A 57,671-nucleotide genomic window follows, 5' to 3' on the forward strand; every position below is an offset into this window, starting at 1 on the left:
GTTCGCGGGCCCCTCGGTGCGGTCACCGACTGCTATGGTTTCGATGATTTTCGGTACGCGCGTGCGCTGGTGGGTCCCGGCGCACGGCGGGAAGTGGAGCAGACATGCTGGCCAACGGAGATGTCTTCGCCGGTTATGTCATCGAACGGCAGCTCGGCCGCGGTGGCATGGGTTCGGTCTATCTCGCCAAGCACCCGCGCCTACCGAGGCTCACCGCGCTGAAGCTGCTCAACCGCGAGATGTTCTTCGACCAGGAAGTGCGTGCGCGTTTCGAACGTGAGGCCGACCTGGTCGCGCGCCTGGATCACCCGAACATCGTCACCGTGTACGACCGGGGCCTCGACGACGAGCAGCTCTGGATCTCCATGCAGTACATCGACGGTATCGATGCCGCCTCGGTGGAACCGCAGTCGCTGCCCCCGGCGCGCGCGCTGCAGATCGTGAAGGAGACCGCCGACGCGCTGGACTACGCGCACGGCATGGGTGTGCTGCACCGCGACGTGAAACCCGCGAACATCCTGCTCGCCCGCTCGGGCGCGGGCCGTGGCGAACGCGTGTATCTCACCGACTTCGGCATCGCCCGCCTCCGTGACGACACCGGTCATCTCACCCAGACCGGCACCTTCACCGCCACCCTCGCCTACGCCTCCCCCGAGCAGCTCACCGGCGCCGCCCTCGATCACCGATCCGACCAGTATTCGCTGGCCTGCACCCTGTTCTGGCTGTTCACCGGGTCCGGCCCGTTCGCGGCGACCAACCCGGCCGCGGTGATCCAGGGTCATCTGCAGCAACCGCCGCCGCCGCTGAGCAGTGTGCGTCCTGGTCTGCCGCCCGCGCTCGACGGCGTGCTGGCCAAGGCGATGTCCAAGCGCCCCGACGACCGGTTCGCTTCGTGTTCGGATTTCGCCGCCGCCGCGATCGCCGCGCTGAACAATCCGAGCTCACCGGCGCTACCGCTCGCCCGGCCGAGCACAGGACCCGGGATGCCGATCACCGGCGGCCCCCGACCCACCACGGGTGGCGCGATCCCGCAGACCGGATCGCCGTATCCCCTTGCGGCACAGGGCCCGATGACGGGCGCCGGAATGACCGGCAACGCGATGACGGCCGGTCCGATGGGTACCGCGCACACCCAGGGCCCGATGACCGCGCCGCCGATGCGCAACCAGACACCCGCGCCACACACCGGCGGCGCCTACAGCCAGCAGTCGCACCCGCAGTTCGCGGCGCCGCGTCAGCCCACGGGCGGCAACTACACCCAGTACCCGCAGCGGCCGCCGTCGAAGTCCAACACCGGGCTGATCGTCGGCATCGTGATCGCCGTCGTGCTGGTGCTGGCCCTGCTGATCGGCATCGGTGTCGCGGCGAGCGGCGGCGATTCGAGCACCACGGCGACCACGTCGACGACCTCGACCACCGCGGCCAAGCACGTCACCCCCGACGCCGCCGCGATCAGCGCCGAGTTCAGCCGGATGGTTCCGCCCGATGCCGACAGCGAGACCGGCTACAACGGCGCCACCTGCTGGGAGACCGATCCCAGCTACACCCCGACGGACAACGACGGCGATCCCCAGTTCGGTTCGTGGGCGTGGCAGTGGCGCTGCTACGGCGGCGGTGACGAGCAGGACAACGACCCGTTCTACCGCTTCTACGTGTACAACTCGGCCGCCGACGTGCAGGCGGTGATCGACGGCCTGCCCGCCAACACCAAGTCGACCGACACCAACGGCGGCAAGCAGTACACCAACTACAAGTACTCCGACAACGGGAACAAGATCATCACCGTGTTCACCGGCGACCCGGATCGTGCCCAGTTCCTGATGTTCACCGACAGTTACGGCGAACCCGAGGACGTACTGCGCTGGTGGCGCTCGGCCCCGCTGAACTGATGCAGGAGACGACGGGCGTCTTCGCCGGGTACACCATCGAGCGGCTGCTCGGCCGTGGTGGCATGGGTTCGGTGTATCTGGCCAGGCATCCGCGCCTGCCCCGGCGCACCGCGATGAAGCTGCTGAACCGGGAACTGTTCTTCGACAACGAGATCCGGGCCAGGTTCGAACGTGAGGCCGACCTGGTCAGCTCGAGCACCCGAATATCGTCACCGTGTACGACCGGGGTGTCGAGGACGACCAGCTGTGGATCTCGATGCGCTACATCGACGGTGCCGACGCCGCGTCGCTGCCCGATCCGGTCGACCCGGCGCGGGCGGTGCACATCGTCACCGAAACCGCTGCGGCGCTGGACTTCGCGCACAGCCGTGGCGTGCTGCACCGCGACGTGAAACCGGCCAACATCCTGATCGAATCGGTGCACGGCGCCGAGCGGGTGTATCTCACCGATTTCGGCATCGCCCGCCTGCACGACGACAACGCCGCGAAGCTCACCCAGACCGGAAGCTTCACCGCCACCCTGGCTTTCGCCTCGCCCGAGCAGCTCACCGGTGTCGCGCTCGACGGTCGCGCCGACCAGTATTCGCTGGCCTGCACCCTGTTCCGGCTGCTCACCGGGGCCACCCCCTTCGACGCGCCGAATCCGGTGTCGGTGATCCAGGGTCATCTGCAACAGCCGCCCCCGTGTGCGAGCGCCTTGCGTCCCGATCTGTCACCGACGATGGACGCGGTGCTCGCGCGCGCGATGGCCAAGCGCCGCGAACACCGGTACGCCACCTGCGCGGAGTTCGCCGCTGCCGCCGCCCAAGCGCTCACCGCTCCCGTCGCCGTCGGCCGAGTGCCCACCGCTCCCGTTGCCGCACCGCGTTTTCCGGTGCACCAGGCGCCCGCGCCGGCCGCGTATCGGCCCAGCTATCCCCCACCACAGCAGTGGCAAGCCGCGCCTCAGCAGGTGCCGAGGCAGAAGCCGGAGAAGTCCGTCGCGGAGGCCTATCTCGGCCCGAAGCGGACCTCACGCTGGCAGGGCTCGGTGATGGGTTGGCTGTCGCTGATCGCGCTCTTCGTCGCCGTCGGCTGGGTGATCGTCGCCGCGCTCAGCGGCTGAGTTCGTAGTTCAGGAAGTCACGCACGGGCCGGAATCCGATTCCCTCGTAGATCTTGTTCGAGGTGGGGTTGTCCAGATCGGTGAACAGGCACACGTCGGCGCCTTCGGCCCGGATCGCCGCCGACACCGCCGCGGTGAGCGCACTGGCGTACCCGTTGCCGCGCCATGCGGCCGGGGTGTAGACCGGCCCGATCCGCGCCCAGCCGAACACCTCGGTCTGCCGGGCGACGAAGCCGCGCGGGGCGCCGTCGACCTCCCACAGCCACCACCACCCGCGCCCGATCAGCCGCAGCGCCCGTTCTTCGTCGAGCGCACGCACGGCACCGATCTCGCGGTCGAAGTCGGCGAACCATGCCAGACACAGCTCCACGTCGTCCGCGGTGGCCTGCCGGGCGACGCCGGGAACCTCGGGCGCGTGCAGGGTTTCGAGCCGGTAGAGCCGCGCGGTGTAGTCCAGGCGGTGCGTGCCGCGGTGTGCCGCCGACCAGTGGGCGAGGAATGCGTCGACTTCGGCACTGGAACCCTCGACGCTGCGCAGGTTCTCGATGTGCTCGACGAGGGTGTCGACCACGGACGGGATGCTCGCGGCGGGCAGGTCGCCCAGGTAGGCGCGGCCGTCGTCGGTGCACTGGGCGAGCCCGACGACGTCCTCGTCGCGCACCGCAAGGAATCGGGTGCCCGAGAAGTTCCCGTTGATCTGGTTGACGACGCTGCTCGCGATCACCGTGTTGCGCAGGGCATCACGGCGCAGGAAGGTTTCGGCCTCGGGCAGGAACCGGGCGGCGTCACCGGTGATATCGATTCGCACCACATCGACGGTAGCGCCTACCCGTCGGTGGTGGAATCGGATCATGCAGTGGCTCAGGCGGTTTCGCGCGGCTCCTGATCGGCGCGCAGCTTGAGCAGGATCAGGCCCGCGGTGCAGGCCAGGATCAGGCCCGCCACCGTGATCTCCACGTGCAGCCCGGCGATGCCGAGGCCGGCGCCGACGAGTCCGCCGACGAAGAACAACCAGCCGAGTACCCGGGCCACGACAGCGAACGCGCCGTTGCCCGGCGGGGTTGCGGTGTCGGGGGTCTCGGGGGCCTCGGTGGCCGGATCGGGGTTCGCCTCGGCCGTTTCCAGCCGGGGTGTCGAATAAGCTCCCATCAGACTCTCCTCGATGACGCCGATCTGATTCTTGCGTCGCGCAAACCTCGCGCGTCAGGGGTTTCGGTCCGGGCGTCTCATGCGTAACTTTGCTCACACACGCTACGACCCTCTCGCTACGAAAGCCCGCGACACGTCACCACGACACGCTTACGAGACCAATCCGATATCTGAATCATTCATGTTTACAATGAGCCGATTTTCCCGGGCTGCACTACTGTGAGGCGACCCGAAGCCGACGAGGAGTACAAGGCGATGGAAGACAGCAGGGCCAAGCTCGTAGGTCCGGCAATCGCTGTTGGCGCGGTGTCGCTCGGACTGATCGTGATCGGTGCGTGCGGCGTCGGACAGCAGGACGTCTACGTGACGCCGCCACCGCTGCAGGCCGGACTGGCCGCGGCACCGAGCCAGGTCGCCGACGACCCGACCTCCACCACGGTCCGCGTCTCGATCCCGCCGTCACCGACCTGGCGCATCGCCCCGTACATGTCGCCGCGCAAGCCTTTCAGCCTCAGCTCCACCGAGACGTCCCCTTCGGAAACCCCCGCACCGGACGAACCGACGAGCGAGGGCCATCCCACCGAGGCGACAACCGAATCCCGTCCGCCGGAAACGACTACCGAGTCCCCCGAGACCACCACCGAGGATTCGACGCCGACCACCACCCGCCCGCCGCGCACGACAGCCCCCACCCGCACGGTGAGCCCGCCACGCACCCGCCCGACCTACGAGGGCGAGTTCGAAGACTCCGACCTCCCCACCACCAACGCCCACGACAACACCACCCGCGCCCCCGAACCCACCACGGCCGCACCGACGACCACCCAGGCCGACGGCTGATCGGAAACGGGGCACTCACAGGGTTCCCGGACAAGAAAATGGTGCGCACCCACGGGGCACGCACCATCAGTGGACTTCTACAACTCCGGCAAGTCGTAACTGCCGACACGATCGGCGAGCACCCGCCGGTGTTCCAGTTCTCCACCGAGGGTCTGGCCGATCGCGGTGAGGCGGGCGACGTAGTGGCTCACCGGGTATTCGGCGGTGACGCCGATTCCGCCGTGCATCTGGATGGCCTCCCGGCCGATGTGGGCGGCGGATTTGCCGATCTGCAGGCGGGCGCGTGAGGCGACGATCGGGTCGTTGGAACCGTCGGCGAGGGCGGCGGTGATGTAGAGGTTCATGCTGCGGGCCAGTTCCAGGGAGACGTAGCAGTCGGCGGCGCGCTGGGTGAGGGTCTGGAACTTCGACAGGGTTACGCCGAACTGCTTGCGCGACTTCAGGTAGTCGGTGGTCGAGGTGAGTGCTACCTGCATGGCGCCGACCGATTCCGCGCACAGTGCCGCTTGGGCGTACCCCTGGGCGAGCGCGATCTGTTCGGCCGCGTCGACCGTGTCGCCGAGCAATTCGCCCGGCGCCGAGGCGAAATCGAATTGGGCGCCGCGGCGGCCGTCGAAGGTGCGGTAGGTGCGCCGTTGCACGCCGGAGCCGGTGGGGTCGACCAGGAACAGGCCGACACCGCCGCCGGGAAGTACCGCGCTGACGATCAGCTGATCGGCGCAATCGCCGCGCGGGACCGGGTTCTTCACACCGGTCAGGGTGTAGGAATCACCCTGCTGCTCGGCGGTTGTGGTGACCTCGGTGGACGGCCAGCGCTGTCCCGGTTCGGCATGGGCGAAGGCGAGCAGGAGGGTGCCCTCGGCGAGCGCGGGCAGCAGCCGGTGGCGCTGATCGGCGCTGCCGGTGAGCCGGATCAGCTCGGCCGGAACGACCACGGCGTCGAGCACCGGTTCGGGGGCAAGCGCACGGCCCAGTTCCTCCTGCACGAGCATCGCCTCGACGGGGCCCGCGCCGACGCCGCCGTCCTCCTCGGGGATGGTGAGGCCGAGGACGCCGAGGTCGGCGAGTTGCTTCCAGACCGTGCGGCTCCAGCCGGGATCGGTGTCACCCGCCTTGGTGAGGGCCTCGCTGTCGTAGAACCGGTGCAGCAGTTCGCGCACGGTGTCACGCAGCATCGTCTGTTCTTCGGTCAGTGCCAGATCCATGTCAGCGCCTCACAATCCGAGGATCGTGGAGGAAATGATCGAGCGCTGGACCTCGCTCGAGCCTCCGTAGATGGTCACCTTGCGGTAGTTCAGGTAGCCGGGGCCGGTGTGCTGGGCCCAGGCGGGTGAGGCGATGTCGTCGGCGTCGACGGGAAGGGCGTCGGCGCCCGCAATGTCGAGCAGCAGTTCGGTGGCCGCCTGCTGCAGTTCGGTGCCACGCAGTTTCAGCACCGAGGAGGCCGGGTTCGGTTTGCCGTCGGCCGAATTCGACACCACCCGCAGCTGGGTGAGTTCCAGGGCGAGCAGTTCGTTCTCGAGTTCGGCGATGCGCGCGGCGAACACCGGGTCCTCGAGCAGGGTGCCGTGGCCGGTGCGGATCGAGCGCGCGTGGTCCTTGGCCAGCCCGATCTTGACCTTGGTCTTGCCGACGCCGGTGATGGAGGTGCGCTCGTTGCCGAGCAGGAACTTGGCGTAGGTCCAGCCCTGGTTCTCCTCGCCGACCAGCTGATCGGCGGGCACCCGGACGTCCTCGAAGAACACCTCGTTCACCTCGTAGCTGCCGTCGATCAGTTTGATCGGGCGCATGGTGACACCGGGCGACTTCACGTCGAAGAGCAGGAAGGAGATGCCCGCCTGCTTCTTGGGCGCCGACGGATCGGTGCGCACGAGGCAGAAGATCCAGTCGGCGTACTGGCCGAGCGTGGTCCAGATCTTCTGCCCGTTGACGATGTAGGAGTCACCGTCGCGCACGGCGGTGGTGCGCAACGAGGCCAGGTCGGAACCGGCGTCGGGCTCGGAGAAGCCCTGGCACCACCAGATGTCGAGGGCAGCGGTGGGCGGCAGGAAACGCTGCTTGAGCTCCTGGGAACCGAACTGGGCGATCACCGGGCCGACCATGGAGGCGTTGAAGGTGAGCGGCTCGGGCACCGAGGCCAGCTGCATCTCGTCGAGCCACAGGTGACGCTGCATCGGCGTCCAGTCCTTGCCGCCCCACTCGACCGGCCAGTTCGGCACGGCGAGCCCGTGGTCGTTGAGGATCTTGTTGGCGGTGACGATGTCTTCGCGGGAAAGCTCGTGTCCGTATTTCACACGGTCACGGATCTCGACGGGGATCTCGGTGCGATAGAAGTGCCGGAGCTCATCGCGGAAGGCGACCTCTTCCGGGGACAGGGCTAGCTTCATACGGGTCTCCCAGCGTCTCTAGTAGCCGTCCTGGAGAAACCTACCCCGCACGGCGACGCCACGACACCACCACGCTGCCACCGGCCCGTCGAACTGGTACGTTGCCACACGGACCGGGGAACCGGTGGGCGAGCAGCAGGGAGTTACGGTGAACGGCAGATCCATCGCAGGTAGGGCGGCGGCGGTGACCGCGGCGAGCATCGGGGCGGTGGTCGTGCTCGCGTCGACCGCGAGTGCGTCTCCTCTCGACGACGCCATCACCCACCTGCACGATCTCGCGGGCGAGGACGTGAGCACCAAGGCCGGTGTCGACGCGATCGCCAACTTCACCGGCATGGTCGGCGCCGACCGCCTGCGTGACATCTCGGCCCAGTTCATCCCGCTGGGCTACGCCGCCCCCACCTTCGGCTGCGGCAGCAACGGACCCATCACCACCATCATCGCCGCCGCGACCGTCGAGGGCCCCGGCCCGCGCACCGGAACCAGCCTGACCCCGGGCGATGTCCGGTTCAGTGCCAGTCCGGCCCACACCGGTGTGCCGCTGGCCTCCGGCCTGAGTGTGGCCTGGGTGAATGTGAACAACGGGCAGAGCGGTATCGCCGCCCTCGACGACCTCACCGAATACCAGTTGCCGTCGCTGTCGAAGACGATCACCAGCGGCGCGGGCACCGTGGTCGCCTCCATGTGGGGCACCATCGACTACCCCGGCGCGCGCTGCGTGATGACGCCGACCGTCGGCACGTTCGTCGTCCCCGATCTGCCGGTGGCGGCTCCCGAAGCACCGGCCGCCCCGCCCGCGCCGGAACCGCCCGCCCCCGCCCCCGGTTCGGGTGCGCCCGGCGCCGGTGCGGCACAGTCGCAGGCGCCCGCCCCCGAAACGCCCGCCCCGGCCCCGGCCCCGGCGGAGGCGCCGCAGCCGGCTCCCGCGCCCGCTCCCCCGGCTCCGCCGTCGGCGCTGAGCGTCGGCGGCTGATCATTCGGCGCCCGAAGCGCCAGGATTCGAAAACGGCCGTCGACTGATGTCGGCGGCCGTTTGTCGTGCGAAGGGTTCGGGTCAGCCGCGCGGGCGGATGCGCAGGACGGTTCCCTCTTCGGTGCCCGCGAGCAGCGCCGACGGGTCGGCCGGGTCGGCGACGACGGCGGTGAGCGGCTGGGTGGCGGCGATCGTGCAGGCACCGCCCGTGGCCAGGTCGACGCGCACCAGCTGTCCGGTCAGGGTCGTCACGTACAGGGCGCCGTCACGCAGGACCAGGTCGTCGACGAAATCGGGCAGCGAACCGAACGAGGTCAGGTCCGCGATGGTTGTGCTCACCGCCGGATTCGTGCGCGACAAGCGAAGCACTCGGCCGACCGGACCGGCCGTGCTATCGACGTAGTTCGCCGTGACGTAGACCGAATCGCCGGAGACGACAACACCATTGGGCCCCTCGACGGTGGCGTTCGACCACCAGGTCATGTCCTCGGTGCCGTCGGGAAAGAGGCGGTGCACGCCGTCGCGGGCGGTGACGTACAGGTTGCCCTGGGCGTCGAAGGCGGCGCCGTTGGGGTGGATGAAACCGGTGGCGAAGGGTTCGGGAACCGGGTCGGCGGCGGTGGGGTCGAATCGGACGACACCGCCGGAATCCGACAGCGGCGAATTGCCGGTGACCACGTAGAGCAGGCCGTCGGGCCCGAGTCGGACGGCGCCGGGTGCGGCGATATCCACCGTGGCGGTGAGCTTTCCGGCGCTGTCGTAGCGCTGTACTTCACCGCGCAGCACGCGCGACACCCACACGTGGCCGCGCTCGTCGATGCCGAAGTTCTCCGACCAGTCGAGTAGCGGGACCGTCGAGTGGATCGCGATCTCCTGACCGGCCCGCCCGCAGGCGGCGACCGGGTCGGCACCGGCGACGCCGGTGACCGCGGTGCTCACGCCTGCCGCACCGACGACAATGCTTGCCACACAACGACGCAACGACAACATGGACGACCTCGACTCTGAACCGGGTGGACTGGCGAAGTGTAACGGCTGGCGCGATGCTTTGGCAGGTGCGGATAATCGGCCGGTGCCCTACTTCGACAGCGCGCGTGGCCGTCTGCACTACCGGCGCAGGTCAACCGGCCTGGTCGCCGCGACCGTCGTGCTGCTGCCCGGCACCGGTCAGCACAGCGGGCACTACCACCGATTCGGTGCCGCGCTGGCCGCCACCGACATCGAGTTGTGGACCCTCGACACCGCGGGACAGGGCCTGAGCGAGGGCGATCCACACGCGCCGGGCACCCTCGACGAGCTGGTCGCCGATGCCAGGGGCCTGCTCGAGGTGGTGCGCGCCGAAACCACCTCCGCGCCGGTACTCATGGGCCACTCCCTCGGCGCCGTCACCGCACTCGCCGTCACCGCCGATCAGGCCGCCGACCTGCGCGGACTCGTCCTGTGCGGCACACCGCGCCGGGCCACCGAGACCGCGCCCGACCCGCGCCTGCCGACGCTCGCGGTGCACGGAATCGACGACCGCCGGGCACCGATCGATGCGATGCGGCTATGGACACAGCGGTATCGATCGGTAGATTTGCGCGAGTACGCCGACGCCGGTCACGACCTGTTGCACGAGCCGGTGCGGGACCGCGTGGCCGACGATATCGCGCGGTGGGTACTCGCCACGGCGGACTGAACGACGAAGGGGGAAGCGGTGCAATCGAATCGCACGGGGCTGCCGAATACGGCGGCGCTCGGTCAGGCCGTCGAGGAGGGCGGACTGTGGGTCGACGGGGTGCTCGTCGCCGACGGCGCGACCGAACGGTGCGCGCTGCGCTACGAACGTCTCGCCGCCGCCGTCGACGCGCAGGTACAGGCCTTGACCCAGGCCGCGACGCTGCCCGGCTTCGGCGGGCTGCCCTCCGGTGCCGCGCTGCGCACCGGCTTCGAGACCAAGACCGGTAATGCGCTCGACCAGTTGCGTGCCTACGCCGCGACGGCTCGTCAGCTGGCCGCCGTGCTGCGGGCCGCCGGGGCCGCCTACCAGGAAAGCGATCAGGTGATGGCGAGCGCGGTCCGGGCGATCGAGACGGGAGACGGGCATGCGTAGCATTTCCGGTGCACCGGGGACCGACCCGGACTACGTGGCCGTCGTCGAGGTGTTCGACAGCCTGTCGCATTCCGAAATCCACACGGCGGTACAGCAACTCGACCCAGCCGCCCTGAGCAGTGGCGGGCAGTTGTATCTCACCGCGGCCACCGCGGTCGGTGACGAGGTCGACAACGCGCATGCCGAGATCCGGGCCGCGATCGCCGACGGGTGGCGCGGGTCGGCGGCGCAGTCCGCCGTCGATGCCCTTCGCACGTTCGAGCAGGTGGGTCGGCAGATCGCGGATGTGCTGACGGCTGTCGGTGTCCGGCTGTGCCAGGCGGGCGATGCGGCGGAGTCGATTCGGGCCGCTGTCGCCGAACCCGCTGCGGCGCAACCCGACCCGGACGGCGCGCTGCTCGATCCGCAGCAGGCCACGGACAACGCCACGATTTCGCGGGAAGCCGAGAACGCCCGGCTGGACGCGGTGCAGGCGATGGAGACGATCTACGCGGGGGCTTTCGTGCCCACCGGGTCGGGGGTTCCCGCGTTCGGCGAGACGAGTTCGGGCACAACGGATGTAGCGGTCGGCAGTGCGCTCGGTGCGGCGCCTTCGTCGGTGGCCACGGTGGTTTCCGGCGAGGGATCCGATGTCGCGGTCACCGGTGCGGCGGCAGGGAGCGCCGTTGGCGATGCGGTGGCAGGGTCGACGGCCGACGGCTCCGGTGCCGTGGTTTCACCGGCGAGTGTGAGCAGCTCGACGGCGAGTACTTCCCTGTTCACAGGCGGTTCCGCAGCGGTCGCTCCGGCGGCGGTCGCGTCCGGAGCCGGTGCGTCGAGTGCCGTGCCCGGGGCAGGCGGGTCCGTCGCCGCGAGTGGGGTGCCCGTCGTGGGTCCTGTTCCCGCCGGCACGCTCGGGCGGACCGGGAAACGCGCGAACGCCTCGCGGAAGGAATCCGGGTCCCCGGCGACCCAGGTGGTTTCGCTCGGCGAATCCGGTTCTCCCGCCACGCGAGCGGCGTCGTCGGAGGATGTCCGCCAGGACCCCACGGTGGCCGGTGGCGAAGCGGCTGCCGGAATGAGTGCGGGCGCGATCGGTGGGCTCATGGGTGGGGCGATGGTCGCGGCGGATCACACCCGCGCACCCGGCGGCCCGCGCCCGCCCGCCCAGCCCGACATCGAGGACGACGACGACGAATTCCTGCGCTTCCTCGAGGAGGAACCCACCTTCCTCGAACCCGCCGACGAGGTGAACCCGCTGATCGGGAAGCTGGAACCGACCAGTCCCGCCGTGCTCGGAGAGTGGACCGAGCAGGAGTGAACTGGCACCTCACGCCCGACCAGTTCGCGCTGGCCTGGGCGCGTACCGACGGCGACCGGATCCCGTATCCGCTCGCCGTTCGCGCGTCCGCCCGCGACACCGCCGAGCGGGCGGCCGCGCAACCGGCACTCGACGCGTGGTGCGCCCGCACTCTCGACCCCGACCTCTCGGCGGCGCTGCGCGTGCTGGCCAAACCGGAGATCCGGGTGGAGGTGTGCGGACACGCGCCCGCGCCGGTGCGCATGCTCGGTGCCGTCGCGGGGGACGTGGCGGTGCTCGCCGTGCAGTCGCCCGGCACCTCGGCCGACCGAGGTGGCGACCTGCACGTTCAGGTCGGTGCGACGAAACGCTTCGCACCCCAGGTCTTTTCCCGGATGCCGCGTCAACCCGTCGGTACCGGTCCGCGCATCGCCGCACCGGCGGCGCGCGTGCGCGAGGACAGCCGCGACCTGGTCACCGTCCCCGTCGCAGGCCCCTCCGACGCTGCCCGTATCCGCAAACTCCTCCAACGCCCGCGCACCGGCATCGGCCAGATCCTCGTCGCCCCGGGGGCTGACGAACCGGCCACGGGTGTCCTGTCCTGGATCGACGTCACCGGCGACGGCCGGTACCTGATCCACTCCGGCCACCAGGTGTCGGTCGCCCCGGCGACACCGGACACCGCCGCCGACTGGCTGCGGCGGCTGTTGCGCGCCGCTTGAGCCGCAGCGCTCGGTCCGGGGCCCTCGCTGGCCACGTGTGACGACGAGGTCGCCGGTGCGGTCCATGCGGCTGCCGGGTGCAGTTCCGGATCGTCGCGGGGTTCCGTTCGGCGTAGGGGCAGGCGGTAGGTCGGAGTTGGTGGGCGGCATCGGATCAAGGCGTAGCACCATCACAGGCTCGTGGGGCGAGTTGTCGATCGAGTGCGGGCGGCTGCGCCGTGCGACGGTGGTGGGCCGCCGAGTGTTTCAACCGAGCTGGAGGAAGCCGCGCAGGGCGGCGAGTTCTTCCGGGGTGTCCGGGAGGTACTCGGTGAGCAGCGGCGAGCGGATGATGATCGCTTTCCACATGGCACGGCACAGGGTGGCGTGAATTACGGTGCGCGAGAGTAGTGCTCGCATACCGAAAGGAGCGTCGTCAGGGGTGGAGGTGGTCATCGACAGCACGACCACGGCGGCTTCACGACCCCGGAAACGGTCGGGGGTGCCGACGAGGACGTCCTCGATCTTGGCGCGCGCCAGCAGGGTTCGGATGCGCGCCACTTGCGCGGCGTAAGGGGCGACCACGAAGACGTCGTGCGGGTGCAGTTTGCGGGTGCGCGCCCCGGAGGTCCAGGTTTCGCCGAGCAGGGCGCGCACGCGGCGCACCACCTCGCGGGCCTCGGCATCGGATTCGGTCGCGCTGCCACGATGTTCGACGAAAACCGTGCTCACCCCGGGCGCGATCCCGGCAAGATCGCGGCCGAGGGTGACGGCCTCGACCTCCGTGAGCTTGCCGTCGTAGCAGCTCACCGACACCGGCGCGCACACCGCCGGGTGCATCCGCCAGGTGCGGTCGAGGAAGTAGCCGTACTCCGGCGGCAAGGTGGCCGCGCCGTCGCACAGCCACTCGAGGGCCGAAACATGAATCGGCTCAGGGTGTTCGGCCTGGGCGAGCGCGGGCTCGGGATCACCGACGAGCAGCAGGTTGCGCGCGCTCACCGCGACGGCGACGGTGTCGGCCAGCGAGCATTCGCCCGCGTCGGCGATCACCAGCAGATCGAGCGAGCCGGGGGCGATGAGGGTTTCGTCGACGAAATCGGCGGTGGTGCCGCCGATCACGCACCCGTTCACCGCGTTGTCGAGGAATCGGGGATACCGGCTGCCCTCGATCGCCGACCATTCGCGGCCCACCGACGCCACGTCCTTCTTCGCGACGAGTTCGGGCAGCAACCCGGCCTCCACGACCGCGTCGAAGATCCGCTCGATCACCTCGTGCGAGCGTGCGACCACACCGATCCGCCACCGCTTGCGGGTGACGAGGCGCTCGATGGCGCGGGCCGTCGTCCCGGTCTTGCCGGTGCCGGGCGGTCCGTGCACAGCCAGGTAGGAGGCGTCGAGTGCGGCCGTCGCCTGGGCCAAGGCGTGTGCGATATCGCCGTCGACCTGCGGTAACGGTGCGCCCTCGTGCAGGCGGGGCGGGCGGCGCAGCAGCAGGTCGTAGACCGCGTTGGCCGGCACGGACGGCAACGTCACCAGTAGCTCCTGGGCGGTAGCTTCCAGGGCGGCCTCGAGGTCGGCCTCGCCGTCGGGCGGGCCGGGGGCGATGGCGGCGGGTAGGTCGTCGTAGGGCGGGCAGCCCGCCGGGAGCAGTTCTTCCAGGCGCACGGTGTCGTCGAAATCGGCGTCCACCGCGCAGCCGAGGACGGTGGCCGTGGCGGTGGCGCGTCTGCCGAGCGTCTGCGTCATGCCCGCTGCCGCCGCGCCGTCGTAGATGGTGATCATCTGGGTGCCGGGGGTCAGGGTGGCACCGGTGCCGAGGCGGCCGGTGAGGGTGAGGTAGCGGCGCATCGTCGGAAGCTGGGGTGTCCGATGCCATTTGGTGTCGACGGTGCCCCACTCGGCGACCAGTACGCCCGGTGCGTCGGCCCACTCGCCCACCGGGTGCCCGAGCCGGTCGATGTGCGCCCACCATCTGGGCTGCCGTTCACGCCGGTGATACCCGAGCACCGCGGCCGTGAGCGCGGCCGCCCGTGCCGCGTCGCCGTGTGCGTCGGCGGCGAATTCGGCCAGTGCGGCCTCCAGTGAACCCGTGCGCAACGACGGCGGAATGTCGGTCTCGGCCACCGCGAACCGTGGTCCCGGCACCTCGATCCCTGCCTCGGCCGCCCGCTCGAGCAACCAGTCCCTGATCCCCAGCACGGTGGCCGCGCGACCGTGTGCGCCCGGCACCAGGGCGGCCAATCCGGCCACGTCGTAGGACTGCTCACCGATCAGCAATGCGGTCCGCACCACGGGTGCCAGGTCGACCAGTGCCCCGTCGGCGAGCAGTTCGTCGAGCTGATCGGCTCCCACTCCGAACCGCCCCGACCAGTCGAGCAGCGCCGTCCGGACCGCCGACCCGTAGTGGTAGACCCGCACATCCGGATCCAGGGCCCGATACTCACCGATGATGTCGAGCAGTTCCTCGAGCACGTCCGGGCCGTACCCGTCCTGTGTGGACGGCCCGAACTCGCCCCCACCCGTCGCTGTAGTTCCGAGCCCTCCGGCGCCCCTCGCGAAAGCTCCGAGAGCGCCACCGTTCCCCTCGTCGGACCCGAGCCCGCCGTTCCTGGCGAATGATCCGTAGTCGCTCGCCTGCGCGTAGCGCGGATCGGTCGACGCGGTCGGCGAGGGGTCCGGGCGGAAGACAGTGGTTGTCGCGTCGGCGAGTTCTACCGAGGTGATGGTTCCCCGGCGGTCCAGGTCGATGAGCAGTGCCAGGTCGCCGGGGCGCGGGGTGGGGAGTGCGCCGAGGGCGGTGGCGTCGCGCAGGGCGTAGGTGGGGGTTGCAGTGCGTTCGCGGGTGAGCTGGATGTCGGCTTGGCGGCGCAGTTCGGTGACCGTGCGCGGGGCGAGGCCGGGGACGGGAACGGTGGTGCCGGCGAGGCGGTCGATGGTGAGCACGCCTGCTTCGCGCAACCGGGCGCGCTGGGTGGGCCGAATCCCCGCTACCAGCAGCAAGTCCCGTGCGGTCGCGGCCGCCGCACGGCACGTCGGGCAGTGTCCACACGCCAGGTAGCGCGGGTCGCCCCACTGCACGGGCAGCAATTCGGTGAGCTTCTCCTCGACGACGTGTTCCACCCGCGCCCGTCGCGCCCGGTAGATCGGCTCGAGTTCCGCTGCGACCACGCCACGTTCACCGGTCGGCGTCGAAATTCGCGCCACCGGGTCGACATCCACCCCGGCCGCCGCCAATGCCTCGACGCACGCGGCCACTTCGACCCGAGCACACAGCTCCAGCCGAACCGGATCGACCCCCACCGACCGCACCGACGCCGAAACCCGCTCGAACGGCGTCCGCCCCGCCGCGAGTTCACGCCGCAACACCCTGTGGTCGTCGGCATCGAAACCCGCGACACCAGAACCGGACTCGACAAGCGGACCCGGTTCATCACGACCGGTTTCCGCCTCGAGGCCCCGGTCCCGGGGCGACTCGGCATGCGCGCCACCGAACCCGCCTGCACGGCCGACGCGCGATTCGTTGTCTCCCCCACCGCTACCGACGCGGGCGACCTCACCACCTGAGCCCCAGCGCGCCTCGCCGTCCACGCCGCTGTCCAGCGTGTCATCTCGGCGAGATCGACTGTGCAGGCCGACTCCCGACGGCCCGGCATCATGCTGAGGCACCTCGCGCGGAAAACCCACTCGCGCAGGTGCGACGGCACTGTGCACTACGTACCGCGCACCGTCGCGCACGAGAAGGTCTGCCTGGCAGACGAATCGACCATCGAAGAAGACCGCACCGGCGATCGCCTCGGCACCGGCACGCAGGGCGTCGGTGGTGCGTGCGGCGGCTTCGGTGAGGGTGGTGGCGTCGACGGGATCGGGGGTGGGGATGTGGATCGACCCGTCCCCGAAGTGCCGCAGCAACTCCGGGGAAACGTCGACGGCGCGCACGAGATTCGCGGCGGCGTCGCGGGTGCCGGGGAGGTTGCCGAGGGCGGCGTCGACCGCGCGCAGCAGCGCGAACTCGCAGTCCGCCGCGCGCACGAGATCGCCGACAGCACCGATCACCCGATCACCGGAGACGAACAAACGCGGCCCTCCTGTGTTCACGCACACCCGACGGCAACACCTTAGCCAGCGCCGAGACAGCCCATGGAGCGACCCATGGACTTGTCTACGTGCGGTGGTGCGCTACGTGCGCGGCTTACGCCGTTCGGTACGCGGACGAGCCTCACGGTCACGCCGGGGACCACGGGCGTTGAGCCGCTGCGACGGCGGGCCCTGATCCGGTTGCAGCTGGATGAGCACACCGCTGATCCTGGTGCGCCGCAACGCTTCCAGCGTTTCGTTCGGCAGGTTCGCGGGCAGCTCGACGAGGCTGTAGTCGGGCCGGATGCTGATGTGCCCGAAGTCGCTGCGCCGCAGCCCACCCTCGTTGGCGATGGCGCCGACGATCGCGCCGGGCACCACGCGGTGCCGCTTGCCGACGCTGATCCGGTAGGTCGCCAGCTCCGCACCGCTCTCACGGGAGAACGACGGCGGACGCGGTCCACGGTCCTCGTCGTCGAACTGGCGCGGGGCACGCTCGCGATCACGGTCCCGGTCGCGTTCGCGACGCGGCGCGGGCTCCGGCTCGGGCGCCATGAAGAAGTTGTCCCCGTCGTACCCGCCGACCGCCAGCGCGGCGGCGATATCGACCAGCGGGGTGTTGTGCTCGGCCTCGTAGTCCTCGATCAGCTTGCGGAACAGCTCGATCTTGTCCGAGGCCAGGTTCTCGGTGATGGAGTCACCGAACTTCGCGGCGCGGGTCGCGTTCACGTCGTCGACGCTCGGCAGCTGCATCTCGGTGAGCGGATGCCGGGTGGCGCGCTCGATCGCCTTGAGCAGATGACGTTCACGCGGCGCGACGAACAGCAGCGCCTGACCCGAGCGGCCCGCGCGACCGGTGCGGCCGATGCGGTGCACATACGACTCGGTGTCGTGCGGGATGTCGTAGTTCACGACATGCGAAATGCGGTCCACGTCGAGACCACGCGCGGCCACATCGGTGGCGACGAGGATGTCGAGCGCACCCGACTTCAGCTGACCGATGGTGCGTTCACGCTGGTTCTGCGCGATGTCACCGTTGATCGCGGCGGCGGAGAAACCGCGCGAGCGCAGCTTCTCGGCCAGCTCCTCGGTGGCCTGCTTGGTGCGCACGAAGATGATCATCGCCTCGAAGTCCTCGACCTCGAGGACGCGGGTGAGCGCGTCGAGCTTGCGCTGGTGCGACACCTGCACATAGCGCTGGGTGATGTTGGTGTTGGTCGTGGTCTTGGACTTGACCGTGATCTCGACCGGGTCGTTGAGGTACTGCTTGGAGATCTTGCGGATCGCGCCCGGCATGGTGGCCGAGAACAGGGCGACCTGCTTGTCGCGCGGAGTGTCGCGCAGGATGCGCTCGACGTCCTCCTGGAAGCCCATCTTGAGCATCTCGTCGGCCTCGTCGAGCACCAGGTAGCGCAGCTCGGTGAGATCGAGCGTGCCCTTCTCCAGGTGGTCGATGACGCGGCCGGGCGTACCGACGACCACATGCGCGCCGCGGCGCAGACCCGACAGCTGCACGCCGTAGCTCTGGCCGCCGTAGATCGGCAGCACGTGGAGACCGGGGATGTGCGAGGAGTACTTGCCGAACGCCTCGGCGACCTGGATCGCGAGTTCGCGGGTCGGCGCGAGCACCAGGGCGCTCGGCTTCTTCTGCGCGGTGTCCAGATTCATCAGGATCGGGATCGCGAATGCGGCGGTTTTGCCGGTGCCCGTCTGGGCCAGGCCGACGACGTCAGCGCCGGAGAGCAGTGGGGGAATCGTGGCCGCCTGGATCGGCGACGGCGACTCGTAGCCCACGTCGGCGATGGCCGCGAGGACACGGTCATCGATCCCGAGATCGGCGAAGGTCGGGCCGTTGTCGTGCCTGTCGTCGTCGGCAGGAACGCTGTCGACCTCATTTGTGTTCATTGACCACGAGTTTACTGCCTGGCGGTAGCTGATCGGGCCACCGGGTGAATACGGTGTGACCTATGCAGCTGCACAACGGGTCATCGCATCAGGAACACACCGCGACGACGGTGCCGATCGCGGTCGTCCAATTCGCCCCGCAGACCGATACGTCGGCCAACCTGGCCGCCTTGCGCGAACACGTGCGGACCGCTGCCGAATCGGGTGCGCGCGTCGTGGTCGCACCCGAATACTCGATGTTTGCGGTGACCCGTCTCGACGAGCGGGTGGTGGCCGCCGCCGAGCCGCTCGACGGGCCGTTCACCACCGGACTCGCCGCGCTCGCCGCTGAATTCGGGGTGCATCTGGTGGCCGGTGTCGCCGAATTGCCGACACCGGACGCGGACCGGATCAGCAATACCCTCGTGGCGCACGGACCCGACGGATCACGGCTCGCGCTCTACCGCAAAGTGCATCTCTACGACGCTTTCGGGCACCTGGAATCCGATGTCGTCGCGGCCGGCCCGCTGGTGGCGCCCGCCACATTCACCGTCGACGGTGTGATGTTCGGCATGCAGACTTGCTTCGATCTGCGTTTTCCGGAGGGATGTCGGCGTGTCGCGGCGGCGGGGGCGCACGTGCTGCTGCTGCCCGCGCAGTGGATTCCCGGCCCGGCGAAGGTCGACCAGTGGACCACGCTGCTGCGCGCGCGGGCCATCGAGAACACCGTGTACGTGGCGGCGGCCGATCAGTGCGCGCCGCTCGGGGCGGGCGCGTCGATGATCGTCGACCCGGCGGGCACCGTGCTCGCCGAACTCGGCGACGAGCCGGGTGTGCTCACCGCGTCGATCGACCCGGCCCACCTCGCCAGGGTGCGCACCGCCAACCCGAGCCTGTCGCTGCGCCGCTTCACAGTGTCGGCCGACGCCGCCGCGGAGTAGCGTTCGAAGCGATGGTGTACCCGGATCGCGCTGCGGCGGGCCGCGCTCTCGGCACGGCCCTGGAACATCTGCGTGGCACGCACCCGCTGGTGCTCGGGTTGCCGCGCGGCGGTGTGCCGGTGGCGGCCGCCGTGGCCGACGCGATCGACGGGGAACTCGATGTGCTGCTGGTGCGCAAGCTGGGGCTGCCGCAGCATCCGGAGCTGGCGATGGGTGCGCTCGGCGAGAACGACGTGCTGGTGCTCAACGAGGACGTGGTGGCACGCGGCCGGGTGAGCGAGGCGGCGTTCGCCGAGGTCGAGCGCGCGGAACGGGCCGAACTGGCCCGCAGGCGAACCCTGCTCCGCGACGGCGAACCGGTCGCCATGACCGACCGGACGGTGGTGATCGTCGACGACGGAATGGCCACCGGCGCCACCGTGGCCGCCGCCTGCCGCGTCGCCCGCGCACAGCGACCCGCCCGCTTGATCGTGGCGATGCCCGTCTCGGCCCCCGAGGCGGCCCACCGGGTCCGCCCCGAATGCGACGAGCTGGTCTGCCTCTGGACCCCCGACGACCTGGGCGGCGTCGGCGGCGCCTACCACGACTTCCACCAGCTCACCGACGACGAGGTCACCGAACTGCTGCGCTGATCAGCCGAAGCACTGGCCTTCGCCGCGGTAGGTGGGAACGGTTGTGCGGGTTCCCGATTCGTCGACGAGGTGGATCTCGGCGAAGCGTTCGCACAGCTCGCCCGCCTTGGCGTGGCGGAACCAGACGCGGTCGCCGATCTCGAGCTCGGACCCGCCGGCGAGCGGGGTCTGTACCTCGCCCGCGCCCTCGGCGCCGAGCAGCTTCAGGCCCGCGGGCCAGACCGGCAGCGGTACCCGGCTGGGGCCGGTGGGTCCGGAGGCGATGTAGCCGCCCGCGAAGACGGTGGCGATGCTCGGGGTGGGTTTGCGTAGCACCGGCGTGGCGAAGAACAGGGCCGGACGAGGGGTGAAGGACCGGTAGTGGTCGAACAGGGTCGGCACGTAGAGGCCCGAACCGGCGGTCACCTCGGTGACATCGGGATCGCTGATCGAGACCTCGATCGAGCCGGTGCCGCCGCTGTTGACGATCTCGAGCGGCCCGGTCACCATGCGCACCGCGTCGAGCACCTGGGTGCGGCGGCGGGCGATCTCGGCGGCCGAGAGTCGCTTGACCACGCGCACGGCCGGATTGTTGTCGGGCAGGCCCGCGATCTGCGCCTCGTAGGTCATCACGCCGACCACCTCGAAGCCGCGGGCGCGCGCCTGCGTCGCCAGGACGGCGGCCTCGCCGGGGGTGCGGATCGGGGAACGGCGAACGCCCAGGTGCAGCGGGCCGATGCGCAGCGAGGCGTCGACGTCGAGGCAGACGCGTGGGTGGACGGTGTCGGTGCCGAGGGCGGCGCGGGCCAGGTCGAGCTGGGCGACGTCGTCGATCATCAGGGTGATCGAGCGCAGCAGCGTCGGCGCGCCCGCGAGTTCGGCCAGCGCGGCACGGTCGAGGGTCGGATAGCCGAGCAGGATGTCGCGGGCGCCGAGGCGGGCCAGCCAGATGGCTTCGCGCAGGGAGTAGGCCATGATGCCCGCGAAGCCGTCGGCCGCGGTGAGGTCGGTGCCGAGGACCCGCTCGAGCACGGCTCGGCAGCGCACCGATTTGCTCGCCACCCGGATGGCGACGCCGTTCGCGCGGCGGCGCAGATCGGCGGCGTTGGCGTCGAGCCGGGACAGATCGAGTGCCGCCAGCGGCGGGTCGAGGTCAGCGGTGGCGTCGTGCAGGTGGTGCAGCGCTGTTGTCTCGGTCACCCGTCTACTGAACCACCTATCTGGTCACTCGTCCAGTAAATCTCAGGCTTCGACGGCCTTGAGGGTGAGACAGCCGACGAGATCGTCGGTGACGACAAGGATGGTCTCGTCGTTGCCGTCGGCGAGCCAGCGCAGCACGGCGCCGTGGAAGACGGAGACGAGGTAGCTGGCGATGGAGTCGACCGGCTCGAGCCACTGGGTACCCGAGAGCTCGGCACACAGCTCGAGGAACTCGGTCGCCTCGGCATCCATCTCACGGAACATCACGATCGCGGACGGATCGCCCACGTTGTCACCGGGCTCGATCCACCGCTCCCGCAGGGTCCGCAGCGCGGTCTCGTAGGACCTGATGCTTTTCGCCGGCGCGGCCTTCACCACCGGCCAATACGCACTGAGCCCCGCATGGAGGCAGATTCGCAGTGCCCGCAGCCCGGCGGTATCCGAACTCGCGGCGGCTGCTTCCACGGCCCGGCGAACGACGGGTCGCAAGGATGTTTCGGTTAGTTCACGACTGGCGCTCAACGACAACTCCTCGGCAACAAATTTCGCTGCCCGCGGCGATGCGAGCTGGTCGGGAAGGGTCCTCATCGAGGTTAACCACATCCCGCAAGCACGATCTTAGAAGGTTTTCTGGATTCACGAACTGGTTCAGCCATCCTTTTCAGACTGAAAGATTGTTTTGTTACCCGAATGCGACCTTGATAAAAACCGACCATACGGCTCGATTTTGTTTTCGCGCTCGAATAGCTGCCCCCGCTGTAATGGCTTACTGGTCGATGGTACAAGTCGTGGTAGCCGCACTCACGTTCCTGTGGGTGAGCACACACGTGTCGCGCGGGGAAACGCACGTCACACACTTCGTGACCGATCGGCCGAGTCCGTCAACGCCCGGTCGAACCGCCGATAACCTGGACGGGTGACTCTCTCGCCTCGCGCCGACCAGTTCGCCCTCAGCGGCACCTTCAATTTCCGCGATGTGGGCGGGCTGCGCACCGTCGACGGCGGCACCGTCCGCCCCGGCGTGCTCCTGCGCTCGGCGCAACTCAGCGGTCTCGACGATCAGGGTCTCGCCACACTCGGCGAGCTGCGGGTCACCGATGTGCACGATCTGCGCGGCCCGGTCGAGATCGACCACATCGGCCACGACACCCTGCCCGAGGACGTACGCCTGCACGTCACCCCGTTCGACTCGCGGATGGAGGAGGCCCCGCCGCACGAGGCGGCGACCGTCAGCGCGTACGCGCACATGGTCGAGGTGTACCGGCAGTTCCCGCTGCTGCCCGAGGCGGGCGCGGCCATCACCCGACTGGCCGGCTCGATCGTCGACGGCGGCGGCGCTGTGCTCGTGCACTGCGCGGCGGGCAAGGACCGCACCGGCTGGGCGGTGGCGACCGTGCTGCGCGCGGTCGGCGTGCACGAGGACGACATCTACACCGACTTCCTGGCCAGCAATGCTGCGGTGGAACCCCTGCGCGTCCTGCTGGAACCGAAGATCGGCGGTGGCGAGGCACTGTCGGTCGACATCCTCGGCGTGCGCGAGGAGTACCTGCGCACCGCCGATGCCACCGTGCGCGAACGCTACGGCGATACCGAGGGCTACCTGACCGAGATCGGCCTCACGGGCGACCTGCGTGCGGCGTTGCGCGCCAAGCTGGTGTGAGTCAGCCGGCCGGCTCGGCGTAGACCAGGCCGTCGGTGTCGATGCGGACGAAATCGCCCGTGTGGAACCAGGTTCCGCTGAACCGGGCGAAGGTCGCGTCGGGGTTGTTCCAGTAGCGGCGGCTGACATTCGGTCCGCGACAGAGCAGTTCGCCGCGACCCTGGCGAGCCTGCGGGCCCGACAGCGCCAATTCCGTACCACCGAAGGCGAACCCGAGCGCCGCCTCGGTGCGATCGGTGTCGTCGACGAGCAGGCCGATGCCGCTGGTCTCGGTGGCGCCCCACACCGACCACTGCCGCGCCTCGGGGAACAGCGCGCGCAAGGCGGCGGTCAGCGGGGCCGAGGCCGGGGCGGCGGCGCGTTCGGAGCGGTGACAGGCCTTGCTCACGCGCCGTACGCCCGCGCCCGAGCGTCGCTCGGCGAAGGCTGGCAGCAGGTCGGCGAAGATGCGCGGGGTGGCCGAGACCGTGTCGATCCGCTCGCTGACCAGCACGTCGGCCAGGCTGCGGGCACCCGGTGCGAGGACGACGGTTCCGCCGACGGCGAAGGTCGGCAACAACTGGTCGACGCATCCGCTGGCGTGGGCAAGTGGCAGCAGCACCAGATTGCGCACCCCGTCGGCGGGCAGGCCGAGCGCGCCGACCATCGACGACACCGCCGACAAGAGGTTCTCGTTGGTGAGTTCGACCCCGGCGGGCACCGGACCGCGCGCGGCGGCGCCGGTGTAGCAGAGCAGGGCCGGATCTCCCAGTGCCGCACCATCATCGATGTAGGCGGTGCTGTCGGGCAGCGGCCCGTCGGGGCCGAGCACGAAATCGGCGCGGCTGTCGGCGATCACGCGCGCCGTCAGGTCGGCGCCGAGCCCGTCGGGGATCAGGACCGGTACCGCACCGGACAGCAGAGCGCCGAGGAACGCCTGCACCCACCGCGCGCCCGTCGGCATGTGCACCGCGACCCGGTCGCCGTAGCCGATGCCGTGACCCTGCAGACCGCCCGCGATGCGCGAAGCGCTGTGCCACAACTCGCGGTAGGTCAGGCGTGGGCCGCCGACTTCGACGACGGCCTCCCGATTCGTGAAGGAGTGCACGCGCAGGTCGAGCAGTTCGGTGAGCGCGGGGTGCAGGTCGCCGTAGCGGAGCACGCCGTCGGGGCCGCGCCGCAGCTGTCCGCAGCCCCGCACACCGGAGCCGACCGGGGACGACCGGAACGCCCGGAACTCGGGTCCACTCGTGATCGGCACCCGAGCCTCGGGGCCGGGCCCTCGCTCCGGGGCGCCACCCTCCGAGCGTGCGGTCGTGTCCGGTTCCGACTGACCCATCAAGACCTCCACGTACTCGCCCGGCATGCATCTCCGACTATATGACGTGGATCACATTTCTGTCAGCCGCTCGGGGTTCACTCGCCCTTGTAGGTCGCCTTACCTGGGCCGACATCGAGGAAACTGCGAACGGCACCGCGCAGGTCGGCGGTCTCGAACAGGGCGCCCGACACCTCCGGCGTCACCGAATCCGCGTGTGCCACACCACCGGAACGCCATGCCTCGATGATCTGCTTGGTCGCGGCGTGCGCGCGGGTCGGTCCGTCGGCGAGGCGGGTGACCAGCGCACGGGCGGCGGTGTCGACGTCGTCGTGGACGGCGTTGACCACACCCCAGTCGGCCATGGTCGCGGCGTCGTAGAGGTCGCCGGTCATCACGAACTCGCGGGCCCGGCCCGATCCGGCCCGCTCGGCCAGCCGCTGCGGACCGCCCATCGACGGGGTCAGGCCGACCACCGTTTCCACCAGCCCGAACTTCGCCTTCGGCGCGGCCAGGATGATGTCGCAGGCCAGCGACATCTCGAAGGCGGCGGTGAGAGTGAGCCCGTGCGCGGCGAACACCACCGGGCACGGCAGCGCCTCGAGCGGATGGATGATCCGGTCGAACAGCTCGCGCCACAGTTGCGCGCCCTGCTCGGCGCTTCGTCCCTCGAAGACGTGCACGTCGACACCGCCGGAGACCACCTTGCCCTCGGCGCGGATGAGCACGGCGCGCGGCGGCTGCGCGGTGAGCGCGGCGAGATCGGCGATCAGCGCGTCGATCAGGGGCCGGTCGAAAAGGTTGAGCGGCGGATGATCGATGGTGATCGTGGCGATCTCGGCACCGGCTTCGGTGAACTCGCGCGTCAGTCGGGTCGGGTTCGTTTCACTCATCCGGTCAGCGTAGAACCCGGGCACCGGTCGTGGGAGTGGAGAGCGTGCCCACATCGCGGAACCACCGGGGTGTCGGTAGTCGTTGGCATGATGGGCTGTCGGGACCACAGGTGCCCTACAGTTCGACTCGTCGGTCGAAGAGGAGGACGACGCCGTGTTCAAGAGTGCGATCGAGAAGGCCGTAGTCGATGTTCTCGACACCGGTTCCAAGCTGCAGGCCCCTGCCGTGCGGCGCTATGTCCAGTACCTGCGGGAACGTCATCCCGGGGAGAGCCCGGCCCAGATCGCCGAACGGCTGGAGAAGCAGTACCTGCTCGCGGTGACCGGCAGCGGTGCCGCCGTCGGCGCGACCGCGGCCGTGCCGGGCATCGGCACGGTGGCCGCCCTCGGCGCGGTCGGGGCGGAGACGGCGTTCTTCATGGAGGCCTCGGCGCTGTTCACGCTGGCACGGGCCGCCGTCCAGGGCATCGAGCCCCATGACCAGGAGGCCCGGCGCGCACTGGTGCTCGCGGTCGTCCTCGGTGACGCGGGCATCGCCATCGTGCAGAAGGGGTTGCGCACCCAGTCGAAGAACTGGGCGAACACGCTGGCGGGCAAGGCGACCGGCATGGGCGCGATCAACAGCAAACTGCTGCAGCAGTTCATCAAGCGCTTCATCACCAAGCGGGCCGCGCTGATGGCGGGCAAGGTGCTGCCCGCCGGTATCGGTGCCGCCATCGGTGGCGCGGGTAACCGGGCGCTCGGCAAGGCCACGATCGAGAACGCGCACAAGGCCTTCGGGCCCGCGCCCGCGCTGTGGCCGACGCCGCTGCACAACGTGATCGACGCCGATCCGCTGCCCGCGATCGGTACCGACCCGGCCCGTAAGCAGTGAGGAAAGCCGGGGGCGACGCCGTGCTGGTGCGCGGCGTCGGAAAAGTCTTCGACCAGGTCAGTGCCGTCGACGGCATCGACTTCGCGGTGCCGTCCGGTGCGGTGACCGCGCTGGTCGGGCCAACCGGAGCAGGCAAGACCACCCTGCTGCGAATGGTGCTCGGGCTGCAGCGGCCGAGCACCGGCCGGGTGGAGGTGACGGTGGGGCACGGACCGGCCGCGGTCGGCGCGGTGCTGCATCCGCGCGGTCTGCATCCGGCGCGCACGGTGCGCGATCAGCTGTCGTGCTACGCCCCGGTCGCGGGCGTCGGCGGTCGGCGGGTCGAGGCGGTGCTCGAGACGACGGGTCTCGGCACTCTCGCCGATACCGTTGTAGCCCAGCTGAATCCGGGTCAGCAGACCCGCCTCGCGCTGGCCACGGCGCTGCTCGCCGATCCCCCGCTGCTCGTCCTGGACGACCTGTTCGCCGACGCCGACGCCATGGAACGCGGCTGGTTGCAGGAGGTGCTGCGCGGTCATGTCGGGCGGGGCGGCACGGTGCTGGTGAGCGCGGGCAGCCTGGCCGACGTGGTGTCGGCGGCCGACCACCTGGTGGTGCTGAGCGAGGGCGCCGTCGTCTGGCAGGGCACTCCCGCCAAGCTGCGGCGCGGTCATCCCGACCGGCTCGTCGTCGCCTCCTCCCCGTCGATCGCCCTGGCCACAGCCCTGGCGACCCGCGGCTTCACCGATGCGGTGATGCGGCCGGACGGGCGCCTGGCCGTCGCCGAGGCCGACGAGGCGACGATCCGTTCGATCGCCGAGGCGGCCTCGGTGCGGATCGGCAGCATCGTCGCCGACCCCATCCATCCCGACCGGGTCCTGGCCTCCCTGACCAAACCCCGCAGGCATCAGCACCGCCTTCCCACGCCGTCGAACACCACCTTCGCGCCTGCCCCGCCGTCGTTCGGGGTGTCCCGATGACGCCGTCGGCCGCAGATCGACCGGTGCGCCCCGCGTGCCGAAGCCGTCGCCCGTTATCGCCGGCTCAGCGCGCCGCCCGCGGCTCCGGCCTTCGCGGGGATGTCCGGGCAGCCGGACCCCGACCGGGGCCGGCGCGCGAATACATTTCGGCCATGACTTCGGAGGGGATCACCCGATGACCACTGTGCTGCCCGAGGATCTGCTCCCCGGTCTCGACGCCGAAACGCGCAAGGTGTTCACGCTGCGGCCCAATCGGTTGCTGCTCGTCGGCCCGATCGCGGTGGCACTGGTCGCGACGCTGATCACGGCGCTGATGTCGGGCCGCTACGACCCGACCGGACAACCCGTGACGGGGGCGGCCACCATCGGCCTGTACCTGGCGCTCGTCGCGGTGTTCGTGGCTGCGGCACTGCTCGGCATCGGCGTGACCGGTGGCGAGTACAAGCGCAAGACCATGGCGCTCACGGCCCTGTTCGCCCCGGATCGCGACCGGCTGGTCATCGCGAAATACGCCGCGGTGGCCGGTATCGCGCTGGTGGTCGCCGTCGTCGCCGATGTGGTCGCGATGCTCGTGCTCGCCGCCGCGGGCCGTGGCAAGTTCGAGTTCGGCTGGCCGCTGCTGGAAGTGCTCGGCGCCGGATTGCTCGTCGCGATGTGCTGGGCGGTGCTCGGTGCGGGCATCGGGCTCTTGCTGCGCACGACCGGTGCGGCGGTGTGGCTGGTGCTCGGCTGGGCGTTCGTGCTCGAGCCGCTGATCTGGTTGGTGGCCAAGGGTTTCGGGGCCGGTGGCCTCACGGCCGTGCTGCCGGTGTCCTCGACCGTGGCCGGGGTGAGCGCCGGTTCCTTCGACGAGGCCGAGGTGTTCGCGCCGACACCCGCCGCGCTCGTCGTTCTGCTCCTGTGGACCATCGCCGTTGGTGCTGCCGGGTGGTGGGACCTGCGCAACCGCGACCTGTAGTGCCCGAGCCCGCTGTGATGACGACGCGGCGCGCTGACCGGCCCGGCTGGATCCGCAGGCTGTGGCGCCTGTGCCTGCGGCATCCGCGGCTGCTCGCCGTCATCACGGGGGCGGTGCTGGCCGGCGCGGCCGTCTCGATCGCGGCACCGCTGGCCACCAAGCGCGCCGTCGACGCCGCCGAAGCGGGCGACACCTCGGTCATCGGCAGTGCCGCCGCCCTGCTCGCGGTCCTCGCGGTCTGCCGGTTCGCGGTGACCTTCGCCCGGCGGTTGTGGGCTGGTCAACTGTCACTGGAAGTGCAACACGACCTGCGTGTCGCACTGCTCGCCGCGCTGCAGCGCCTCGACGGAGCGGGCCAGGACGCCATCCGCACCGGCCAGGTGGTGTCGCGTTCCAACACCGACCTGCAACTGGTGCAGGGCTTGCTGGCGATGGTGCCGTGGTCGGGCCTCGCGGTACTGCAGTTCGTCGCCTCGGCGGTGGTGATGGTATGGCTCAGCCCGCCGCTCGCACTCGCCGCGCTGCTCGTCGCGCCGGTGATGGCGGTGGTGGTGCTGCGGATGCGGCCCCGGCTGTACGCGGCCACCTGGTCGGCGCAGCAGCGGGCCGCCGAGCTTGCCGAACACGTCGAGCAGACGGTCACCGGTGTGCGGGTGGTGAAGGGCTTCGGGCAGGAGGCCCGGATGGTCGATCAGCTCGAGGACCACGGCCGCGCCCTCTACGCCGAACGCCTGCGCGCCGCGCGGATCAACGCCCGCTTCGCCCCCGTCGTGTCGGCGCTGCCGCAGGCCGGGCTGGTCGCCGTCATCATCGTCGGCGGATTGCTCGCCTCGCGCGGCGCGATCGGGATCGGCACCTTCCTCGCCTTCACCGCCTACCTGGCCACGATGACGTCCTCGGCGCGCACGATCACCTCGGTGGTCATCATGAGCCAGCTCACCAAATCCGCCGCCGACCGGGTGTTCCAGGTGATCGACGCGGCGCCGGTCCTCGTCGACCCCGACAAGCCGACCGAGCTGCCACCCGGCCCGCTCGGCATCGAATTCCAGGGTGTCGGTTTCGGTTTCACCCCAGACGAACCGGTGCTCTCGGAACTCGACCTCACGATCCGGCCCGGTGAGACCGTCGCGATCATCGGCCCGGCCGGGTCCGGCAAGTCGACGTTGTCACTGCTCCTCCCCCGCTTCTACGCACCCGACGCGGGCACCATCAGCCTCGTCGGCACCGACGGCACGCGCGTGGACCTGGCCGACCTGCGCGCCGAGGATCTGCGCGGCGCGCTCGGCGTGGTCTTCGACGACCCGTTCCTGTTCTCCGACACCATCGCGGCCAATATCGCCCTCGGCCGTCCGGAGGCCACCGACGCCGAGATCCGGGCGGCCGCCACCGCGGCCGTCGCCGACGAGTTCATCGCCGAACTGCCCGACGGCTACGACACCGTCATCGGTGAACGCGGCCTCACCCTCTCGGGTGGGCAACGGCAGCGGATCGCGCTGGCCCGCGCGCTGCTCACCCGGCCGCGCGTACTCGTCCTCGACGACGCCACCTCCGCCGTCGATGCCGTGACCGAGGCGGAGATCTTCCGGCGGCTGCCCGACCCGGGCGGGCGCACCATGCTGATCCTTGCCCACCGCGAGTCGACCCTGGCCCAGGCCGACCGGGTGATCCGGTTGCCTGCCCCGACCGGTTCGGTCGTCCCGGCCGACGCGACCGCCCCGGCCACCGTGCGCCTCGGCAAGCGACCGACCGGCGACCGGCCGCGCTCCATGGCGTCGGCCTCCGCCGACCTCAGCGAAACACCCGAGCTGCGCGCCGCCGTCGATGCCCTCCCTCCGGCGACCGAGACACCCGATCTACCCGGTGACCCGCGTGCTCCCCAGCCCGACTTCGGTCTGCGCGCCCTGCTGCGTCCGGTCCGCGGCCTGGTGGGAGTGGTCGTCGGGCTGCTGATCCTCGACGCCATGATCGGCATCGCCTTCCCGCCGCTGGTCCGCTACGCCATCGACACCGGTGTCACCGGCGGGCAGAGTTCGGCGCTCGCGGTGTCGGCGGTGATCGGGATCGGACTGGTGCTGGCGAGCCTGATCGTCGGCGCCGCCGTCACGGTGCTCACCGCGCGCACCGGCGAACGCGTGCTGTTCGGGCTCCGGGTGCGCAGCTACGCCCAGTTGCAGCGGCTCGGCCTCGACTTCTACGAGCGCGAACTGTCCGGCCGGATCATGACGAGGATGACCACCGACGTCGACGCGCTGTCGACCTTCCTGCAGACCGGTGTCGCCACCGGCCTGGTCGCGGTCATCACCCTGGTCGGCGTGGCTGTCGGCCTGGTCGTCATCGATGCGGGGCTCGCTCTGGTGGTGCTCGCCACCGTGCCGCCGATGCTCATCGCGACCCTGCTGTTCCGGCGCGTCTCGACCGCCGCCTACACCGTCTCGCGCGAACGGGTCTCCGCCGTGAACGCCGACTTCCAGGAGAACATCGCGGGCCTGCGCGCCGTGCAGGCCGCCCGCAACGAACCGGTGGCCGCGCGCCGCTTCGCCGAGTACTCCCACCGCTACCGCGAGGCGCGCATCCGCGCCCAGCGCGCGATCGCCTGCTACTTCTCCTTCGGCCTGGCCTGGGCCGACCTCGCCCTCGCCGTCGTCGTCTATCTGGGCGCCAACGCGGTGGCCGACGGACGAACCACCACCGGCACGCTCGTCGCCTTCGTCCTCTACCTCGGCCTGTTGTTCAGCCCGATCCAGGAACTGTCGCAGGTGTTCGACGGCTACCAGCAGGCCAGGGTCGGGCTGCGCCGCATCGGTGACCTGCTGCGCACACAGTCGTCGATCGCGGCCGACCCACCCGACGCGGTGCACATCGACCGGTTGCGCGGTGAGGTCGTCTTCGACGATGTCCACTTCCGCTATCCGGGAGCGAACTTCCCGGCGCTGGACGGCGTGTCCTTCACCCTCCCGGCCGGGCGAACCCTTGCGCTCGTCGGGCCGACCGGCGCGGGCAAATCGACGATCGTGAAACTGCTCGCCCGGCTCTACGATCTGCCCGCCGAGCCGTCGGCGGGTGAGATTCGGGTCGACGGCGTCGATTTACGTAAATTTGTGCTCACCGAGTACCGCTCGCGGCTGGGAATTGTGCCGCAGGAAGCTCACCTGTTCAGCGGCGATGTCGCCAGCAACATTGCATTCGGACAACCTTTCGCCACATCGGTGGACATCGCACAGGCGGCGAGCAACGTCGGTGCGGCCGAAATGATCGCCGGATTACCCCGAAAAATGAACCAACCGGTCGGTGAAAGAGGGCGCGGGTTATCCGCCGGACAACGTCAGCTCGTGGCCCTCGCCCGCGCCGACCTCGTCGACCCCGACCTGCTGCTTCTCGACGAGGCGACCTCCACCCTCGACCCGGAGACCGAGGCATCGGTGCTGGTAGCGAGCCGTTCGCTGGCTCGGGGCCGCACGACCGTCGTGGTCGCCCACCGGCTGGCCACCGCGGCCCGCGCCGATCTCGTCGGCGTGGTCGAACAAGGACGTATCGTCGAATTCGGTAGCCACCGGGAACTGCTCGCCCGAGGCGGGAGTTACGCGCGACTCTGGTCGGCGGGACTGCACGAGGAGCGAATAGTCTCGGGCCACTAGCTACGCCGACATGCCACGGGGCATATGCTCGGTGAGGGCGCATCGGCAGCCATCCGCTGATACCCCTGCCGGGCACGTCACAAACGTCGCAGCGCGAAGAACGAAATGAGGCGAACACCAGCTGTGAGCAGCTCAACTTCCCAGTTCGGACAGAACCAGTGGCTAGTCGACGAGATGTATCAGAAGTTCAAACAGGACCCGTCCTCGGTCGACGCGAGTTGGCACGAGTTCCTCGCCGACTACACCCCCGAGGCCACCGACTCCGCTAACGAGCAGGCTCCCGCCGCCACCGCGCAAGCGGCGCCGCAGCAGGCTCCGAAGGCCGCACCGCAGGCCCCCAAGACCGCCGTCGCGACGGCGCCCAAGCCGGCACCCGCGCCGGCTCCGGCACCCGCCCCGGCCCCGAAGCGGGAGAACGTGCGCGCACCGCAGACCACGCCCGCACCGGTGTCGAACGCCCCGGCCACCGCGCCCGCCAAGACGAGCACAGGCACCGACGAGTCCAAGGTGCTGCGCGGTCCCGCCGCGGCCATCGCCAAGAACATGTCGGCCTCGCTGACCATCCCCACCGCCACGTCGGTGCGCGCGATCCCGGCCAAGCTGATGATCGACAACCGCCTCGTGATCAACAACCACCTGGCGCGCACCCGCGGCGGCAAGATCTCCTTCACCCACCTGCTCGGTTACGCGATCGTGCAGGCCGTGAAGTCGTTCCCGAACCTGAACCGGCACTTCGCCGAGATCGACGGCAAGCCGAACGCGGTCACCCCCGCCCACACCAACCTCGGCCTGGCCATCGACCTCGTGGGCAAGGACGGCAACCGCACGCTGGTCGTCGCCGCCATCAAGGGCACCGAGGAGATGAGCTTCGGTCAGTTCCACGCCGCCTACGAGGACATCGTCCGCCGCGCCCGTGAAGGCAAGCTCGGCGCCGAGGACTTCTCCGGTGTCACCATCTCGCTGACCAACCCCGGCACCATCGGCACCGTCCACTCGGTGCCACGCCTCATGCCGGGCCAGGGCGCGATCATCGGTGCCGGCGCCATGGAGTACCCGGCCGAGTTCCAGGGCATGAGCGACGAGCGCCTGGCCGAGATCGGCGTCGGCAAGCTGATGACGCTGACCTCCACCTACGATCACCGCATCATCCAGGGCGCCGAGTCCGGCGACTTCCTGCGCACCATCCACAACCTGCTGATCTCCGACGAGTTCTACGACGAGATCTTCCACGGCCTCGGCGTGCCGTACGAGCCGATCCGCTGGCGCAAGGACATCAGCGAGCGCGGCGTCGACAAGAGCGCCCGCGTGCTCGAGCTGATCGCGGCCTACCGCAACCGCGGCCACCTGATGGCCGACACCGACCCGCTGCGCCTGGTCAAGGACAAGTTCCGCAGCCACCCCGACCTCGACGTCACCTCGCACGGCCTCACCCTGTGGGACCTGGACCGCACCTTCGACGTGGGCGGTTTCCACGGCCAGGAGCGGATGAAACTGCGCGACGTGCTGTCGATCCTGCGCGACGCCTACTGCCGCCACGTCGGTGTGGAGTACACCCACATCCTCGAGACCGACCAGCTCAAGTGGATCCAGGACCGGGTCGAGCAGAAGCACGTCAAGCCGACGGTCGCCCAGCAGAAGTACATCCTGAACCGGCTCAACGCCGCCGAGGCGTTCGAGACCTTCCTGCAGACCAAGTACGTCGGCCAGAAGCGGTTCTCGCTCGAGGGCGCCGAAGCCGTCATCCCGATGATGGACGCCACCATCGACCAGTGCGCCGAGCACGGGCTCGACGAGGTCGTCATCGGCATGCCGCACCGTGGCCGCCTCAACGTGCTGGCCAATATCGTCGGCAAGCCGTACTCGAAGATCTTCACCGAGTTCGAGGGCAACATGAACCCGGCCGCCACCCACGGCTCGGGCGATGTGAAGTACCACCTCGGTGCGCACGGCCAGTACCTGCAGATGTTCGGCGACAACGAGATCGAGGTGTCGCTCACCGCGAACCCCTCGCACCTGGAGGCGGTCGATCCCGTGCTCGAGGGCCTCGTGCGCGCCAAGCAGGACCTGCTGAACAAGGGCGACGGCCCCGAGGGCTTCTCGGTGATGCCGCTGATGCTGCACGGTGACGCCGCGTTCGCCGGTCAGGGCGTGGTCGCCGAGACGCTGAACCTGTCAGGTCTGCGTGGTTACCGCGTGGGCGGCACCATCCACATCGTGGTGAACAACCAGATCGGCTTCACCACCGCGCCGGAGAACAGCCGCTCCACCGAGTACTCCACCGACATCGCCAAGTTCATCGGCGCGCCGATCTTCCACGTCAACGGTGACGACCCCGAGGCCTGCGACTGGGTCGCGCGCCTGGCGGTCGACTTCCGGCAGAAGTTCCGCAAGGACGTCGTCATCGACCTCGTCTGCTACCGCCGCCGCGGGCACAACGAGGGCGACGACCCCTCGATGACCCAGCCGGAGATGTACGACGTCATCGACACCAAGCGTTCGGTCCGCAAGGCCTACACCGAATCGCTGATCGGCCGTGGCGACATCTCCATGAAGGAGGCCGAGGACGCGCTGCGCGACTACCAGGGTCAGCTCGAGCGCGTGTTCAACGAGGTCCGTGAGCTGGAGAAATACGTTCCGGAGCCGTCGGAGTCCGTCGAAGACGACCAGAAGGTGCCTGCCACCGTGCAGACCGCGGTCGACAAGTCGGTCCTGCAGCGCATCGGCGACGCGTTCCTCAACACTCCCGACGGTTTCAACGTGCACCCGCGCGTGAAGCCGGTGCTGGAGAAGCGGCGCGAGATGGCCTACGAGGGCAAGGTCGACTGGGCCTTCGCCGAGTTGCTCGCGTTCGGTTCGCTGATCGACCAGGGTCACGATGTGCGCCTGACCGGTCAGGACTCGCGTCGCGGCACGTTCACCCAGCGCCACTCGGTCATCATCGACCGGATCAACGCCCAGGAGTACACCCCGCTGCACAACATCGGTTCGGAGAACCCGGGCTGGTTCGCGGTGCACGACTCGGCGCTGAGCGAATTCGCCGCTGTCGGTTTCGAATACGGTTACTCGCTGGGCAACCCCAACGCACTGGTGTTGTGGGAGGCGCAGTTCGGTGACTTCGTCAACGGCGCGCAGTCGATCATCGACGAGTTCATCTCCTCCGGTGAGGCCAAGTGGGGTCAGCTCTCCGATGTGGTGCTGCTGCTGCCGCACGGCCACGAGGGTCAGGGTCCCGACCACACCTCGGGCCGTATCGAGCGGTTCCTGCAGTTGTGCGCCGAGGGTTCGATGACCGTCGCGGTGCCGTCCACCCCGGCGAACTACTTCCACCTGCTGCGCCGCCACGCCCTCGACGGCATCCGTCGTCCGCTGATCGTCTTCACCCCGAAGTCGATGCTGCGCAACAAGGCCGTGGTGTCCGACATCAAGGACTTCACCGAGTCGAAGTTCCGTTCGGTGTTCGACGAGCCCACCTACGAATCGGGCGTCGGCGACACCGCCAAGGTCAAGCGCATCCTGCTGACCTCGGGCAAGCTCTACTACGAGCTCGCCGCGGAGAAGGCCAAGCACAAGCGTGAAGACGTGGCCATCGTCCGGATCGAACAGCTCTACCCGATCCCGACGTACCGCCTCAACGAGGCCCTGGCCAAGTACCCCAACGCGACCGACATCGCCTGGGTCCAGGAGGAACCGGCCAACCAGGGCGCCTGGCCCTTCTTCGGCCTCAACCTCCCCGAGGTCCTCCCCGACCGCCTGGGCAAACTGCGCCGGATCTCCCGCCGCGCCATGTCGGCCCCGTCCTCGGGTTCCTCGAAGGTCCACGCCGTGGAGCAGGCCGAGATCATCGCCGAGGCCTTCGAGCCGACCGCGTAATCTCTTCCCGCACAACGGCGAACGCCGGGTGGATCGTCACGATCCGCCCGGCGTTCGCCGTTGTCAGGCCAGCAGGTTGCGCATCACCACGCGAACGTGGTGTTCGGTCAGCTGTCGCAGCTCGGCGCGGCTGATCCGGTTGCCATCGATCGTCAGTGTGGTGTCCACGCGCAGGTTCTCGTCGAGCACGCCGATCCGCACTTTTGTCACCGGACGCCCGGCCCAGTTGGCCTCCTCCTGGACGAAGGCGTCCTCGCCGAGCCCGGCCAGGTATTCGAAGCTCGTATTCGGATCCGAGACACGGTCTCCGACAAGATGTTTGAAGCTATCGTGCTCCCCTCGCCGGTCACCTCCCGCCCGCGTGACATCGAGGTTCAGCGACACAGTGAGGTCACCGAAAGCGCCGGAGCAATAGCCGGTCGACGCGATGGGCTCCTGATCGTCCTGCTGCCACCCGGCGCTGCCGCGACGCGTGAGTTCGGCCAGATCCATCAGCTCGCAGTGATTGCCTTGCTCCAGCTCGCGGTACTTGCGCGAGGTCGGGGTGTCGATCGGTGTGCCCGGCGTCCACCGCGAGTCCGCCGCCCCGTCCTCGCGCCCCAGCCACATCGCGGCGGCGATCACGGTGACCACCACGAGCGAGCAGGCCGACACTGCCGCAGCCGTCCATGGCAGCGAGAACCGTCGTGGTGTCATCCGAGGCGCTCCCACAGTATTCGGCCCTGATGCTCACAGGCCGTCACCATCTCCGAATCGTCCACCTTCGACTCCGCGGGCGTGCTCAACGTCACCGCGACGACCACGTTGTCGTCGAAGAGGCCGAGCTCGCAGGTCGGGCCGTACATGTACGGCAGTCGGCGCACGTAGAGGTAGGAGTCGTCAGCGAGCTCGAGCCGGTGGTCCGCCCGGATCGTGGCCCCGCCCGAACGAACCAACTCCAAGTCGTCGCGGAAGAAGGCCTCGGCGCCGTGTCCATCGTTCACGACCTTGGCAAGCACAGTGGCTGCCAGACCCCGGTAGGAGACCGAGCAGTGGTGGGACGAATATGGCTCGGAGTCAACGGATTCGGAATGGATGGGCGGATCGGGCGGCACCCCACCGAGCTGTTCGAGCGCGGGCAGATCGAGCAGGTCACAGGCGTTCGCGACACTCTGTGTGGTGTACACCCGGGTCGGCTCGCCACGGATCAGGTCGGTGGTCGTCATGACGACGAGCAATGCGACCGTGGCGGTCGTCAGCACCGCGGTGAGCACCGAGGGCAGGAGCGTTCGCGCGATCCGGGGCCGCCGTCGACCTGGCGAGGCGCCAGGAGCACCGGCCGCGACCGGATCGGTCGGCTCCCGGCCCTGGAACGGCGCGCGGACCCACGGGCCGCTGTCGAACGCTCTGATCGCCGCTGCGGCGAGGTCGGCGCAGCGGGCGAATCGGTCCTCCGGCCGTTTCGCCATCGCCGTCGCGATGACCGCGTCGATCGCACGCGGCAGCTCGGGTCGTAGCTCGGTGGGCCGGGGCGGTGCAGCGCCAAGATGCGCGGCGATCACCGCCGCCTGATCGCCACGCGGAAACGGCGTCCGACCGGTGAGCAACTGGAACAGCGTGCAGCCGAGGGAGTAGATGTCGGCGCGATGGTCCACCGTGTGGCCAGCGAACCGTTCGGGTGCCGCGTAGGCGAAGGTGGCGGCCATCGCCGACAACGTGACGGTGTCATCGAGACTGCGGGCGATCCCGAAGTCGGTGAGCAGCGCGGTTTCCTGTCCTGCGTGGTCGCGTTCGATCAGCAGGTTGGCCGGTTTCACGTCGCGATGCAGCACCCCGTGCGCGTGCGCGAAATCCAGTCCGGCGGCGGCACCCTGGATCAGCCGCAGAGCACGGTCCGGGGCGAGACCGGCGGGATCGGTCTGGAGCAATCCGATCGCGTCGCCACCGTCGACGTATTTCATCGACAGCCACAACACCGGATCCGCGGGACCGCTGCGGTCGTATACCGGCACGATATTGGGGTGTTCGAGTCGAGCGGCCAGCGTCGCCTCTCGTTCGAAGGCGTTGCGCGCCTTGGCGTCGGTGGATATCCCGTCACCGAGCACCTTCAGCGCCACCCGCCGCCGCAGGCGAGGGTGCTCCGCGAGGTACACCGACCCCATGCCACCCGCGCCGAGCAGTCGTTCGATCACATATCCGGCGAACACCGTCCCGGGCTCCACCGCCACCCCGACCCCACCTCCGCTTCGCCCGCCGCACCCTGAGCGGAACTGAGGGCCCACCCGATCACGGATGAATCTAAGGGCAGTCGGGCGGTCGGGCAACCGTCTCACTGCGGCGGAACACGCCCCCAGCAAGGGCGGACCCGGTCGGCTCCGCCCCTGCTGCTGTCCGTTCTATCCGTTGAGGGTGATCCAGGCCTGACCCGAAAGCTGTTCCAGGTCATAGTGCTGTGGGTAGGTGTCGGAGGTGGCGACGATCTTCGCCTCGACCCGGCCGGGGCCGGGGCCCATGCCGAAACCGGTGATTACCCCGTCGGGCGCCTGTTCGATGACACCGTTGGCATCGACCCGATGGGACTGACTGTTCTCACGGCCGGTGTCGAGGTTCTTCCATCGCACCGAGATCCGGTACGGCTGGCAATTCTGTCCGTCCTGAATGATTTTCACGCGAACACCGAGGTGCCCGGCCTGGGGCTGGGGCACGGTTTCCGCGTTGACGATGGCCGAGCATCCGCCCGGCACTCGGACGAGTGTCGGTACGAATCGGACGACCTGATCCGTCGGCAATGCCGCCGCCGGACCACTGAACCCGACGAGCGCGGTAACGGCCGCTGCGGCGGCCACCCCGACCTGAACCGAAACCCGTTGACCTTGTTTGCTTTTCAGACTCATGCTCCGAAATTCGCGACTCGCGCGGAGATCGTTAACCACCGTAACGGTCTCGATGTGACAACGGCGTCGGAGACCTGGGTCACAGAGTTCTCTCAGGCATGCGGCACTCCGCACTCACTGTTGCCCAGTAATGTCCGCGGCGAACTATCGGATTGGAGACAACAGGTGAGCGGACGCAACGGATTTCTGCTGCTCGGCGGGATCTCGTCGGTCGGGGCGGGGGCGGTGCACTTCATGGCCGCCGGAATGCACAGCGACCACGCCACATTGGCGCGGCTGATGGTCGTGCTCGCCGCGATGCAATGCGCCGTCGGGCTGACGGTGCTGCTGAGTGATCGCAAGATCGTCGTGTCCGCGCTGGCCGCGGTGAACGCGTTCGCGGTTGCGGTGTGGGCGTTCACCCGTTTCGCCGATATCCCGTGGGTCACCGGGCTGACCGCGGAATCACCGGGTGTCGCCGATACCGTCTGCGCCGCGCTCGGTGCGCTCGCTGTCCTCGGCGCGGCCGTCGCACTGCTGCGGCCGGGTGCGACGCTGCCGCCCATGCGATCCGGGTTCGCGGCCGCCGCCGTCGGTGTGCTGGCACTGGCGGCCATGCTCAACGGTGTCGGCCACGTGCACAGTCACGGCGACGGCGACGATCACGCACACGCGGCGGGCGAGGACCACGGTGACACCGGCGACTCCTGGCCCCGGGCGTTCGACCCGGGCAAGCCGATCGATATCTCCGGCGTCCCGGGCGTCACCGCCGAACAGGAGCAACGCGCGACAGCCCTGATCCAGAACACCCTCGCGAAACTGCCTGCCTTCGCCGACGTCACCACCATCGGCGCACTCGGCTTCCGCTCGATCGGCGATGCCGCCACCGGCTACGAGCACTGGGTCAACACCGGCTACATCCGCGACGACAGCTTCCTCGACCCCACACGACCGGAGTCGCTGGTCTACCGGGTCGACGGCCAGAACCGCACCCTGGTGTCGGCCATGTACATGGCCAAGGGCAAGAAGATCGACGACCCGGCCCTCACCGAGTACGCGGGCCCGTTGATGCAGTGGCACGTGCACGACAACCTGTGCTGGAAGGCAGGCGACAACGGCCCCCAGGTCGCGGGCGTGACCGACGAGCAGGGCAACTGCCCGCCGAACTCGATCAACCCCGGCGCGGGCAATCCGATGGTGCACGTGTGGATCGCCCCGCACGAATGCGGCCCGTTCGCGGCGCTGGAAGGTCACGGGGCCGGTCAGGCGGCCACGGACGGTCGACGCACCGACACCTGCGGCGGCCATGACCACGGTGGCGGCCACAAGTAGGACGGCTTCCCGGCGGGCGCGCGTCTCGACTGCCGATAGTCAGCGGGCTTGCAACCCGCGGCGCAGCGCGTCGATGGTCGTCTCCGGAGAAGTGTTGAAGCAGAACCGGATTCCCGGCGCGATCTCGGTCGCGACATTGATCAGACGTTCGAACAGCAGGGTGTGCTCGGGCGCCATCCGCACCCCGGCGCCGATCATCGCGACCCCGAACCGCCCGCCGGTCGCGCAGTCGCGCAGCGTCGCCTCGGCGGCGTCGGGGTCGGCCGGGACCTGGCAGGTGACGATGTCGAAACCCGCTTCGCGCAAGGCGTTCTCGCCTGCCGCGATACGGGCGGTGAGGGTCGCTTCGTCGATCTGCGGGTAGCGGCTGTAGTCGACGGCGCTGGGGTGCAGGCCGATCGAGAGCACGGTGTCGGATTTCTGTTCTGCCACTGCATCCTCCGTTGTCATGAGATAGGCGGCGACCGCCAGCAGCCCGGCCGCGAGCACGGCGCCGAGTTTCACCACGGCGCGGTGCCGGTGCGGTCGACGAATGTGCCGGTGGGTCCGTCCGGGCCGGTGGTCGCCATGGACACGATCGCGTCGGTACCTTCGGTGACGGTCTGGAAACCACTGTGCCCGTTGAGGTCGGTCGCCGTATAGCCGGGATCGACGGCATTGACCTTCATGGTGTCGAGTTCACTCGCGTACATGACGGTGAGCATGTTCAGCGCGGCCTTGGTGCTCGGATAGCCGAGGGCCGGTGGCAGCAGGCCCGCCCACTTCGGGTCGGTGATGGTGGCGATCGAGCCGATGCCGCTGGAGACCATCACGATGCGCGGATGCCCGGACAGGCGCAGCAGCGGCAGGAACGCGTTGGTCACCCGAATGGGACCGAAGACATTGGTCTCGAACACCTCGCACAGGTCATCGGGCCTGGTCTCGCTCGGTGCGGTGCGTGGGCCGCCGATGCCCGCGTTGTTGATCAGGACATCGAGGCGGCCCGCTTCGGATTTCACGGTGTCCGCGGCGGCCATGACGGAGTCGTCGGAGGTCACGTCCAGCGCGACGAACCTGACCTCGACACCGGCTGCGGCGAGTTCGGCGGCCGCCGCCGTACCGTGCCCGGTGTCGCGGGCGGCGAGGAACACCTGCCAGCCCCGGCCCGCCAGCCGGCGAACCGTTTCGCGGCCGAGTCCCTTGTTTGCCCCGGTCACCAGGGCGATCGTCTGTGTCATGCCTCCAGATTCACGCCACAGCGAGCAGCGCTCCAGTGCCGGAGAGGCATAGGACGGGCGGTACCACGCCCTATCGAGCGAGAACTGGCGAAGCGACCTGCGCACCGGCGACGCGGATGCCGCGCAGCAGCAGGATCGCCGCGATCACCACCACCGGAGCGGGCGTCGGCTCCACGACGAGGGCGCACACCACACCCCAGCCGAGCACCGCCCACGCGAGGAATTCGGGTGGGACGATGCCGCGCCGGTCCATCCACACGATGAGCGAACCGACGAGCAGCAGCGGCCAGCCGAAGCCGGCGGGGTTGGCCCAGAAGCTGTTGGCCGCGGGGGTGTCCTCCCACCAGTGGCCCCAGAGTTCGAAGGTCAGCCACTCGTCGAAGGAGGATGAGCTGACCAGCAGTCCGAGGCCGAGGTGCCCGGCGCCGATGACCGCGAGAATCCAGCCCGCCCATTTGATCGTCCCAGGCATGTCGTGTTGCCCCATCGCGAACTCCTACCAGTTATACGGTTGCGTATAACTGCCAGAATACGGTCGTTTATACGGCTGCGTATAGATCTGTCGGATATGCCGTGCCGCACAGGGGGATGGGATTCGCGGTACCACCCCGCCGCCACCGACCTGCGGCACCATGGAAACGTGGACAGAGCGGAATTGGCGACGGTACTGCGCGGTGCGCGCTCCCGACTCTCGCCCGTCGACGTCGGCCTGCCCGCCGGAGCACGCCGACAGGTACCGGGGCTGCGGCGCGAGGAGGTGGCGAGCCTGGCCGGCGTGAGTGTCGATTACATCGTGCGCCTCGAGCAAGGACGTGGGCCGAAGCCGTCCGATCAGGTACTCGGCGCACTCACCAGGGCGCTGCGGCTCACCGATGTCGATCGGGACCTGGTCTACCGGCTCGCCGGTTCCGAACCACCGCAGGCCGGGCGGATTCCGATGGTCATCCGGCCGAGCGTCCAGCGGCTGCTGGACCGGCTCACCGATTTGCCGGTGCTGGTCCTGTCCGCGAAATCCGATGTCCTCGCCTGGAATCCGCTGTCGGCCGCGCTGCTCGGCGACTTCTCCGCCATCCCGCCCGAGCAGCGGAACATCATGTGGCAACGCTTCCTCGGCACCGGCATGGGCCGCGTCGTCATGACCCCCGAGGAGGCCGACAGCAATGCCGCCGCCTGCGTCGGCTGCCTGCGCGCCGTCAAGGCCACCTACCCCGACGACCCAGACCTCACCCGCCTGCTCACCGAACTACGCACGCGCAGCGAGGAATTCGAATCCCACTGGCAAGCAGGCCGTTCCAGCACCATGCACAGCCTCACCAAAACCATCGCCCACCCCGACCTGGGCACCCTCACCCTCGACTGCGACACCATGCACGTCCCCCACACCGACCAAACCATCGTCATCTACTCCGCACCCCCCAACACCCCCACCGCCACAGCCCTCGACCTCCTCCGAGTAACCGGCCTCGAAACCTTCGGCCCCAGATAGCCGAGACCAGGCCGGTGGACGCGAGATCCTCGAATACTGGATCCCGGCAGAGGATCTCGCGGAGTTCAACCGCAATATCGTCGGCACGATCGAGGTGGTGCGGCGATTTCCCGAGGATGCGCCGATACCGGGGTGATCAGGCTTCGGAGTGCTGCTTCACGATCGCTGCCTTGATCGCGCCGATGGCGGTGTGTGGGTCGTCGGCCCAGAAGGCGATGGTCGACGATGTCAGGTCGCCCTGTGGTGTGGAGAAGGTGTGGGGCGCGGCCAGTTCCAGGCGGATGTTGGTGGAACTGCCGACCGGGAGGGCGATGGTCCCATTTGCTGTGCGGTGCAACGACTTCGATTCGTCGTAGCCACGCATGTCGGGGCGCACAGCACGCAAGGCGGAGAGGGGGACCGCGAGTTCTGTGCGGCGCAGGTAGCGCACGCGTAGGTAGTCGGGGGCGAGGACGTGCGGGTACACGTGGTGAGCGGCTAGCAGGCCGAGCATCCACAACAGTCCCCAGATGCCGAGTGCCAACGCGGCCATGCGGACAGGCGCCCACGGAATGATCAGGTGTACAGCGGGAATCTCCACCGCGCTGACCACGACGAATGCCCAGAGGATGGCCGACATGGCGCCCGCGTAGCGGATCGGGGTGCCGCCCGCGATGTCGGGCTTGCGGGTGATCGCGCGGGCAAGGCTCACCCACAGATCGACTTCGAACCGGCAGAAACGGCGTACGAGCCGCAGGACAGGACGCATGGCGACCTCCTTTGCAATACAACTGCATTGTAAAGAGCCGCACCATGGCAATACAAGTGCATCGTGAAAGAATGGCCGCATGCCGAAACGGGTGGATCACAGTTCGCGCCGGGCCGAGATCAGCGACGCCGTGATGCGGCTGCTCGCCCGCGACGGACTCGAGTCGATCAGCCTGCGCCACGTCGCCGCCGAAGCAGGCGTCTCCGCAGGTCAGGTGCAGCACTACTTCCCCACCAAGGACGCGATGATGGAATTCGCCGCGACCACCATCGCGGGCAGAATCGGCGAGCGCATCACCGCCGCGGGCCCCGACCCCGACCTGCACCAGATCCTCACCGCCCTCCTCCCCACCGACGCCGAATCCACCGCCGATACCCGCACCCTGATCGGCTACCTGGCCTTCGCCTCGGTCCGCCCCCAGATCGCCGAAACCCTGGCAACCAACGGCCGAGGCTTCCGCGACCACATCGCAGGCCTGCTCCCCCACCACCCCGAGCCGACCGCGGCGGCCAGCACCCTGTTGGCCCTCCTCGACGGCCTGGCCTTACACGTGACCGTTGGCCAGATCCCCGCCGACGACGCACGCGCACTGTTGACCAGCGCCATCGATGAAGCTCTCGCGCGACGCTCGCGTGGGCGATGAGCAGAGGCGACGAGCCCGCTCCCGCTGCACGTTCGGCAATGGCCGATGACCAGCAGTCCCGGCGCACCGTTCGATGCGCCGGGACCGGAACTCATCCAGTGACAGCGGCACCTTCCGAAGCCCGGAGCCGCTCGACTGCCGCGGCGGTATCGGCCATCACCAGCTCCGCATTGATCTGCGCGCCCGCCATCGCACCGGCCGCCGCGGCCGCGCCGACCTGTGCCATCGGGTCGGTGGCATTGCCCGCGATCCACACGCCGGGGACCGAGGTGCGGCCCATGGGGTCGGCCGGGATGTGGTCGCCGACCCCGCTCGGGTGGGGTTCGGGGGTGAGGCCGAGGTCGGTGAGGAAGGTGGCGCGGGTGCTGAAGCGGGGGCCGACGACCAGCGCGTCCCGGTCGATGACGGTGCCGTCGGCAAGCCGGACGCCGCTCAGCTTTCCGCCGTCGGCCAGCACCTCGACCACCTCACCGTCGACCACGCGAACACCCCGTGCCGCAAGCTTTTCCGCGTCTTCGTCAGTCGCCGGAGCCGTGTGCGACAGGAACACGATGTCGTCGGTCAACTGGGTGAACAGCAGCGCCTGATGGACAGCCATCGGGCCGGTCGCCAGGACCGCGATCCGCTGATCGCGCACCTCCCAGCCGTGGCAGTACGGGCAGTGCAGCACGTCGTGCCCCCAGCGTTCGCGGAGCCCGGCGATGGGCGGCAATTCGTCGGCGAGCCCGGTGGTGACGAGGATGCGCCGCGCGAAGACGGACCGGCCGTCCGCCAACTCCACCCGGAATTCGCGGGAGTCGTCGTCGTTTCCCGGCGAATCGGTGGAGGCGGAGTCACCGACACGATCGACAGCGACCACCTCGCCGGTCACCACGTGCCCGCCGTACCCGCGCACCTCCTCGCGCCCGAGCGCGACCAGCTCCAGCGGCGGCATCCCCTCCCGCCCCAGCAGCCCGTGCACCCCGTCGGCGGGCGCGTTGCGCGGCGCACCGGCATCGATCACCAGCACCGATCGCCGCTGCCGCACCAGCATCAGCGCACCGTTCAGCCCGGCGGCACCCCCGCCGATCACCACCACGTCGTAGGACTCGTTCAGCTCTGTCATGTCGACCTCCTTCAGGAATTCACAGTGCACCAACGGACGAAAAACTGGCAAGCATGTTTGCCGCTATGGCAAACTGGTGGACATGGACGACCTAGGACAGACCCTCGACTCGGTCGGCCCCCGTCTGCGCGCCCTGCGCAAACAGCGCCAGACCACCCTCGCCGACCTGTCCACCGAGACCGGGATCTCGGTGAGCACCCTGTCGCGCCTGGAATCGGGCGACCGCAAACCCACCCTGGAACTACTGCTTCCCCTGGCCAAGGCACACGGCGTCACTCTCGACGAACTCGTCGACGCCCCACCCACCGGCGACCCACGCATCCACCTACGCCCGGTGACCAGGCACGGCATGACGATGCTCCCGCTCACCAAACGCGCGGGCGGTATCCAGGCCTACAAGATCGTCATCCCCCCGGGTGCGCGCGACCGGCCCGACACACCCCAAACACACGAGGGCTACGAATGGCTCTACGTTCTCAACGGCCGTCTACGCCTGATCCTCGGCGACCACGATATCGTCCTCACCCCCGGTGAGGCAGCCGAATTCGACACCCATGTCCCGCACTGGTTCGGCGCGGCCGACAACCAGCCCGTCGAATTCCTCAGCCTGTTCGGCAAGCAGGGCGAACGCGCCCACTTCCGAGCCAAACCGCGCGAGAACGGTTGACGCTCAACCCCGCAGCGCGGAGATCAACGCGGGACTGAGCGCGAGCGCGGGCAGCGACTCGACCAGCAGATCGACCAAAGACTCACGGCTGATGGGCTTTTCGACCATCCAGGTCAGAATCGTCTCCTCCACGAACGCGATCCAGCCGCGGATCGCGAGGGTGAGCCGCGCCAGGTCGGGGTCGTCGGGCGGCAGCGGCAGTTCACTGACGATGAGATCGGCGATGGCGCCGCGGGTCTCGTTGACGTAGTCGGTCATGTCGGGGGTGCGGCTGGCGGGTCCGCGCAACACCGAGTGGTAGGCCGCGGAATGGCCGATGGCGTAGTCGACGAAGCGTTCGATCGAATCGCGCAGCATGTCGAACAGCGACAACTCGCGGTCGGGCATGACGGCGGTGTAGAACTCCGTGCTCACATGCCGCGCGATCGCCTCGTGGAACTCCTGCTTGGAGGCGAAGTAGTGGAACAGCAGGCCCCGCGAGATGCCCGCCTGCTTGGCGATGTCGTCGACCGAGATGTCCTCGAGCGGTCGATCGGCCAGCATCTCGGCGCCGAGGTGGATCAGCTGCAGTCGCCGCTCCTCCGGGCCGAGCCGGACACGCTTGGTCGCTCCCGAACTTCTGCTACTCACATCGACCATCCTAGCCACTACTGAACTATGCTCAATAGCTGTTGACTCCGGCTCAATAGCGACGTAGTCTGCATTACATGAGTCGCAAGGTTACAGACAATGTTGTCGAACCCCGAACCGTGGACAACCGCGCCCGCCACGTGAAGACGATCATCATCGGCAGCGGTTTCGCCGGTCTCGGCCTGGCCATCCGCCTGTCCCAGCAGGGCCGCGAGGACTTCCTCGTGCTCGAGCGGGGCAGCGAGGTCGGCGGCACCTGGCGTGACAACACCTATCCGGGCGCCGCCTGCGACGTGCCATCGCACCTGTACTCGTACTCCTTCGCGCTGAACCCGGACTGGACCCGCTCGTTCTCGCGCCAGGGCGAGATCCAGGCCTACATCAAGAGCGTCGCGGAGCGCTACGACGTGCTCGACCGGCACGTCTTCGACTGCGACGTGCGCCGCGTGCACTGGAACAGCGAGACCAGCCGCTGGGAGATCAGCTCCACGCAGGGCGAGTTCACCGCCGACACCGTCGTCAGCGCGGTCGGCGCCCTCTGCGAGCCCGCGCTGCCCGACATCAAGGGCATCAACGAGTTCGAGGGCGAGATCTTCCACTCCGCGCAGTGGAACCACGACGCCGACCTCACCGGCAAGCGCGTCGCCGTGATCGGTACCGGCGCCTCGGCGATCCAGATCGTGCCCGCCATCGCCGACAAGGTCGCCACCCTCGACGTCTACCAGCGCACCGCCCCGTGGCTGCTGCCGCGCATGGACCGCCCCTACCTGCTGCCCGAGCGCCTGGCGTTCAAGCACATTCCGGGCGTGCAGCGCCTCAGCCGCGCCGCCATCTACGCCGCGCGCGAGACCCAGGTCGTCGGCCTGGCCAAGTTCCCGGTGCTGATGAAGGGCTTCGAAGCCCTCTCGCGCGCCAAGCTGCAGCTCGAGATCCGTGACCCCGAACTGCGCAAGAAGGTCACCCCGAACTACCGGATCGGCTGCAAGCGCATGCTGATCTCCAACGAGTACTACCCGGCGCTCGATCGCGACAACGTCGACGTGATCACCGACGGCATCGCCGAGGTGAAGCCGGGCTCGATCGTCACCAAGGACGGCACCGAGCGCGAGATCGACGCGCTGATCGTGGCCACCGGCTTCCACGTCACCGATTCGCCGACCTACAACAACATCGTCGGCCGCGACGGGCGCACCCTGTCGGAGGTGTTCGACGAGATCGGTCAGCAGGCCTACAAGGGTTCGGCGATCGCGAACTTCCCGAATATGTTCTTCCTGGTCGGCCCGAATGTGGGCCTGGGGCACACCTCGATGGTGTACATGATCGAATCGCAGATCAATTACGTCAGCGATGCCCTGGCTACCATCGACAAACTCGGCCTGAAAACCGTCGAGGTGCGCGAGGACATTCTGCGCGAGTACAACACCGGCTTGCAGAACAAGCTCGCCAAGTCGGTCTGGAATACCGGCGGCTGCGCCAGCTGGTACCTCGACAAGCACGGCAACAACACCACCCTGTGGCCGGACTTCACGTTCGAATTCCGCAGGATCACAAAGCATTTCGACGTTTCCGCCTACAATACGACAACCGCAGACGCCCCCGGCGCCGATCTGAAAGTGGTGGCAGCACAGTGAGCAAAGATGCTTACTTCACGAACAAGGTATGTGTGATCACCGGTGCCGGCTCCGGCATCGGGCGCGCGCTGGCCGAGAACCTGGCCAAGCGCGGCGCCAAGCTGGCACTGAGCGATATCGACACCGAGGGCCTGGCCGAGACCGTCCGCCGGTGCGAGGCACTGGGCGCGCAGGTGAAGTCCGACCGGCTCAACGTCGCCGAGCGCGAGGCCTTCCTGGTCTACGCCGACTCGGTGAAGCAGCACTTCGGCGTGGTGCACCAGGTGTACAACAACGCGGGCATCGCCTACCACGGCGACGTGGTGAAGACCGAGTTCAAAGACATCGAACGCATCATGGACGTGGACTTCTGGGGTGTCGTCAACGGCACCAAGGCGTTCCTGCCGATGCTGATCGAGTCCGGTGACGGCCACGTGGTCAATGTGTCGAGCCTGTTCGGTCTGGTCACCGTGCCGGGCCAGGCGGCCTACAACTCGGCCAAGTTCGCGGTGCGCGGCTTCACCGAGGCGCTGTACCAGGAGATGAAGATCTCGAAGACGCCCGTGCAGGTCACCTGCGTGCACCCCGGCGGCATCAAGACCGCCGTGGCCCGCAACGCCACCTACGCCGAGGGCATCGACGGCGCCAACACCGCCTCGCTGTTCGACAAGTACCTGGCGATCCACAGCCCGGAGATGGCCGCGCAGACCATCACCGAGGGTGTGCGCAAGGGTCACGCGCGCGTGCTGATCGGCTGGGAGGCCAAGCTGCTCGACGTGAGCGTGCGCTTCCTGGCTTCGGGCTACAACCGGATCTCGGCCGCTGTCAACGGCCGCTTCATGCCGCACTGACCCTCTCGAGATCCAGGAAAACGCCATGCGCGAGTTCAAGATTCCGCTGCCGGTGGTTCGCGCGCTGCTCGATCCGGTCTTCCGGGTGACGCTGCACGCGCGACTGCCCGTCGCCGTGCAGCGCACCCTGCTCGACGTGTCCTCCCGGCTGCAGTTCATGCCCGACGGCGCCGTCGTGCAGCAATTGCAGCTGGGTGGGCGGCCCGCCGAGCGGGTGATCGCCGAGATCGCGATCCCGGGTTCGCGTACCCGGGCCGTCCCGCCGGAGCGCGCGGCGGGCGCGATCCTGTACCTGCACGGCGGCGGTTACGTGGTCGGTTCGCTGGCCACCCACCGCTCCCTGGTCGCCAGGCTGGCGCTGGAGAGTTGCTGTGCGGTGTATTCGCTGGACTACCGGCTGGCGCCCGAGCACCCCTTCCCGGCCGGCCTCGACGACGCCGAGGCCGCGTTCCTGGATCTGGTGAACAATGTCGGCTACCAGCCGGATCAGATCTGTCTGGCCGGCGATTCGGCGGGCGGTGGACTCGCGCTCGCGCTGGCCCAGCGGCTGATCGAACGCCACAAGATGACCCCGGCCGCGCTCGGGCTCATCGCACCGTGGGTCGACCCGACCGACCCGCCGACCCGCGACCGTGACCTGGTGATCAACCGGGCGTGGTCGCGCCTGTGCGCCGCGCACTACCTGGGCGACGGCGACGCCACCACAGCGGGTTACGCCCCGCTGTCGGGCAATCTGATCGGCCTGCCACCCACCTATGTGCAGGTCGATGTGAGCGAACTTCTGCACGACCAGTGCCGCACGCTCGTCTCGGCCCTGCGTGGAGCGGGCGTGCACGTCCGTTTCACCGAAACCCGCGGCCTTTGGCACGTCGCGCAACTGCAGGCCGCGCTGGTCGCCGAGGCCGCGCTCGCGCTGCGCGAACTCGCGGACTTCCTGCGGGAAGCAATCCAGCCCGTATCGATAGACGACTTACGATAAAGCCAGGTGACGGGCATTTCGGGCGGCGATATCGCAACCGGGCCGAACGTGTCGTAGATTACTGGCGAGTAGAACCCACTGGAAGGGCACTGATGCGAGAGTTCGAAGTTCCGGCTTCCTACACCATCCCGGACGATGCGAACAATTCCGACAACGTCTTCCGCTTCGGCGAGGAGACGCCGAACGCGGTGTTGTTCAACGTTCCGAACGGCAGCGGCGGCTGGAATGACGTCACGGCGGCACAATTCGCGAAAGCCGTCACCGGCGTCGCCAAGGGGCTGATCGCCTCCGGCGTCGAACTGGGCGACCGGGTCGCGATCATGGCGGCCACGCGATACGAGTGGACGCTGCTCGACTTCGCGATCTGGGCCGCCGGTGGCGTGACCGTCGCGATCTACGACAGCTCGGCCGCCGAGCAGGCCAAGTGGATCCTGCAGGATTCCGAGACCAAGCTGCTGGTCGTCGAGAACGACAAGCACAAGGCCACCATCGACGAGATCGACGCCGCGTCGCTGCCCGCTCTCGCCGAGACCCTGCAGATCGACAAGGGCGCCGTCGACACCCTCACCGAGCGTGGTGCCGACCTCGACGACGCCGTGGTGCACGAGCGCCGCAAGCAGGTCGGCGCGGCCTCGCCCGCCACCCTGATCTACACCTCGGGCACCACCGGTAAGCCCAAGGGCGTGCAGCTCACCCACGCCAACCTGTGGGCCGAGTCGCGCTCGGGTGGCATCGAGCTCAGCGCGTTCGTCGCCGAGGGTCAGAAGACCCTGCTGTTCCTGCCGCTGGCGCACGTGTTCGCCCGCGCGGTCGCGCTGATCGCCTTCGATTCCAAGGTGACCATCCGCCACTCTTCGGACTGGACCACGCTGGTCGAGCAGTTCGGTGAGTTCAAGCCGGACTTCATCCTCTCGGTGCCCCGCGTGTTCGAGAAGGTCTACAACTCGGCCAAGCAGAAGGCGCACGACGGCGGCAAGGGCAAGATCTTCGACGCCGCGGCCGAGACGGCCATCGCCTACAGCGAGGCGCTCGAGAAGGGCAGCCCCGACCTGCTGCTCAAGCTCAAGCACTTCGTCTTCGACAAGCTGGTCTACAGCAAGCTGCGCGCCGCCCTCGGTGGGCAGTGCCTGGCCGCCGTGTCCGGTGGTGGCCCCCTGGGCGCTCGCCTCGGCCACTTCTTCCGTGGCGTCGGCGTCACCATCTACGAGGGCTACGGCCTGACCGAGACCACCGCCGCGTTCAGCGTGAACACCCCCACCCACATCCGGGTCGGTTCGGTGGGTCGTCCGATCCAGGGCCACGCCGCCAAGATCGCCGAGGACGGCGAACTGCTGCTCAAGGGTTCGGTCGTGTTCGGCGGCTACTGGAAGAACGACGAAGCCACCGCCGAGGCGTTCGAGGACGGCTGGTTCAAGACCGGCGACCTGGGTGCCATCGACGCCGACGGCTTCATCACCATCACGGGCCGCAAGAAGGAAATCCTGGTCACCGCGGGCGGCAAGAACGTCTCCCCCGCCGTGCTCGAGGACTCCCTGCGCGCGCACCCGCTGATCAGCCAGGTGATGGTCGTCGGTGACGGTCAGCCGTTCATCGGCGCCCTGATCACCCTCGATCCCGAGGCCCTGCCCGGCTGGAAGGACCGCAACGGTGTCGCCGCCGACACCGCGATCGAGAAGCTGATCGAGAACGAGGCGCTGGTCGCCGAGATCCAGGCCGCCGTCGACGAGACCAATAAGAAGGTCTCCAAGGCCGAGGCCATCAAGAAGATCCGTATCCTCCCGGTCGACTGGACCCAGGAGACGGGCGAGCTCACCCCGAAGATGTCGCTCAAGCGCGCCGTCGTCATGAAGCAGTACGCCGGCGAGGTCGACAAGATCTACAGCTGACGTAGCTGAACAGAAAAGGCCGGTTGCTTTGTGCAACCGGCCTTTTCGTTGTTCTCGGTACGTTTCAGAACCGCTGGGCCGCGAATTGTGCCGCGGTGACGGTCATTCCGTTGACGCTGTAGAGGGTGTGCAGGGCATTGGGGTAGGCGAGCGGGGAACCGTCGCAGATGTTGTCGCCGTCGATGCACAGGTCGATGGTCTTGTTCCGGTAGGACGCGCCGATCGACAGCGCGGGGGCCGCCGCGTCACGCAGGAACCGTTCGGAGGGTTTGCCGAACAGCACGACGGCGGCGACGTGCTCGGCCACCTCGCCCCGCATCGGCTCGGGCAGGTACTGCTCGTATTCCGGCGGAACCCCCTCGGGCACACCGGCACCCGTCGCGAACCCGGCCAGCGCCGCCCCCTGCGAATACCCGCCGAGCACGATCCGCGTGCCGGGACAATTCGCCGCGACGAACTCCACCCGCCGCTGCGCGTCGTCGATCCCGCGCACCACCGACTGCGCGAACCCGAGCCGATCCGCGAAATCACTACTGGCCGGGTAGTCGACCCCATAAACCCCCACCGACCGCCCACCGGCATTCGCCCGTAGCGCCTCGACAAAGGACATCCCGGTCACCCCGACCACCCCACCCGGCTCCGCGGTCCCCCGCGCGAACACCACCTCCACATCGGAACACGGCGCCGCGTAAGCGGACTGGATGGGCGATACCACTGGAATCGCGGCTGCCAGGAACACTGCAGACACGAATCGACGAAGAGAACGTGCTGTCATGCCGCGCAGACTACCTACCGGCGGCGCTGACCAGCCCCTTTCCACACCGACTCGCCGACCGACGATCGATAACGCGCATGCCCCGAGCCCTCGAGAAGCGGCAACATCTGTTGAACTTGCTGGCAAGATAGTGGATGTTCGTGCACGAAGCAGCACAACCTAGGAGCGCGTGTGTCCGCCATCTTCGACTGGGCGACCAGCGACAACTTGCAGCCGGAGCCGGTCACCCTGGAGATCTGGCGCAAGCTGTCCGAGGACTACTGCCGTCAGGTCGAGGTGGTCAACGGTGACATCGTGCGCGCGGAATCGCCGAATCGCGCTCATCAGAAGGCCGCGCGACGCTTGGCCGACCTGGTGGAAGCCGCCGCGCTCGCACATGTCAACCGATGGGGTGGGTGCCTGGATGTAGACACCGACTTCGATGTGGTGCTGTGGGAGTTTCCTCGAGTCACCATCCGCCGTCCTGATGTCGCATTGTTCGACTGCGCACCGAACGATCTGCGCCCGCTGCCCGCGTCACTGGTGAAGATCGCGATCGAGGTCATCTCCCCCGGCACCGAAATGGTGGACAGCGCCGACAAGAAGACCGAATACGCCCTGGCCGGAATTCCCTGGTACTGGCTGGTGTGGGTGTCGGACAACAGCGTCAGCATGATCAAGATCTTTGTCCTCGACCATGTACAGGGGCAGTACGTCCCGCACCTGGAATTACAGCCCGCCGACGGTGATTCCGTTATCGAGGCGCCGGTCCGCTGCCAGATCGATTGGAAGCGGTTGAGCGACCTGGTGCTGTGACGACGGCTTCCGGTTTCGCCGCCGACTTCGCGTGGCCGACGAACAGAGCCGAGGCGAGCACGCCCACGAGCAGGATCGCGGCGGGCAGCAGCATGGACTGGGCGAGCGAGGTACTGAATTCGTCGATGACGTGGGGTGGGAGGGGGCCGGTGCTCGCGCCCTCACCGATGGGGGAGTCGCCACTGAGGCCGTTGGCGCTGAGCCGGGCGGCGATGAGGGCGCCGATGGCGGCGCTGCCGAGAACCGAGCCGACCTGGCGGGTGGTGTTGTAGACACCGGCGCCCGCACCGGCCTGGGTGACCGGCAGGTTGTGGGTGGCGGTCGAGGCGAGCGGGGCCCAGATGCAGGCGTTGGCCAGACCGGCGAGACCGCCGACGATCAGGAACGCCACGATCGACGAATCCGGCTTCATCAGCACGGCGAAACCGACGATGGAGGCGGCGAAGAGGGAGAAGCCTGCTGTCGGGATCAGGCGAGGCGGTAATCGGTCGGCGAATTTGCCGATGAACGGCGCGGCGATACCGGTGATGATCGCCATCGGCGCGAACATCAGCGCCGATGTGGTCGGCGACATCTCGCGCACACCCTGCAGATAGAAATAGGCGGGCACCATCATCGACGTGACGGCGGCACCCATCGCGGCGATCGCCAGATTCGACAGGGCGAAATTGCGGTCACCGAACAAACTCAACGGGACGAGCGGTTCGCCGGTATTGCGCGCCTGATTGACGACGAACAGCACGAGCATCACCACACCGAACGCGATCAACGCCCAGATCCACGGCGCCCAATCCTGTGCATTGCCCTCCTGGATACCGAACACCAGGGCCAGCATGCCGACGCCGCTGAGCAGCACGCCGACGAAGTCGAACTTGTGCTTGCTGGTCGGCAAGGCAGGTACCAGCCACATCGCCAGGCCGAACGCGATGACACCCACCGGCAGGTTCACGAAGAAGATCCATTCCCAGCCGAGCCCGTCGACCAGGACACCGCCGAGAATCGGGCCGATCAGCGTCGCCAGACCGGCCACCGCGCCCCACAGGCCCATCGCCGCACCGCGCCGGTCCGGTGGGAAGGTCCGGGTGATCACCGCCATCGTCTGCGGTGTCATCAGCGCGGCACCGATCCCCTGGGCGGCGCGGGCCGCGATCAGCATCCCGATGCTGCCCGACAATCCGCACCACAGCGACGCGCCGGTGAACACCGCCAACCCGATCAGGTAGATGTTCTTCGGCCCGAATCTGTCCCCTAATCGCCCGGTGACCAGCAGGGGCACCGCGTAGGTGAGCAGGTAGGCGCTGGTCACCCAGATGACATCGGTGATGTCGGTGTGGAACGCGCTCATGATCGCCGGATTGGCGACGGCGACGATCGTCATGTCCAGCAGGATCATGAAGAACCCGACCACCAGCGCGAACAGCGCCAGCCATGGATTGCGTTCGGTGGTCATCGATACGTCCTATCGAGGGATTGATCGGGTGACGATCCGGCCGTTCATGATCGTCGCACTGCCGAGCCTAGGCCCGGGCACCGACACGAAGCCCGGCGAGCACCGGCTGCGCCCCTGGATAAGTCCTTGTGGCTGGTCGAGGCTGCGGTACCGTTGGGGCATCTCGACGGGGGGAGTGGAAATTGAGTCATCCCATAGCTTTTCGTGCCGTGCGTGGGCTCGCAACGGCCCTGGTCACGCTGGTCTGCGTGGTCCTGGTGCTCGAATCAGCGGTGGTCGTGGTGCGATGGCTCGGCTACCTCTCGGTCTCCGGACGCTACGCGGGCACCGTGAGCAGCGCCGAGTACAACGCGAGCCGCGACGTCATGATGCCGCTCGAGGTCGGCCTGTGGCTGCTGTCGTTGCTCCTGATGTTCGTCGCGTGGATCGTCCTGGTCGTCTGGCTGCTGCGAGCACGCGGCAACGCCCAGATGGTCTCCCCGTCACCGCATCACCTGTCCACACCGTGGGCGTTCTGGGGCTGGGTCGTCCCCGTCGTCTCCCTGTGGTTCCCTCCCCTGTTCCTGCACGACATCGCGAAAGCATCGAGCCCCCAGCAGCGCGGCACCCCACTCGTACCCCTCTGGTGGATCACCTGGATCGCCGCCTGGCTCACCTTCTGGGCCGGAACCATCCTCACCGCATCCGGCATCTCCGACGACCACGACACCATCCAAACCCTGCGCGACGCCGAGGTCGACTCCCTGTTCACCTTCAGCCTCCTCCGCACCCTCGCCGCCCTCCTCTTCATCTCCGCAGGCATCCTCCTGTCGATCACCGTCCTGAAAATCACCCGCACCCAATCCCACTGGACCCCCGCTCGCCTTTAGATCACGCCGACGGCACGCACCGTTCCGAAAGGTTGGTGATTATGAATAGCCTCCCGATCATCGGTTTACTTTGTAAGATTGAATCTGTTGAGCCAATTCTTTCCGTCGATCTGGGGGCTGGAAAATACCAATTGATGGCTGAATCGAGCGTAATGGTGCACACCACCACTATTAGTGCATCCGGCGATGAGCCTGCAGAGATTGAAGACTCCTTGGTGGCGGCTATCGACAACCGGTTGATCACAGACGCCCAGATCAGCCGAGACGGCTCACTGTCGGTGAGCGTCGCCAACAATGTCAGCGTAACCTTCCTCCCTGACCCCGATTACGAATCATGGTGGATAGTTGGAATCGACGGTTTCCGGGTCGTATGCCTGCCCGGCGGCGGTCTGGCGGAATGGGATCCTGAGCCACGCCTTTAGTGACAGAGGGTCATCTGTGCCAATGCAGTGTGGCTTCGGTGACGGTGGGGTGGTGGCCGGCGAACGGTGTGCCGGATTCCAGGCTGTCGGCGAGGGTGGTGAACAGGTGGGTGAGGGACGGCCATAATTCGCCCTCCGAGGCGGCGGTGGCGGTGTATTCGCCGATGCAGCCGGAGCGGGCGCCGGGGCGGGTGTCGAGGAAGAGGGTGGAGCTGTCGAGGTGGGCGAAGGGGATGAATTCGGGGAGGAACAGTTCGCTGGGTGAACCCGCGGGTTCGGCGCTGAAGGTTGCCGGGTCGTAAGCGGCGGCGTACTCGGGGATCCGGTTTCGCTGGTCGTCGATGATCTCCAGCCACAAAGTCCAGATGCGGTGGGCGCCGGACAGGGTGAGCAGGTCGTGGTCGGGGAGGAGGCGGGGTGGGAAGTGGTCGACGTGGTTGAACAGGACGGCGAGGTCGGCGGGGATCCGCTCCCACCAGCCGTGCGAGACGTCGGCGGGATCGTCGTCGTCGGTCGCCACGGGGGCCAGTGTCGACTCCACCCAGTTCTGGACGCGGGTCAGCGGGGCGGTCAGGGTGCGGGCGGGCGAGTCGGTCATAGTCGCCGGTCCCGCCGGGAGGGGGTCGAGGTCGATGCGGCGGCTCTGATCGGCATCTTTCGAGTATGGCGTCCGAGGCGGGCCGAATCGTGTTACGCGCCGCGCGAACCGGCCCGCTGTGATCTAGATCGGCGAGATCGTCCGCCGCTTGCCCGGCACCCGGTCGGGGCGGCGGGGCTGGACGCGGCCGAGCGCCTCGAGCAGCAGCTCGCGCGTGCGCGACGGCAGGACCACGTCGTCGATGCCGAACCCGTCGGCGGCCAGCAGCGGGTCGATATTGGCCTGGAAGAGCTTGATGAGCTGGGTGCGGCGCTCGGCGGGGTCGGGCGCGGATTCGTAGTCGGCGCGGAAAGCCACGTCGACGGCGCTGTCGATGGGGATGGCGCAGATCTCGGCGGTCGGCCAGGCCAGCGACAGATCCGCGTCGACACTTCGCCCGCCGCCCATCACGATGTAGGCGGCGCCGTAGGCCTTGCGGGTGACGATGACGAAGCGGGGCACCGTCGCGTTGGCGAGTTCGTAGCCCAGGCGCGCGCTGCGCCGGACCAGGCCGGTTTCCTCGGCGGCGGTACCGACCAGGAAGCCGGGCAGGTCGATGAGGATCAGCAGCGGCAGGCCGAACGCGTCGCAGACGGCCACGAAATGGGCGGCCTTCTCACACGCCGCGCTGTCGAGCGCACCCGCCAGGTGCAGTGGCTGATTGGCCACCACACCGACCGGGCGGCCGCCGAGGCGCACGAACGCGGTGACCACATTCGGCGCGTTGGTGCGTTTGAGTTCGAAGAGCGTGTCGCGGTCGGCCAGTGCCTCGATCACCTCGCGGACGTCGTAGCCGGCACGCAAGGAGGCGGGCACGAGTGCGTCGATCTCGCCTGCTCGGTCGCCGGGTTCGAAGGGGGCCGTGCCGAGCACGGGAGCGCCGTCGGCCGACGGCGGCAGGTAGGACAGGTAGAGCCGGATGGCGTCGATGGCTTCGTGCTCGTCGTCGGTGACCACGTCGACGACGCCGCGTTCGGCCTGGATGTCGGCGCCGCCGATCTCGTCGTTGGTCAGGGTTTCCCCCGTCGCGGCCTGCACGAGCGGCGCCGACGACATCCCGATGGTGCCGATCCCCCGCACGATGGTGACGAAATCACAGCAGGCGGCGAGGTTGGCGGGCGCGCCGAAACCGGGCCCCATCATGGCCGCCACGATCGGGACGTACCCCGACAGATCGGCCAACCGCATCAGCAGCCGCGAGCCCGGCGCGGCCAGTCGCGAGTCGAGCGCCTCCTGCATGCGGTGCCCGCCGCCGTCCATCAGCATGACGAGCGGAATCTTGTCCAGCAGTGCGCGTTCCACGCACCGGTCGAGTTTGGCCATGCCGGTCGCGCCGTTGCTGCCGCCGAGCACGGTGAAGTCGAACGCGGCCAGGGCGAGCGGGCGTCCGTCGACGTAGGCGATGCCGGTGACCACGCCGTCACCGGGCGCGACCAACGGCGCGGC

At 68.7% G+C, this 57,671-nt stretch carries 51 protein-coding genes (1 of these 51 running past the window's edge); 27 read left to right on the top strand and 24 right to left on the bottom strand.

What is annotated here, in order from left to right; all coding sequences use genetic code 11:
* The first annotated feature begins 104 nt into the window (after nucleotides 1-104).
* Nucleotides 105-1,889: a serine/threonine-protein kinase gene (locus NCO8_RS07460; RefSeq protein ID WP_067637584.1), complete on the top strand. Its 1,785-nt coding sequence runs from the start codon at nucleotides 105-107 to the stop codon at nucleotides 1,887-1,889.
* 214 nt (nucleotides 1,890-2,103) lie between these two features.
* Complete coding sequence (locus tag NCO8_RS07465) at nucleotides 2,104-2,994, top strand: serine/threonine-protein kinase (RefSeq protein ID WP_312032655.1); 891 nt, start codon at nucleotides 2,104-2,106, stop codon at nucleotides 2,992-2,994.
* On the opposite strand, the gene NCO8_RS07470 is transcribed toward NCO8_RS07465, so the two are convergent.
* Complete coding sequence (locus NCO8_RS07470) at nucleotides 2,984-3,802, bottom strand: GNAT family N-acetyltransferase (RefSeq protein WP_167353253.1); 819 nt, start codon at nucleotides 3,800-3,802, stop codon at nucleotides 2,984-2,986. The genes NCO8_RS07465 and NCO8_RS07470 overlap by 11 nt on opposite strands.
* A 53-nt stretch (nucleotides 3,803-3,855) precedes the next feature.
* Nucleotides 3,856-4,143 (bottom strand): hypothetical protein, encoded by a 288-nt coding sequence (locus NCO8_RS07475; protein WP_067637588.1) that lies wholly within the window; start codon nucleotides 4,141-4,143, stop codon nucleotides 3,856-3,858.
* 255 nt (nucleotides 4,144-4,398) lie between these two features.
* Between NCO8_RS07475 and NCO8_RS07480 the strand changes: the two genes are divergently transcribed.
* A complete protein-coding gene (locus tag NCO8_RS07480) occupies nucleotides 4,399-4,983 on the top strand; it encodes a hypothetical protein (protein WP_157104822.1) in 585 nt (194 codons plus the stop codon).
* A 77-nt stretch (nucleotides 4,984-5,060) separates the two neighbouring features.
* Here NCO8_RS07480 and NCO8_RS07485 read toward each other — a convergent pair whose 3' ends face one another.
* Both NCO8_RS07485 and NCO8_RS07490 read right to left on the bottom strand, forming a co-directional pair.
* Nucleotides 5,061-6,188: an acyl-CoA dehydrogenase family protein gene (locus tag NCO8_RS07485; RefSeq protein WP_067491318.1), complete on the bottom strand. Its 1,128-nt coding sequence runs from the start codon at nucleotides 6,186-6,188 to the stop codon at nucleotides 5,061-5,063.
* A gap of 9 nt (nucleotides 6,189-6,197) precedes the next feature.
* Nucleotides 6,198-7,370, bottom strand: a complete 1,173-nt coding sequence (locus tag NCO8_RS07490; RefSeq protein WP_067637592.1) for an acyl-CoA dehydrogenase family protein — start codon at nucleotides 7,368-7,370, stop codon at nucleotides 6,198-6,200.
* Between the two features lie 148 nt (nucleotides 7,371-7,518).
* Here NCO8_RS07490 and NCO8_RS07495 point away from each other — a divergent pair, with 148 nt between their 5' ends.
* Nucleotides 7,519-8,343: a hypothetical protein gene (locus tag NCO8_RS07495; protein WP_067637594.1), complete on the top strand. Its 825-nt coding sequence runs from the start codon at nucleotides 7,519-7,521 to the stop codon at nucleotides 8,341-8,343.
* A gap of 81 nt (nucleotides 8,344-8,424) precedes the next feature.
* Here NCO8_RS07495 and NCO8_RS07500 read toward each other — a convergent pair whose 3' ends face one another.
* Nucleotides 8,425-9,312 carry an SMP-30/gluconolactonase/LRE family protein gene (locus NCO8_RS07500; RefSeq protein WP_157104823.1) on the bottom strand — a complete coding sequence of 296 codons (888 nt, stop codon included), beginning with the start codon at nucleotides 9,310-9,312 and terminating at the stop codon, nucleotides 8,425-8,427.
* A gap of 103 nt (nucleotides 9,313-9,415) precedes the next feature.
* On the opposite strand from NCO8_RS07500, the gene NCO8_RS07505 reads away from it, so the two are divergent.
* From NCO8_RS07505 to NCO8_RS07520, 4 genes are read left to right on the top strand one after another with little or no spacing between them, the layout of a single operon-like run.
* On the top strand, nucleotides 9,416-10,021 hold the full coding sequence (locus NCO8_RS07505) for an alpha/beta hydrolase (protein ID WP_067637693.1): 606 nt from the start codon (nucleotides 9,416-9,418) through the stop codon (nucleotides 10,019-10,021).
* Between the two features lie 18 nt (nucleotides 10,022-10,039).
* Complete coding sequence (locus NCO8_RS07510; protein WP_067637598.1) at nucleotides 10,040-10,435, top strand: hypothetical protein; 396 nt, start codon at nucleotides 10,040-10,042, stop codon at nucleotides 10,433-10,435.
* Entirely contained in the window at nucleotides 10,428-11,735 is a 1,308-nt protein-coding gene (locus tag NCO8_RS07515; protein WP_067637600.1) for a WXG100 family type VII secretion target, read from the top strand. The genes NCO8_RS07510 and NCO8_RS07515 overlap by 8 nt, the downstream gene beginning before the upstream one ends.
* Nucleotides 11,732-12,436 carry an ESX secretion-associated protein EspG gene (locus NCO8_RS07520; protein WP_067637602.1) on the top strand — a complete coding sequence of 235 codons (705 nt, stop codon included), beginning with the start codon at nucleotides 11,732-11,734 and terminating at the stop codon, nucleotides 12,434-12,436. Before NCO8_RS07515 ends, NCO8_RS07520 begins: the two co-directional genes overlap by 4 nt.
* A gap of 246 nt (nucleotides 12,437-12,682) precedes the next feature.
* On the opposite strand, the gene NCO8_RS32355 is transcribed toward NCO8_RS07520, so the two are convergent.
* Nucleotides 12,683-16,510, bottom strand: a complete 3,828-nt coding sequence (locus NCO8_RS32355; RefSeq protein ID WP_245655273.1) for a bifunctional RecB family nuclease/DEAD/DEAH box helicase — start codon at nucleotides 16,508-16,510, stop codon at nucleotides 12,683-12,685.
* A gap of 81 nt (nucleotides 16,511-16,591) precedes the next feature.
* On the bottom strand, nucleotides 16,592-18,394 hold the full coding sequence (locus NCO8_RS07530) for a DEAD/DEAH box helicase (RefSeq protein WP_067637605.1): 1,803 nt from the start codon (nucleotides 18,392-18,394) through the stop codon (nucleotides 16,592-16,594).
* A 62-nt stretch (nucleotides 18,395-18,456) separates the two neighbouring features.
* Between NCO8_RS07530 and NCO8_RS07535 the strand changes: the two genes are divergently transcribed.
* The gene (locus NCO8_RS07535) at nucleotides 18,457-19,314 is read left to right on the top strand and encodes a carbon-nitrogen hydrolase family protein (protein ID WP_067637607.1); all 858 of its coding nucleotides are present in this window, start codon (nucleotides 18,457-18,459) and stop codon (nucleotides 19,312-19,314) included.
* An 11-nt stretch (nucleotides 19,315-19,325) separates the two neighbouring features.
* Entirely contained in the window at nucleotides 19,326-19,946 is a 621-nt protein-coding gene (locus NCO8_RS07540; RefSeq protein WP_067637608.1) for a phosphoribosyltransferase, read from the top strand.
* On the opposite strand, the gene NCO8_RS07545 is transcribed toward NCO8_RS07540, so the two are convergent.
* Both NCO8_RS07545 and NCO8_RS07550 read right to left on the bottom strand, forming a co-directional pair.
* A complete protein-coding gene (locus NCO8_RS07545) occupies nucleotides 19,947-21,125 on the bottom strand; it encodes an amino acid deaminase/aldolase (RefSeq protein ID WP_084456734.1) in 1,179 nt (392 codons plus the stop codon).
* Between the two features lie 42 nt (nucleotides 21,126-21,167).
* Nucleotides 21,168-21,647, bottom strand: coding sequence for a TetR family transcriptional regulator (locus tag NCO8_RS07550; RefSeq protein ID WP_225278834.1), 480 nt, complete (start codon nucleotides 21,645-21,647; stop codon nucleotides 21,168-21,170).
* Between the two features lie 394 nt (nucleotides 21,648-22,041).
* Between NCO8_RS07550 and NCO8_RS07555 the strand changes: the two genes are divergently transcribed.
* Nucleotides 22,042-22,785: a tyrosine-protein phosphatase gene (locus NCO8_RS07555; protein WP_067637611.1), complete on the top strand. Its 744-nt coding sequence runs from the start codon at nucleotides 22,042-22,044 to the stop codon at nucleotides 22,783-22,785.
* A gap of 1 nt (nucleotide 22,786) precedes the next feature.
* Here the strand turns inward: NCO8_RS07555 and NCO8_RS07560 are convergent, their stop codons facing one another.
* Nucleotides 22,787-24,130, bottom strand: a complete 1,344-nt coding sequence (locus NCO8_RS07560) for a class I adenylate-forming enzyme family protein (protein WP_245655274.1) — start codon at nucleotides 24,128-24,130, stop codon at nucleotides 22,787-22,789.
* 50 nt (nucleotides 24,131-24,180) lie between these two features.
* Entirely contained in the window at nucleotides 24,181-24,975 is a 795-nt protein-coding gene (locus NCO8_RS07565; protein ID WP_067637613.1) for an enoyl-CoA hydratase/isomerase family protein, read from the bottom strand.
* Between the two features lie 154 nt (nucleotides 24,976-25,129).
* Here NCO8_RS07565 and NCO8_RS07570 point away from each other — a divergent pair, with 154 nt between their 5' ends.
* The 5 genes from NCO8_RS07570 to NCO8_RS07590 all read left to right on the top strand — a co-directional run bounded on the left by NCO8_RS07570 (nucleotide 25,130) and on the right by NCO8_RS07590 (nucleotide 35,271).
* A complete protein-coding gene (locus NCO8_RS07570; protein WP_243749741.1) occupies nucleotides 25,130-25,849 on the top strand; it encodes a hypothetical protein in 720 nt (239 codons plus the stop codon).
* On the top strand, nucleotides 25,846-26,808 hold the full coding sequence (locus NCO8_RS07575) for an ATP-binding cassette domain-containing protein (RefSeq protein ID WP_067637614.1): 963 nt from the start codon (nucleotides 25,846-25,848) through the stop codon (nucleotides 26,806-26,808). Before NCO8_RS07570 ends, NCO8_RS07575 begins: the two co-directional genes overlap by 4 nt.
* Before the next feature lie 175 nt (nucleotides 26,809-26,983).
* Entirely contained in the window at nucleotides 26,984-27,766 is a 783-nt protein-coding gene (locus NCO8_RS07580) for an ABC transporter permease subunit (RefSeq protein ID WP_067637616.1), read from the top strand.
* Between the two features lie 17 nt (nucleotides 27,767-27,783).
* On the top strand, nucleotides 27,784-31,401 hold the full coding sequence (locus NCO8_RS07585) for an ABC transporter ATP-binding protein (protein WP_067637697.1): 3,618 nt from the start codon (nucleotides 27,784-27,786) through the stop codon (nucleotides 31,399-31,401).
* Between the two features lie 105 nt (nucleotides 31,402-31,506).
* Nucleotides 31,507-35,271, top strand: coding sequence for a multifunctional oxoglutarate decarboxylase/oxoglutarate dehydrogenase thiamine pyrophosphate-binding subunit/dihydrolipoyllysine-residue succinyltransferase subunit (locus NCO8_RS07590; RefSeq protein WP_167353254.1), 3,765 nt, complete (start codon nucleotides 31,507-31,509; stop codon nucleotides 35,269-35,271).
* 63 nt (nucleotides 35,272-35,334) lie between these two features.
* Here NCO8_RS07590 and NCO8_RS07595 read toward each other — a convergent pair whose 3' ends face one another.
* The 3 genes from NCO8_RS07595 to NCO8_RS07605 form a co-directional block, all read right to left on the bottom strand.
* On the bottom strand, nucleotides 35,335-35,895 hold the full coding sequence (locus NCO8_RS07595; RefSeq protein ID WP_157104824.1) for a hypothetical protein: 561 nt from the start codon (nucleotides 35,893-35,895) through the stop codon (nucleotides 35,335-35,337).
* Nucleotides 35,896-35,963: 68 nt separating this feature from the next.
* Nucleotides 35,964-37,478 carry a serine/threonine-protein kinase gene (locus NCO8_RS07600; protein WP_067637621.1) on the bottom strand — a complete coding sequence of 505 codons (1,515 nt, stop codon included), beginning with the start codon at nucleotides 37,476-37,478 and terminating at the stop codon, nucleotides 35,964-35,966.
* A gap of 168 nt (nucleotides 37,479-37,646) precedes the next feature.
* A complete protein-coding gene (locus NCO8_RS07605; protein WP_210740317.1) occupies nucleotides 37,647-38,144 on the bottom strand; it encodes a hypothetical protein in 498 nt (165 codons plus the stop codon).
* Between the two features lie 165 nt (nucleotides 38,145-38,309).
* Here NCO8_RS07605 and NCO8_RS07610 point away from each other — a divergent pair, with 165 nt between their 5' ends.
* On the top strand, nucleotides 38,310-39,455 hold the full coding sequence (locus NCO8_RS07610) for a hypothetical protein (protein WP_067637625.1): 1,146 nt from the start codon (nucleotides 38,310-38,312) through the stop codon (nucleotides 39,453-39,455).
* Between the two features lie 39 nt (nucleotides 39,456-39,494).
* On the opposite strand, the gene NCO8_RS07615 is transcribed toward NCO8_RS07610, so the two are convergent.
* The 3 genes from NCO8_RS07615 to NCO8_RS07625 form a co-directional block, all read right to left on the bottom strand.
* Nucleotides 39,495-39,887: a hypothetical protein gene (locus NCO8_RS07615; RefSeq protein ID WP_218022655.1), complete on the bottom strand. Its 393-nt coding sequence runs from the start codon at nucleotides 39,885-39,887 to the stop codon at nucleotides 39,495-39,497.
* A gap of 68 nt (nucleotides 39,888-39,955) precedes the next feature.
* Entirely contained in the window at nucleotides 39,956-40,672 is a 717-nt protein-coding gene (locus tag NCO8_RS07620) for an SDR family oxidoreductase (RefSeq protein ID WP_067637626.1), read from the bottom strand.
* Nucleotides 40,673-40,742: 70 nt separating this feature from the next.
* A complete protein-coding gene (locus tag NCO8_RS07625) occupies nucleotides 40,743-41,159 on the bottom strand; it encodes a DUF6463 family protein (protein WP_067637628.1) in 417 nt (138 codons plus the stop codon).
* A 153-nt stretch (nucleotides 41,160-41,312) separates the two neighbouring features.
* Here NCO8_RS07625 and NCO8_RS07630 point away from each other — a divergent pair, with 153 nt between their 5' ends.
* A complete protein-coding gene (locus NCO8_RS07630; RefSeq protein ID WP_067637630.1) occupies nucleotides 41,313-42,158 on the top strand; it encodes a helix-turn-helix transcriptional regulator in 846 nt (281 codons plus the stop codon).
* Nucleotides 42,159-42,294: 136 nt separating this feature from the next.
* Here NCO8_RS07630 and NCO8_RS07635 read toward each other — a convergent pair whose 3' ends face one another.
* Nucleotides 42,295-42,906, bottom strand: a complete 612-nt coding sequence (locus NCO8_RS07635; protein WP_067637632.1) for a hypothetical protein — start codon at nucleotides 42,904-42,906, stop codon at nucleotides 42,295-42,297.
* A gap of 79 nt (nucleotides 42,907-42,985) precedes the next feature.
* Here NCO8_RS07635 and NCO8_RS07640 point away from each other — a divergent pair, with 79 nt between their 5' ends.
* Nucleotides 42,986-43,549 carry a TetR/AcrR family transcriptional regulator gene (locus NCO8_RS07640; protein WP_067637633.1) on the top strand — a complete coding sequence of 188 codons (564 nt, stop codon included), beginning with the start codon at nucleotides 42,986-42,988 and terminating at the stop codon, nucleotides 43,547-43,549.
* Nucleotides 43,550-43,640: 91 nt separating this feature from the next.
* Here NCO8_RS07640 and NCO8_RS07645 read toward each other — a convergent pair whose 3' ends face one another.
* On the bottom strand, nucleotides 43,641-44,654 hold the full coding sequence (locus tag NCO8_RS07645; protein ID WP_067637700.1) for an NAD(P)/FAD-dependent oxidoreductase: 1,014 nt from the start codon (nucleotides 44,652-44,654) through the stop codon (nucleotides 43,641-43,643).
* 82 nt (nucleotides 44,655-44,736) lie between these two features.
* Here NCO8_RS07645 and NCO8_RS07650 point away from each other — a divergent pair, with 82 nt between their 5' ends.
* Nucleotides 44,737-45,321, top strand: a complete 585-nt coding sequence (locus NCO8_RS07650) for a helix-turn-helix domain-containing protein (RefSeq protein ID WP_067637635.1) — start codon at nucleotides 44,737-44,739, stop codon at nucleotides 45,319-45,321.
* A gap of 3 nt (nucleotides 45,322-45,324) precedes the next feature.
* On the opposite strand, the gene NCO8_RS07655 is transcribed toward NCO8_RS07650, so the two are convergent.
* Nucleotides 45,325-45,960, bottom strand: coding sequence for a TetR/AcrR family transcriptional regulator (locus tag NCO8_RS07655; protein ID WP_067637637.1), 636 nt, complete (start codon nucleotides 45,958-45,960; stop codon nucleotides 45,325-45,327).
* 68 nt (nucleotides 45,961-46,028) lie between these two features.
* Between NCO8_RS07655 and NCO8_RS07660 the strand changes: the two genes are divergently transcribed.
* From NCO8_RS07660 to NCO8_RS07675, 4 genes are all read left to right on the top strand, one after another.
* A complete protein-coding gene (locus NCO8_RS07660; RefSeq protein ID WP_067637639.1) occupies nucleotides 46,029-47,582 on the top strand; it encodes a flavin-containing monooxygenase in 1,554 nt (517 codons plus the stop codon).
* Nucleotides 47,579-48,412 (top strand): SDR family NAD(P)-dependent oxidoreductase, encoded by an 834-nt coding sequence (locus tag NCO8_RS07665; RefSeq protein WP_067637640.1) that lies wholly within the window; start codon nucleotides 47,579-47,581, stop codon nucleotides 48,410-48,412. Before NCO8_RS07660 ends, NCO8_RS07665 begins: the two co-directional genes overlap by 4 nt.
* Before the next feature lie 25 nt (nucleotides 48,413-48,437).
* Nucleotides 48,438-49,391: an alpha/beta hydrolase gene (locus NCO8_RS07670; RefSeq protein WP_067637642.1), complete on the top strand. Its 954-nt coding sequence runs from the start codon at nucleotides 48,438-48,440 to the stop codon at nucleotides 49,389-49,391.
* A gap of 92 nt (nucleotides 49,392-49,483) precedes the next feature.
* The gene (locus tag NCO8_RS07675) at nucleotides 49,484-51,277 is read left to right on the top strand and encodes an AMP-dependent synthetase/ligase (protein ID WP_067637644.1); all 1,794 of its coding nucleotides are present in this window, start codon (nucleotides 49,484-49,486) and stop codon (nucleotides 51,275-51,277) included.
* A 64-nt stretch (nucleotides 51,278-51,341) separates the two neighbouring features.
* On the opposite strand, the gene NCO8_RS07680 is transcribed toward NCO8_RS07675, so the two are convergent.
* Nucleotides 51,342-52,052 carry a cutinase family protein gene (locus tag NCO8_RS07680; protein ID WP_067637646.1) on the bottom strand — a complete coding sequence of 237 codons (711 nt, stop codon included), beginning with the start codon at nucleotides 52,050-52,052 and terminating at the stop codon, nucleotides 51,342-51,344.
* A gap of 171 nt (nucleotides 52,053-52,223) precedes the next feature.
* Between NCO8_RS07680 and NCO8_RS07685 the strand changes: the two genes are divergently transcribed.
* Complete coding sequence (locus tag NCO8_RS07685) at nucleotides 52,224-52,847, top strand: Uma2 family endonuclease (RefSeq protein WP_067491249.1); 624 nt, start codon at nucleotides 52,224-52,226, stop codon at nucleotides 52,845-52,847.
* Here the strand turns inward: NCO8_RS07685 and NCO8_RS07690 are convergent.
* Nucleotides 52,786-54,297 (bottom strand): DHA2 family efflux MFS transporter permease subunit, encoded by a 1,512-nt coding sequence (locus NCO8_RS07690; RefSeq protein ID WP_067637648.1) that lies wholly within the window; start codon nucleotides 54,295-54,297, stop codon nucleotides 52,786-52,788. The two genes, NCO8_RS07685 and NCO8_RS07690, sit on opposite strands and share 62 nt — an antisense overlap.
* Nucleotides 54,298-54,506: 209 nt before the next feature.
* Here NCO8_RS07690 and NCO8_RS07695 point away from each other — a divergent pair, with 209 nt between their 5' ends.
* Together NCO8_RS07695 and NCO8_RS07700 are read left to right on the top strand one after the other, a co-directional pair.
* Nucleotides 54,507-55,166: a DUF4328 domain-containing protein gene (locus NCO8_RS07695; RefSeq protein ID WP_067637650.1), complete on the top strand. Its 660-nt coding sequence runs from the start codon at nucleotides 54,507-54,509 to the stop codon at nucleotides 55,164-55,166.
* Nucleotides 55,167-55,207: 41 nt separating this feature from the next.
* A complete protein-coding gene (locus tag NCO8_RS07700; protein ID WP_157104825.1) occupies nucleotides 55,208-55,588 on the top strand; it encodes a DUF6188 family protein in 381 nt (126 codons plus the stop codon).
* A gap of 10 nt (nucleotides 55,589-55,598) precedes the next feature.
* Here NCO8_RS07700 and NCO8_RS07705 read toward each other — a convergent pair whose 3' ends face one another.
* Both NCO8_RS07705 and NCO8_RS07710 read right to left on the bottom strand, forming a co-directional pair.
* Nucleotides 55,599-56,186, bottom strand: coding sequence for an SMI1/KNR4 family protein (locus NCO8_RS07705; RefSeq protein ID WP_067637654.1), 588 nt, complete (start codon nucleotides 56,184-56,186; stop codon nucleotides 55,599-55,601).
* A 123-nt stretch (nucleotides 56,187-56,309) separates the two neighbouring features.
* On the bottom strand, nucleotides 56,310-57,671 hold the 3' portion of the coding sequence (locus NCO8_RS07710) for an acyl-CoA carboxylase subunit beta (RefSeq protein WP_067637656.1). 201 nt of this gene lie beyond the right edge of the window; only the last 1,362 of its 1,563 coding nucleotides appear in the window; its start codon lies off the right edge, out of view — the gene reads right to left on this strand; the stop codon is at nucleotides 56,310-56,312.

The sequence above is a fragment of the Nocardia coubleae NBRC 108252 genome, from assembly GCF_001612805.1.
In the GTDB taxonomy this organism is placed as follows: domain Bacteria; phylum Actinomycetota; class Actinomycetes; order Mycobacteriales; family Mycobacteriaceae; genus Nocardia; species Nocardia coubleae.

Coding starts and splice junctions, on each gene's coding strand:
- NCO8_RS07635 (WP_067637632.1), bottom strand. CDS start 42,906: ATGCGTCCTGTCCTGCGGCTCGTACGCCGTTTCTGCCGGTTCGAAGTC.
- NCO8_RS07590 (WP_167353254.1), top strand. CDS start 31,507: ATGAGGCGAACACCAGCTGTGAGCAGCTCAACTTCCCAGTTCGGACAG.
- NCO8_RS07705 (WP_067637654.1), bottom strand. CDS start 56,186: ATGACCGACTCGCCCGCCCGCACCCTGACCGCCCCGCTGACCCGCGTC.
- NCO8_RS07485 (WP_067491318.1), bottom strand. CDS start 6,188: ATGGATCTGGCACTGACCGAAGAACAGACGATGCTGCGTGACACCGTG.
- NCO8_RS07540 (WP_067637608.1), top strand. CDS start 19,326: ATGGTGTACCCGGATCGCGCTGCGGCGGGCCGCGCTCTCGGCACGGCC.
- NCO8_RS07675 (WP_067637644.1), top strand. CDS start 49,484: ATGCGAGAGTTCGAAGTTCCGGCTTCCTACACCATCCCGGACGATGCG.
- NCO8_RS07700 (WP_157104825.1), top strand. CDS start 55,208: ATGAATAGCCTCCCGATCATCGGTTTACTTTGTAAGATTGAATCTGTT.
- NCO8_RS07655 (WP_067637637.1), bottom strand. CDS start 45,960: ATGGTCGATGTGAGTAGCAGAAGTTCGGGAGCGACCAAGCGTGTCCGG.
- NCO8_RS07480 (WP_157104822.1), top strand. CDS start 4,399: ATGGAAGACAGCAGGGCCAAGCTCGTAGGTCCGGCAATCGCTGTTGGC.
- NCO8_RS07585 (WP_067637697.1), top strand. CDS start 27,784: ATGACGACGCGGCGCGCTGACCGGCCCGGCTGGATCCGCAGGCTGTGG.
- NCO8_RS07620 (WP_067637626.1), bottom strand. CDS start 40,672: ATGACACAGACGATCGCCCTGGTGACCGGGGCAAACAAGGGACTCGGC.
- NCO8_RS07680 (WP_067637646.1), bottom strand. CDS start 52,052: ATGACAGCACGTTCTCTTCGTCGATTCGTGTCTGCAGTGTTCCTGGCA.
- NCO8_RS07660 (WP_067637639.1), top strand. CDS start 46,029: ATGAGTCGCAAGGTTACAGACAATGTTGTCGAACCCCGAACCGTGGAC.
- NCO8_RS07490 (WP_067637592.1), bottom strand. CDS start 7,370: ATGAAGCTAGCCCTGTCCCCGGAAGAGGTCGCCTTCCGCGATGAGCTC.
- NCO8_RS07640 (WP_067637633.1), top strand. CDS start 42,986: ATGCCGAAACGGGTGGATCACAGTTCGCGCCGGGCCGAGATCAGCGAC.
- NCO8_RS07605 (WP_210740317.1), bottom strand. CDS start 38,144: ATGAGTCTGAAAAGCAAACAAGGTCAACGGGTTTCGGTTCAGGTCGGG.
- NCO8_RS07625 (WP_067637628.1), bottom strand. CDS start 41,159: ATGGGGCAACACGACATGCCTGGGACGATCAAATGGGCGGGCTGGATT.
- NCO8_RS07515 (WP_067637600.1), top strand. CDS start 10,428: ATGCGTAGCATTTCCGGTGCACCGGGGACCGACCCGGACTACGTGGCC.
- NCO8_RS07475 (WP_067637588.1), bottom strand. CDS start 4,143: ATGGGAGCTTATTCGACACCCCGGCTGGAAACGGCCGAGGCGAACCCC.
- NCO8_RS07560 (WP_245655274.1), bottom strand. CDS start 24,130: ATGCCGGGCGAGTACGTGGAGGTCTTGATGGGTCAGTCGGAACCGGAC.
- NCO8_RS07645 (WP_067637700.1), bottom strand. CDS start 44,654: ATGACAGAGCTGAACGAGTCCTACGACGTGGTGGTGATCGGCGGGGGT.
- NCO8_RS07670 (WP_067637642.1), top strand. CDS start 48,438: ATGCGCGAGTTCAAGATTCCGCTGCCGGTGGTTCGCGCGCTGCTCGAT.
- NCO8_RS07650 (WP_067637635.1), top strand. CDS start 44,737: ATGGACGACCTAGGACAGACCCTCGACTCGGTCGGCCCCCGTCTGCGC.
- NCO8_RS07580 (WP_067637616.1), top strand. CDS start 26,984: ATGACCACTGTGCTGCCCGAGGATCTGCTCCCCGGTCTCGACGCCGAA.
- NCO8_RS07535 (WP_067637607.1), top strand. CDS start 18,457: ATGCAGCTGCACAACGGGTCATCGCATCAGGAACACACCGCGACGACG.
- NCO8_RS07530 (WP_067637605.1), bottom strand. CDS start 18,394: ATGAACACAAATGAGGTCGACAGCGTTCCTGCCGACGACGACAGGCAC.
- NCO8_RS07565 (WP_067637613.1), bottom strand. CDS start 24,975: ATGAGTGAAACGAACCCGACCCGACTGACGCGCGAGTTCACCGAAGCC.
- NCO8_RS07460 (WP_067637584.1), top strand. CDS start 105: ATGCTGGCCAACGGAGATGTCTTCGCCGGTTATGTCATCGAACGGCAG.
- NCO8_RS07690 (WP_067637648.1), bottom strand. CDS start 54,297: ATGACCACCGAACGCAATCCATGGCTGGCGCTGTTCGCGCTGGTGGTC.